Below are 57,671 nucleotides of genomic sequence, written 5' to 3' on the forward strand. Positions count from 1 at the left end.
AGATATAAAAAAGCCAATTAATTCGTGATAAGATGAATTAATTGGCTTATATTTTTAATGAAGTTTTTCTTCTGTTTTGTTTATTCTACTACCCTTGTGAATGTGTAGGTTATACCAAAGAAACTCGCATCGAAATAATGACCGTACTCTTCAAACGTTGAGCTGAAGAAATCAGTTGGTATAAAATCGTGAAAGTAAATGATGATATTATTATCATCTATCTTATCCAATCCTATAAATGCATTTCCAAGCTCTGTTTTTCTCTTTGAGAAACAACGATTCACTTGCGAGGTGATGAAATAAGGAGCGTCATATTCTTCGTCAGCTATCCAGTTATAGATGCCTTTCTCTATATGGTCGAAAACAACAGTGTGTCCTTGAGGATTGCAAAAGAAGTTCTTTAAATCTCCCGTCAGGTATGGGATTATTTTATCTGTACCATCTTCTTGATGTACAAATTCCAGGTAGTCATTAGCTCCATTGTTTTCCGGCAGACTATTTACCCAGTCTTCGTCAGGCATACCAATATATACATAGTTGTCTTTATCTTTAATCTCCACAGGTTTCCATTTGCCCAGCATGTCAGTAAACTTTAACTGATCCAGTTTTATATTATAGGATACAAATGAGCCCGGATAGTAGAGTTCGGAGTTGTCAACTGGTGTACCTAGTTTAAGGATAGCGTTTTTTCCTGTATAATCTTCTGCTCCTTCTTTTATTTTTATCTTAAAACGTGTGTAGTAAGATCCTTTTGGAATGGTGACGGAAGTTATTCCGTTTTCAAGTTCAAAATCTTCGTTCAATATAGCTGTACTGGACGGGTCTATTTCTATCGGCAACACGATGTCTGTTGTTGCCCTGAAACTGCTGCCGCTATTTTCTCCTTCCACTTCGATTCTAATGTCTATTTCACTTAACAGACGATAGATAACAGGCTTGAAAGTATACATAATGTGCTCTTTCACTTCAACGGGGATAATCGCTATTTTCTTGTCACCGAGCGTATATCCGGAAACCGGGTTGATGGAAAGGCGGATTTCACGGTTGGCAGTCAGGTTGTTTTTGGGAGTAATGGTTAAAGTGGCACTTGTTTCTCCGGCTTTTATCATGAACCCGTTAGCAGAAATTTCATAGTCTTCATCCAATATGGCAGTACCTTCAATGATGACAGGAATGCTTAAGTCTGTTTCAGGTGCTACAGAAGCTCTCAATTCCACTTCCAGGCTACCGTTAGAAGGTAATATGTATATGGAGCGACTAAAAGATAACTTTGCACCCGACGAGTCGTCATCACTGCAAGCTGCCGACACTATGATTAGTATAATCATTAGCAGGAAGGAGCCTGTTATTTTGATTTTTGTTTTCATTTTAATCCCTTTTTATTGGTTAATGGCATTGTTGTATTCATCCCATAATGCTTGTACTTCTTCACGGTCTTGTGCATTCAGGATATTTCCGGTGGGAAGTAAATAATCTTCTGATGTATTATCTACTTTTGGGGTCAGTTCTTCCGGTTTATCACATGAAACCAAGAAAGCGGAAGAACCTGTGAGAATGAAACATAGGATATATAGTATCTTTTTCATAACTGTTTCTGTTTTTTATGGATAAATTATTCTATGTAGCCTGGATTTTGAATGAGCAAATCAGGAAATAATCTGATGTCTGCTTTGGGAATAGGAAAAGTATACAGATACTTTTCTGTGATAAATTTCTTTCCTTTGGCAGCGACCCAAAATTCCGGACGTCCGTTGCGTTTTAATTCAAACCAGCGGTCGCCTTCAACAAACAATTCTTTACGGCGTTCACAGAGGATGGCTGACATCAATTTTGTCAAAGGGATCCCAGTGGCGTCGGTTTTTATATTTTGTTGGAAAACTTCTGGGAGATTGTCAATCGTGTAGGCTATATAATCCTGAGTGATTCGTTTGGAACGAAGCTGGTTAAGATAACCTAGTGCGTCTGTTTCCTGATTCAGATGTGCGTGGGCTTCGGCTATAATCAGGCAAAGTTCTTCACTACGAAACTTGGTGGTGATGATTTTATTGACAATCCGTTTGGAATCATAGTTGCATTTGCGACGTACGTCATTGTCGGTGGCCGCAAATAAATCAACCAAATTTCTGTCGACAGGTCTTGATTTTATATCGGCTTGTGCAGTTGCGTAACTCATGGTTCCTATATCATCATCCATGGTGAATGAACGGATAATGACATTGTGTGCTTTTGCTTGTTTCTGGTTAATGGCTTCTACATATTCGTCAGCTTCCAGCATCGGGTATTTTTCTAATACTTCTTTGGCATAGGTAATGGCACTACTCCAGTTCTGTGTCCAAAAGAAGAAACGTGCGAAGTAGGCTTTTGTCACGGATGAAGTAAAGATAAAGTCTTCATTAGACACATTATATGAGAGGGCTTTCCGGAATCCTTCTTCTATAAATTCAGCAGTTTCTTTCAGATTGGCGCGTGCAGGCTTTGCTTCCATATCAAAATCGTCGACAAGTGGAAGTCCGAGAGTCTCTTTTGCCGTCTCCGGCTGGTATGGCTCACAGTAGCGCTGCATAAGGTTATAATAGCAAATAGAACGAATGCTCCAGGCTGTTCCCAATAGGGTTCTAGCTAAATCGGATTCCGTATCATCCATGTTGCCGATAACCATATTACAGTCTTTGATAACAGAGTAGAGTGTTTTGTAAGTGGCCTGATTTTTGTTAATGGCACTTCCCACATAAATGCTCGTATAGCCGAAATTGCTGGCAAGCGTTGCATTCAAGTCATCGGCAAACATCTCTAAAGTTGTCATTACTTCTGGATTGGGAATGATAACGTCATCTCTTCCTTTTTCTATCTGATCCAACCAATAATGGATAATGGTCGAAAAATCTTCAGCTGTTTCAGGAATTATCTTTCCTTTGGGCTTTACGTCTAAGTAATTGTTGCAGGAAGCCAACAATATCATCAGACCACAATAGATAGATATGAATAGTTTATTTTTCATCGTTTATTGTTATTTAAAATCCAACATTTACGCTAAACATCACAGAACGGCTTATCGGATAAGTAGCACCGGGGGTTTCAGGATCCATGCCTGAATAGCTGGTGAATGTGAAGAAGTTGTTCAGTGACAAAGAGAAATCTACATTGGAGAGAGCCGAATTACTTATTAACTTCTTAGGTAGCGTATATCCTAAAATGATGCTCTTAATTCTGGCATAAGATAAGTTGGTAAGGAAAGCTCCATGCGTGATTTCTTTGTGCATAGGGTTATAATAGCCAAATCCGTAAACCTCACCGAACGGATTCCATACGCGCGGATAAGTGCCATTTGTATTATTGGGCGTCCAACGGTCGGCTGCTGCTTTCGGAACATTCAGATGGTGTGCGAACAAATCATTTTGGAAGACTTGTTCGCGTTCTGTGTAATTAAATACCCCATTACCGCTTACGGTGCTAGCTGAAGTTGGCGACTTGATGAATTCAAAATTTTTGGCTCCTGTGGCAAAAGTTCCGTTTACGCTAAGGCGAATACCTTTATATTCGGCGGTTACATTAAATCCTCCGGTTACGGGAGCTTCACTCGTGCCTAGATAATACCGGTAATTATCGGGCTTATTCAAGTCGGTAGCTGTGTGTATTTCAGCATCGGGACGCAACTGGTATGTATATAATCCTGTTTCGGGGTCAATACCTGTGTATCTCCCACTATAGATGGCGTCTACAGGATAGCCCTCCCATAAGTTATTATATCCCATGCTGCTATAGGAAGCTTTATATTTGGTCACTTTATTCTTGTTGTAAGCTATGTTGGCAGAAAGAGACAGACTGAAATCTTTTGTTTTAACAGGAGTTCCATTCAGGGTAGCTTCGATACCTTTGTTGTCAATATTGGCAGTATTGTATTTCTGTTGGGTGAATCCTGTGCTGCTTAGTACTTGCACACCTGTTACAATGTCTTTACTTTTCCGGTAGTATCCTTCCACTATACCTGTCAAGCGGTCGTTAAACATTCCGAAATCAAGAGCCACTTTCACGTCTTGCGTCTTTTCCCAACGTAGATTGGGATTCGGTGGACTAACTACTTTTCCTATATGATAAATATTGTTGGAAATATTCCGGTAGTCATCGTAGTAACTGATAATCATTTGTGGGCTGACACTACGGTTGATGTTACCAGTAAATCCGGTTGCTATACGGAGTGTTAATCTGTTCAGTACGGGTTTCAGCGAAGCCATGAAATCTTCTTCACTAACATTCCACGCTGCGCCGGCTGCCCAGTTAGGATTAAATTGTTTGTCACTACCAAAATTAGAACTACCGTCAGTACGGAAAGAGACATTCAGTACATATTTGTTTTTGTAGTAATAGTCGGCAGATGCATAGAAAGAGACAAAGCGTTGTTCGCTCCATGTTTCTCCGTTCGAGCCATCAATAGCAGCGAGATAGGCTTTCAGCTTCTCGTAGCCTACTCCTGTCGGGTCATCAGGAAGTGGGGTTATGGCATTTCCGGTGATTTCGTCGTAACCGTATCGTTTGCTGTACAAACCGTCTGATTTACTTCCGCGGAATTCGGCACCGGCTATAAGGGAGACAGAGTGGTCTCCAAAAGAATCATCATAAGCAAAATGCCCGCGGACCATATAGCTCTCATTATCTACATTGCGTTGCAAGATAGAAGCATATTCCTTATTAGTATTGTTATCGATAGAGAGACGGTTGTCTAAAGCTGCTTTTGTGTTTTTACCATATATTTCCTTTAGACGGTTGGTGGAATAAGTATATGAAGCCAGGCCCACAAAGCGCAAATGGTTGATAATGCTGTAATCAATTCCTGCACGAACCATTGTTTTTATATTCTTAGTGCGTGAAGAAGTTTCGTCCATTTCGCGAAGTACATTAAATCCACAATCAGGTATAATCTTGGAACTAGTCTTTTTATTGTTATATTCTCCTAGTGCATAATATGTTTCATCTGCCCGGTAACTGCCGTCTTCGTTATACGGACTTTCGTATGGATTGGCAAAATAAGCATATTGGAAAGGATCGAGACTATTCAGTGCCGGGGACTTTGAATATTGATAAGACATGGATGCCCCAAAGTCAATCTTGACTTTCTGGCTGGGGTGCATTGATAGATTAGCTGTCAGGTTATAACGGTCGTAATCATTATTTTTCAATAAACCGGCGTTGCGGGTATATGCTAGTGAAGTATAATAGGTGTATTTGTCTCCACCACCATTAATGGACAAGTTGTGGGTGGTAGAAACACTGTTGCGAAACAGTTCATCGTACCAATCGGTATTCGTTTTACCTAATTCTTCGATATACGTATCTTGTTGTTCTTTGCTCCATCCGGCAAACTTTCCCCTACCAGCACGAATGATGCCTACTACTCCTACCACCGGATAGTCATTTGTCCCGGCTTCAAATCCCGGAGCAGAGAATTCATCCCATAATCCCTGTTCATAGGCAAGCTTCTCTTGTGAATTCATCAAAGAGTAGTTCCGTTGGGGTGGTAAAGTGACTGATACATTGCCTGAATAGTTTATTTGGGCTTTTCCTGATTTGCCTTTTTTGGTGGTGACAACAATTACTCCACCGGCTGCTCGCGAACCATAAATAGCAGCGGCTGAAGCATCTTTCAAAATAGTAATACTTTCTATGTCGCTGGGATTGATGCCAGCGACACCATTCATGAACAAGTCGTCAAATTGACCGGATTTTATTTCAGCACTGGTAGGCATATCGGTACTTCCACTTTGCATGGGAACTCCGTCGATAACCCATAGTGGCTCACCATCTCCGGTGATTGTATTGGTACCTCTGATTCGTATTTTTTGTGTACTACCAGGTTGTCCGGATATGGCTGATACGGCCACTCCTGCTATTTTACCTTGCATGAGGGCGTCTACCGTTGGTTGGGCTTGGTCTTTTAACTGGTCGGCCGAGATAATTCCGACAGAACCAGTCATTTTCTTAAAAGTAGTTTGGGTATAACCTGTAACGACAACTTGATCCAGTTCACTTGTTGCAGATTCCATTTTAATTTTGATAAAAGGTGTTGCTCCTTTCAATAAGTGCTCTACATTTTTCATGCCAATGTAAGAAAAAACAAGTGTCTTGCCTTCTTTCATCTCTTTGATGGAAAACTTACCATCAATATCTGTGGTAACACCGACTTGGGGGAGCTCCTTATAGCGGACGGATACGCCTACTAATGGTACCCCACTTTCGTCAGTTACAATACCTTTCACTGTTACCTGTGCATTTGCAAATAAAGGTAAAATTAGAGCGAAAAGTAATGTTAATGAAAAAATGGTAATTTTATTCATAATTGTATTATATTGGTTTGAATATATGCAAATGTATTATTATTAGCTGATATAAACAAGAAAAATGATAATATTTGTATTTAAAATGTGTGCTTTTGTTTGAGTGAATATCATTCGATGTTTATTATATTTTTATAAAAGTATAGAAAATTGGTTCATGGTATGTTACGACTGGCTTTTTGCATTATACTGCATATTGGGGAGTTTGATATGTTGTAGAAGGCAAAAAAGAAGTGGCTTAATTTGACAATTTTGGGGCATAATTGCTATACCCAAAACGGTTCGTTTCATGTATGGTTATAAATTTATTCCATATCATTATATTTTGGACATGATAAGATTATCATTGAAATATATTTCAACATATGCATTCCTACGATAGAAGTGTCAAAAATAAAAGAGACTAACAATTTCCTTAATTATAAGTTTAGGACTTTATCAGTTAATTCGTTTCTCGGTGAGAAACACTTCGTTTCTCGGTGTCGAACAGGTTGTTTCTCGGTGAGAAACGGGTCGTTGGTTTTAAAGGAAACCCCCGAATAGTAACCGACTGGATAACAGTGTTTTACAAAACAGTGTTATCTATAAGAAATACATAGGAGTTTTATTGACATTTTTTTGGTAACACCATTTGTTTCTATTGCATCTATTACTGTAATAATATTTACATTAAAACTAAAATATGGCATTTATAAAAGAATTTGTTTCATTCCTTTCTGAAACAGGAATGAATCTATTTTTAAAGGTGGGGCTGCTCTGAACCGAATCTCTAGGATTTCAGATTGCGCCAAAATAATCTGATGATTGAAAAGAGAGAGTTCTGCTGGTTTATATCAAATAGGAACGAAGCGTATAGGCATAAAAAAAGGAGCAACGCCTTGCTCCAACCTTTGTTAACCTTAAATCTAATACTATGAAAAACACGTTGCAAAGATACGGACTCTTGGGAAAATAGCAAATTATCCAAGAAAAATAGCATGTTTTATAACATGTTTTAATAGTTTTCTCCTACTTATTAAGAAATAAACTCTCCTTTTTTCAAGGTATGTAACATTAATTTTGAAAATTGAATCGGAGCATACCGTTGATTCTCTGCCGAAAAACCGCTATCTTTGCAAGGATAATTCATTATATACTCAACAAAAAAGAAAAGGAGAGAACCGTGAACGAAGAAGAAATCGTCCTCACCCCGATGATGAAACAGTTTCTGGATTTGAAGGCAAAACATCCGGATGCAGTGATGCTGTTTCGTTGCGGTGACTTTTATGAAACATATTCTACGGATGCCATCGTTGCAGCCGAAATTTTAGGAATCACACTGACAAAACGTGCCAATGGGAAAGGAAAAACTATCGAGATGGCAGGTTTTCCTCATCATGCCCTTGATACATATCTTCCGAAACTGGTTCGCGCCGGAAAACGTGTCGCTATCTGTGACCAGCTGGAAGACCCGAAAATGACGAAGAAGTTGGTGAAGCGTGGCATTACCGAATTGGTTACTCCCGGTGTTTCTATCAATGATAATGTACTGAACTATAAAGAGAATAACTTTCTGGCTGCCGTTCATTTCGGAAAAGCTTCCTGTGGAGTTGCCTTTCTCGATATTTCTACCGGTGAATTCCTTACTGCAGAAGGACCTTTTGATTATATAGACAAGTTGTTGAATAACTTTGCCCCTAAAGAGATTCTTTTTGAACGTGGCAAACGCCTGATGTTTGAAGGTAATTTCGGTAATAAGTTCTTCACGTTCGAGCTGGACGACTGGGTATTTACAGAAACGACTGCCCGTGAGAAACTGCTGAAACACTTTGAAACGAAGAATCTGAAAGGTTTCGGAGTGGAGCATTTGAAGAATGGCATCATTGCTTCCGGTGCTATTTTGCAGTATTTGACAATGACGCAGCATACGCAAATTGGTCACATCACTTCATTGGCGCGTATTGAAGAAGATAAATACGTCCGTCTGGATAAGTTTACGGTGCGTAGCCTTGAGTTGATTGGTAATATGAATGATGGCGGAAGTAGCCTGCTCAATGTGATCGACAGAACGATCAGCCCAATGGGAGCTCGTCTGTTGAAACGCTGGATGGTTTTTCCCTTAAAGGATGAGAAACCGATCAATGAACGCTTGAATGTAGTGGAATATTTCTTCCGCCAACCTGATTTTAAGGAACTGATTGAAGAACAGTTGCATTTAATAGGAGATTTGGAACGTATTATTTCCAAAGTGGCTGTAGGACGTGTGTCGCCCCGTGAAGTCGTTCAGTTGAAGGTAGCTTTACAAGCTATTGAGCCGATAAAACAGGCATGTATGGAAGCTGATAATGCGAGTTTGAATCGTATTGGCGAACAGCTGAATCTTTGTATTTCTATTCGTGACCGGATTGCCAAAGAGATTAAAAATGATCCTCCTTTACTGATAAATAAAGGTGGAGTGATTCAAGATGGTGTGAACGCAGACTTGGATGAATTGCGGCAAATCTCCTATTCAGGAAAAGATTATCTGCTAAAGATACAGCAGCGGGAGAGCGAGGAGACGGGTATTCCGAGTTTGAAAGTGGCTTATAATAACGTATTCGGTTATTATATCGAAGTCCGTAATGTCCATAAAGATAAAGTTCCTAAAGAGTGGATTCGTAAACAGACGCTGGTTAATGCGGAACGTTATATCACGCAGGAACTAAAGGAATATGAAGAAAAGATTTTGGGAGCGGAAGATAAGATTCTGATTCTGGAAACGCAGCTATATACGGACTTAGTACAGGCATTGATGGAGTTTATTCCACAGATACAGATTAATGCGAATCAGATTGCACGTCTGGACTGTCTGTTGTCATTTGCCAATGTGGCTCGTGAGAATCGTTATATCCGTCCGATTATTGAGGATAATGACGTATTGGATATTCGTCAGGGACGTCACCCGGTAATAGAAAAACAACTTCCGATAGGTGAGAAGTATATTGCCAATGATGTAATGCTGGACAGCGATACACAGCAGATTATTATTATTACAGGTCCGAACATGGCCGGTAAGTCGGCACTCTTGCGTCAGACGGCGTTGATTACGCTATTGGCTCAAATCGGCTCGTTTGTTCCTGCGGAAAGTGCGCATATCGGTTTAGTTGATAAGATATTTACCCGTGTAGGAGCGAGCGATAATATATCAGTCGGCGAATCTACATTTATGGTAGAGATGAATGAAGCGGCTGATATCCTGAATAATGTTTCTTCCCGGAGTCTGGTATTATTTGACGAATTGGGTCGTGGTACTTCTACTTATGATGGTATTTCCATTGCCTGGGCAATTGTAGAGTATATCCATGAACATCCGAAAGCAAAAGCACGTACATTATTTGCTACGCATTATCATGAATTGAATGAGATGGAGAAATCTTTCAAGCGCATCAAGAATTATAATGTATCGGTGAAAGAAGTTGATAATAAAGTAATCTTCCTTCGTAAACTGGAACGTGGCGGTAGTGAACACTCTTTCGGTATTCATGTGGCAAAGATGGCCGGTATGCCGAAAAGCATTGTGAAACGTGCAAATGAGATATTGAAACAGCTTGAATCTGATAATCGCCAACAGGGCATAGCAGGTAAACCGTTGGCAGAAGTGAGCGAGAATCGTGGAGGTATGCAGTTAAGCTTCTTCCAGTTGGACGATCCGATTCTCTGTCAGATTCGCGATGAGATATTGAATCTTGATGTGAATAATCTTACTCCTATTGAAGCGCTGAATAAACTGAATGATATAAAGAAGATAGTCAGGGGGAAATAAGCTGAAAATGTATATAATGTCTTAGGATATGTTTTCGATTGTTGTCCTGACATTAGGGAAATGGCATTTGTTTTATTGATAAAAAAGAGGGATTAGTGATGTTTGAACCGCTAATCCCTCTTTTTTTGATTTAGGCTATTTTATTTTTCTTCTTGTCATAGAAGAACATGAAATAGACGCCTATTATGATAAACGGAACGCTTAACCATTGTCCCATATTGAACATCATGCTGTTTTCAAAATCTTCCTGATTTTCTTTTAGGAATTCGATGAAAAAGCGGAAGGTGAAGATGTAAGTCAGGCAGAGCCCGAAGAAGAAGCCACGGTGCAGTTTCTTGCTGTAATTCTTATACAGGTAAATCATGATGAAGAACAGGATAAGATAAGCAATGGCTTCGTAGAGCTGTCCCGGATGACGGGGGAGCATATCTACACGTTCGAAAACGAATGCCCAGGGCACATCAGACGGTTTGCCGATGATTTCGGAGTTCATCAGGTTGGCAAGGCGGATGAAGCAGGCGGTGATTGGAGTAGCTACGGCAATCATATCCAGCACGTCCATATAATGGAGCTTCGTCTTGCGGCAATACAGCCAAAGGGCGATTATCAGTCCTAATGTACCGCCGTGGCTGGCAAGTCCTTCATATCCGGTAAATTTCCAGTTTCCGTCCGGCATGAACTTGATAGGAAGAATCATTTCCCAAAAATGAGACAGGTAGTATCCCGGGTCATAGAACAGGCAGTGTCCTAGGCGGGCACCGATTAGAATACCAAAGAAACAGTAAAAGAAAAGAGGGTCAAACTTCTTTTCCTCTATCTTTTTATCCCGGTACTGGTAGTGAACAACCACATAAGCAAAGAATATTCCTACTGCCCACAGTAATCCGTAATAACGGATAGAAATGCCGAACAGGTTGAATAGTTCGGGATTCGGGTTCCAGTTGATGGATAATAGCATGGTATTCATTCTATATTGGATTAATGTTAATGATTAGATTCTTTGAATTTCTCCGCAACCATCCGGTAGGTCGGTATATCTATTCCCTGTTCTTCGGCTGCTGCAATCATGTCGAAGAGCAATCCTTGTATTTCCGAGTCGTGTCCGCGTGCCAGGTCTTTTTGCATAGAAGCGGTACTTTCGGGGTCGAGCTTGTCAATCACTTTTAGGTTGTAGCTGACTGGGTCTTCGGGAAATTCGACGCCCAGTTTCTTTCCTAAGGCAGCGCTTTCCGTAGAAAGTCCGATAAATGTATCCCGTATCTTTCCCGGTTTCTGCACTTCTCCCATCGGAACGTCGTAGTAAGCACCCGTCACAGCCATTGCGGAGATAAACGACCATTTGATAAACGTATCCCGGTTGATGTCCGGTGAGAGGTCTACCTTTATGCCTGCTTCCTGCAAGTCTTGTTGGATAGCTTCCAGTAATCCGGGTTTTACAACTGTGCCGCGATGAGCGCCGTATACCAACCGGAATATCTTTCCCATTTGGGTGATTTCTCCGGTGCCGGATACGAAGCCTACGATATAGATGCAGCCGTCGAGAACGGTGACTTCCGGAACTAGCTTCTGTATGCGCGGCCCTGTGCCATATACATTCAGAATAGGGATGACAACCGTGTCTTTGTGTGCTGCTCTTTTTATCAGTTCTACGATAGAATCGACCGAATAACCTTTTACGCATACAAATATCACATCTGCTTTTCCATTGAATTCTTCAGCGGTAGTAGCCGGAATCCGGAGCGTATGTTCGCCCTTCAAATCCGATTTCAGTTTCAAACCGTTCGTTTGAATCGACTGCAAGTGAGCTCCACGGGCAATACAAGTTACATCTTTGCCTGCCAGCGACAAGAATCCTGCGATACTGCCGCCTACACCTCCCGTTCCTGCAATGAGATATTTCATATTGTTAGCGAATTAGTAATTAATAAGTCGTCGGTGGTAACCGATAATCACACGTTGAAACGGAAATGCATGATGTCGCCATCCTGCACCACATATTCTTTTCCTTCCACACCCAGTTTTCCGGCTTCTTTCACAGCTGCTTCCGAGCCGTATTTGATATAATCATCGTATTTGATAACTTCGGCACGGATAAAGCCTTTTTCAAAATCGGTGTGGATCACTCCGGCACATTGAGGAGCTTTCCATCCTTTTTCGTATGTCCAGGCACGTACTTCTTGTACACCGGCAGTGAAATATGTTTCGAGATTCAGGAGTTTGTAAGCAGATTTGATAAGACGTGCTACGCCCGACTCTTCCAAGCCTACTTCGGCAAGGAACATCTGACGGTCTTCGTACGTTTCCAGTTCAGCGATGTCCGCTTCTGTTTTGGCTGCGACAATCAGGATTTGAGCATTCTCGTCTTTTACGGCTTCGCGTACCATATCTACGTATTTATTTCCGTTTACTGCGCTTGCTTCATCAACATTGCAAACATACATTACCGGTTTGCTGGTCAATAAGAACAGTTCGTGAGCAATCTTTTGTTCGTCTTTTGTTTCAAAAGTCACTGTACGTGCAGATTTTCCCTGTTCCAGTGCGTCTTTATATTGAACGAGTACATCGTAAGCTAACTTTGCAGCTTTGTCTCCGCCCGTCTGTGCTTGTTTCTGTACTTTCTGGATACGGCTTTCGATGGTTTCCAGATCTTTCAATTGAAGTTCGTAGTCAATGATTTCTTTGTCGCGGATAGGATTTACGCTTCCGTCTACGTGTGTCACATTGTCGTCATCGAAGCAACGGAGTACGTGGATAATTGCGTCTGTTTCACGGATATTGGCAAGGAACTTGTTTCCCAGTCCTTCACCTTTGCTTGCGCCTTTCACCAGTCCGGCGATATCTACGATTTCTACAGTTGTAGGAACAATTCGTTGGGGGTGCACCAATTCAGCGAGTGCGTTCAGACGTTCGTCAGGAACAGTGATTACACCTACATTGGGTTCAATTGTACAGAAAGGGAAATTTGCCGCCTGTGCTTTCGCATTCGACAAACAGTTGAAAAGTGTCGACTTACCCACGTTCGGTAGTCCTACAATACCACATTGCAATGCCATTTATCTATTTCGTTTTTATTTAGTTATCGATAATCTGACTGCAAAGATAGGCATTTTGGCAGAGTTTTAATATTTTGCCTGATATTTCTTATAGAAAATCAGGAATAAAGTAAATCCAATTAGGGCGAATGGTACACCCGCCAGGGACGGATAACGGTATCCACCACTAACAGCCAGTCCGCCTGCATAAGCACCGATGGCATTTCCGAGATTGAATGCAACCTGCACGCAGGCTGCTCCCAGCATTTCTCCTCCCTTTGATACGCGGATAATTAATATCTGCTCCGGACTGGATACTGCGAACAGTCCTGCCGTACAAAGACACATCAACAGGGCTGCTGCCCATTTATAGGGAGAAAGGAAGAAAATGAGCAATAACATAATACAGATAAGTGCTTGTGCGGCAGTCCCTACTTTTCCGGGGGTGTAGCGGTCGGAGAGACGTCCGCTAATCAGGTTTCCCATCACCATACCGAAGCCGGCAAGGATCATTAAAGGCGTAATGCTTTCAGCGGAGAAGCCGGACACATTGGTAAGCATCGGATTGATGTAGCTATACCAGCAGAATACACCGCCATTACCTAGTGCCGTAGCACCGAGAATCAGCCACGGAGCCGGAGTTCTAAGAAAGCGGAATTGTCCTTTAAAGCCGGTATCTTTTAAGCCTTCTACATGCGGAACCCATCGCCAGATGTAATATAGGATAACAATTCCCCAGATACCGACCAGCAGGAAAGTGGCACGCCAGGAAAGCATGGTACTTAGGGAAGTGCCCAAAGGTACACCAAACAGGTTGGCAATGGTCATTCCTGCAATCATGATGGAGACGGCTTCCGAACCTTTACCCTTGTCGGCTAGTTTCTCTGCAACAATAGAGCCTACTCCGAAGTATGCACCATGAGGCAAGCCGGAGATAAAACGGGCAGCGAGCAACACCCAGTAATTGGGAGCCATAGCCGCACAGATATTACCTATCATAATTAAGGTAACTAATACTAACAGAATATGTTTTAGCGGATATTTGCGAGCCAGTGTCAATACAGGTGCACCGACACAGACGCCTAATGCATAAGCAGAAATGAAATGCCCTGCGGTAGGAATACTAATACCTAAATCTTTTGCCACATCGGGCAAAATTCCCATCATTACAAATTCGGCAATACCTAATCCCAGTGTGCCGAACGCCAATGCAATAAGACTCTTCTTCATACAAAACTTAACCTTAATACCTGTTACCTTTTTACCTTACTATTATTTGCCGCTTATTTATTTCGGCTGCAAAGGTAAAACAAAATCTTTCAGGGTGAGTTCGATGAGATAGATTTTGATTTAAATCAAATTAGACAATGTTGGTGTAAGCTGATGACGGGAGATTTATGTAGTATATGTAAATTGTAGCCATTTACTTTCTTTCCAATTCTTGCAAATATTTGAAGAATTTGCAAGAATTAGCAAGAAAAGAATGTGATATTGAGAAATGTGTACTTGCTAAGTAATATCATTAATAGACTTATTGTTTCCTTATCCATTCAATGATATCTTTCAAGACTTCCGGATTGATTGTTTCTTCCAACTGCCCGTATTCAGCCAATGTTCCTTTTTCGCAAGTCTGAAACAGATGATTTAAGTTCGGATAGGCTTTGACTGTTACATTTTTGTTTCCATTTCCGGTGATTCTTTCCTGAATGGCAGCAAGATTCATGGCGGCATCCACTTGAATATCCTTTTCTCCGTTCAGAGCCAGAACCGGACATTTTAGTTTCTTCAAATCCTGGGCCGGGTCATATCTCATAAAATGAAGATACCACGGAGAAGTCATCGAACTGATTTGTGCGGATAGTTGCTGGATGGTATTCAGGTCTTTCAATTGTTCGGGAGACATTGTTTTTGTAACGTCTGCATACAGTTCTTTCTGCAACTCTTCGGGAGTTTTGTCTGTTTGTTGCAGTATGGCATATCTGTTCCGTATCGAAGGCTTCATCCCTTGCCAGACGGCATCCGGCATTCCCTGGGATTTAGAGATTAACTCTACCTGCTTCAGCATCAGACTGTCGCCTCTCACGCCGGCTCCTGCCAATGAAACGACAAATGCAATGGATGGGTCCTTTTTGGCAACGATGAATGCAATGATTCCGCCTGCGCTATGTCCGATAATTCCGATTTTCTTTGCATTTATTTCTTTTCTGCTGCGCAGATAATTCACCATTGCTTCCGTATCTGTGGCAAAATCCTCATTGGTAGCTGTTGCGTGAGTACCTTGTGAAGCGGCAGTACCCCTGTCATCACATCTAAGCACAGCAATTCCGTTTCGGGTCAGATAATCGGCGATGACAAAGAAAGGTTTGTGTCCCATGATTTCCTCATCCCGGTTCTGCGCACCGCTTCCTGTCACCATTACCACTGCCGGAAATTTAGTTCCTTTTTCGGGAAGAGTCAATGTTCCGGCAAGGTTAATACCATCGCGTTCATTCCTCACGGTGACTTCTTCACTTCTGTAAGGGAAAGGCGGTTGAGGCTCCTGCGGACGCTTGGGGCGGCTGGCTTCTCCCTTTTTCAAATTCAACGGAAGGGGCATCCCTTGCGTAAATGTTCCGTTGATTGTGTTATCACTGTTCAGTTTTCCTTTGTACGAAGCATGAATCACAGGTATCTGGATAATTAAAGTAGAATCATTGAAAGAAGTAGTCTGTGTCTTGATACCGTTGGCTCCCTGGTCGGGACTGTCCAGTGTGGTCACATAAGCGCCTTGTTCCGTTTGACTGATGTGGAATACAATAGTCAATGAACCGGTGGGAAGGGAAAGTTTTCCGTGCCAGGCTCCCGAAATATCTTGGGCGGAAACAGAGGATGAGAAGAACACTCCGGCTAATAGTCCGGTAATGAATATAACGATGTAGGTAGCCTTAACTATTTTCATAAGCGAAAAATTAGGTTTAATCTTAATTGTAAATATAAGATATATACAAAGGTAACAATTTTCATCATTATAAAAATAAGACATTACCTAATCTTGTCAGAATCCGGTAATATCTTATTGGGCTGTTCCTGTATACTATTACAGTTTTTATTGTTAAGCACAACCTCTATTCCAAACTATATAGCCTCCCTTAAAAAACGATGATTCTTAAAAAAGGAATATTTAATCATCGGAGAAGGACATAAATCGCAGTTTGGTAAAGAAAAGCCGGAAAATGCCATGCATTTGTAATTACGTGATTCTCTATTTTCGCTGTTTTGAGAATATACTAATCGAATTGTGATAGATTCTTGATTCTTTTTGTTATTTGGAGAGTAGATACCTGAATAACCAATCATTTTATTATTTTCTCCTTTCCAATATATTATGATAAACTAGGGAGAAAATATTTCTTAATAGTCCATTTTTATCTTCTTCACCGGAGAACGATAGCTTCCTCGGTGAGGAACAAGTCGATGCACACCGAGGAACACTTCGTTGGTTTTAAGGCAATGAACGGTTCCCGAATAGAGAAAGATGTATATCTTGTTTGGCTTTATGCAATATTAGACTGTTTTTTGTATGCTCATGCGTTTATTTATACAGTTTATTTTCTAGTTTGCTACTTTCTAACTGGCTATTTTCCTGTAGAATATTAAAAGTAGAACATTGACAGGCCTATGCTATCATTTCGAGTTAATTCATCACACGCATTTTCATACCTTATTTCTCTGGAATAGTTGCAGGATGGACATTTCTCCCCATTATTAAACATTTGTTCTACATAAATAAATAAGTGGTGGCTAAATTTGCATCGTTATTAACTACATAATATTATGAAAAAGATAATCTATCTAGTTCCTACGTTGTCTTTAGTAGGTTGTACCTCACAGCGCGTAGAAGAAAAGCCGAATGTGATTGTGATTCTTGCCGATGATCTGGGATTTGGTGATGTCAGCGCTTACGGCTCTACTACGATTCATACTCCGAATATCGACAGTCTGGCTCATGGCGGAGTTTGTTTCATGAACGGATATGCCACTTCGGCAACTTCCACTCCCAGTCGTTACGCCTTGATGACCGGAATGTATCCGTGGAAAAATAAGGATGCAAAAATCCTGCCGGGAGATGCTCCTCTTATTATTAATGAAAATCAGTTTACCTTACCGAAGATGATGCAGCAATGCGGTTATGTGACCGGAGCTATCGGAAAGTGGCATTTGGGGATGGGAGACGGCAATGTCAACTGGAACGAAACCGTCAAACCGGGTGCCAAAGAAATCGGTTTCGACTACTCTTGCCTGATTGCAGCAACCAACGACCGTGTCCCGACGGTTTACGTGGAAAACGGTGATGTAGTAGGACTCGATCCGGCCGACCCTATCGAAGTGAGTTACGAGCATAATTTTGAAGGCGAACCGACTGCCATCTCTCATCCGGAGATGTTGAAAATGCAGTGGGCACACGGACACAATAACTCTATAGTAAATGGAATTCCCCGTATCGGATATATGAAAGGCGGTCAGAAAGCCCGTTGGAAAGACGAGGATATGGCCGACTATTTTGTAGATAAGGTAAAGAACTTTGTGACTGAACACAAAAATGCTCCTTTCTTCCTGTATTATGGCTTGCATGAACCTCACGTACCTCGTGCTCCCCACCAGCGATTTGTGGGCAAAACAACGATGGGGCCTCGTGGCGATGCCATCGTTGAGGCAGACTGGTGTGTCGGCGAACTGCTTGCCCACTTGAAGAAAGAAGGATTGTTGGAAAAGACACTGATTATCTTCTCCAGTGATAACGGGCCGGTTCTGAATGACGGTTACAAAGACGGAGCTCCCGAATTGGCAGGCGATCACCTTCCTGCAGGAGGTCTGCGCGGAGGTAAATATAGTTTGTTCGACGGTGGTACGCATATTCCTTTGTTTGTTTATTGGAAAGGAAAGATTCAGCCGGTTGTGTCCGATGCACTGGTTTGCCAAGTAGATATTCTCGCTTCTCTGGGTTCGATGATACATGCCGATTTGCCGGAAGGTTTGGATAGTCGGAACTATCTGGATGCTTTCTTCGGAAAAGAGCAGACTGCCCGCAAGGATGTAGTGTTGGAAGCGCAGGGACGTATGGCTTATCGTTCAGGCGACTGGATTATGATGCCTCCTTATAAAGGTTCCGAACGAAATCTGACCGGAAATGAATTAGGTAATCTGGGTGAATACGGATTATTCAATGTAAAAGCCGACCGGACTCAACATCAGAATGTGGCGGCACAACAGCCCGAACTTCTGGACTCCCTGAAGCAGAATTTCTTTGCTGAAGTGGACGGTTATTATCGCAGTGAAGTAGAAGAAGAACCATTAAAATAAGGTCAAATGTTCATTCTGAACATAAATCCCGTTGATAAAACAATCGTTCTATTCTACCGGGATTTATTTCTCTACCTTTGTTCTGTTCGATGTCGGACAATTAACCTTGAAGTATGTATATGAAAATGAAAGCTTTTTTAATGTTTGTATTGCTGTTCTTATGTTCGATGGGAACAAAGGCGCAGGATTTGGGGGCGAACTATAATGAAAATATAGATTACCCGATTACGGAAATAGAGATGTTGAAACAGTCGAAAGTGAGTTGGGTGAGAGGATTTGTCAATATCCCCAATCTGTTTCTTCAGAATGAAAACGGGAAGATTGTTGGTGTGAAAGAAAATGCCATCAGGACACATATTCCTACATTGAAATTTATTCAGGCCAAGAAAGCGTTGGGCGACCGTGTGAAATTCATCTTGAGTCTGAAAATACCTTTTGAATTATATACCGATACGGTTCCCAAAGTAGGAACTAAGGAGATGGAGTACATATTTCAGGCAACGGAAATATTACTGAAAACCTATGATATGGCGAAGAATATTGGAATACTTGTCATGGGTAACGAGCCGGAATGGGAGAATGCGTTGGATACCGATCTCTGTCATGCGGATGGTGAAGATTATCGGGCATTTCTGAATGAGTTTGCCAATCGGCTGACTACCTGGAAACAGGCTAATGGATGGACATTTGATATTTATGCCGGAGCATTGAACCGTGTATCCGAATTGCCGAAGAGCGAAACGGTACCTGCGGTAGTCTCTGTGGTTAATAACAATCCTAATGTTGTAGGGCTCGACTTACACGTTCACGCATTGAAAATCAACCAGGCGGAAGACGATTTTCGGATTATCCGTGATAAGTACGGTGTAACAAAAAAACTGATTTGCACGGAATTCTCTATGGTGCGTGCTTTAAATCCTCATGTGGCGGATGCGCTGGGAGAATGGGGAACCAAGCATGGTTATACGGCCGGGATGAAAATTTACGAATATCTTAATCTGATAGCCGAAAAAGCTAACGCCGGTACACCGGTGAGTGCAACCGAGTTCAAGAGCCTTTTTGAGAGTTATTCCTGGTATCCGAAGAATTGGTATAAGACTTTTTATGAAGTATTCAAGAAATATGATACGTATGCCATTACCGGACGTTTTAGTGTGGTTCCCGGTGGAGCGAGAGCTGTTTACGATGCGAAGACTGAAATGTGGGAACTTGGAGGAATTTATTTTTCCCGTTATTTAGGACTGGATGCAGACGGATTCTACAATCCCAATCCATTGTTATATCCTGATTTTATTGCTGCCCGGGATGGATTGGCAGTTTCCAGCCTTGTCGGAGGACAACGGGAATTGTTCATAAGTTGGGGTAATGGAGCCGATAAAACAGGTATATTGTCAGTAACAGATGAAGAGGGAACAGAGGTGGTGCGTCGATCGCTTGATTCGGAGAATGACTATACATTGGTTGAAAATCTTGTTCCTGGAACTGTCTACCATGTAGCATTGCTGAAATCGGATGATGTCGTGTTGTGGAAGGATGATGTTAAGACCAAGTCTGTAACAGGAAAGTTTCCTTTGTTGAAATATCAACAAGTGGATGGATATATGTTGGTACAACTATTAAATTTGCCGGATGATGTCTCATCTTATAAAGTAAAGCTGGATGGACAGGAAATCAATATAGTGAATAAGAACCTGAACGGACAAATACTTACCGCCGAAGTGACTTATAAGGATGGATCGGTAGAAATGTTGTCGACAACTATTAGAAAGTAATTATCTTAAATTTATTCGCTTATGAAAGTAATATATGTAGTGTTGGCATGTTTGTTGGCTTTCACCTCTTGTGCGGAGACGGAATATGCCGAAAACGGGGTTGATAAGAAAAATATAACAGGATATACCGAAGTTGGGTTTTATAGTTTGGATGGAATTTGTACTTTTACAGAGCAGGAACAACTTCAGGCTGCAATTAATCCTAAACGGTTGACTTATCGCCTGCAAAATTCGGATCAAAGCAAATACATTCATGTGAAGTTTGACGGGAAGCCTACGGCTGTTGGTCAAAAGATAAAGACTGAATTCTCATTCCAAGGAGTTTCTTTCCTCAAAGAAGGGATGGAGATGGAGGTAGTTCGTATAGACGGAGATAAAGTTTGGTTGTCAGGAGATAACGTCGGTATGGTAATCCCTGTTTTTTAATAATTAAAAGAAAGATATTATGAAAAGATACATTCCTGTTGTAGCGTCATTAATGGCGTTTTCGTTGATATCATGTGGTGAAGTCATGGATCTGACACAGCCGGAAAAGGCTGAAGTTACCTATTCCAATATTACCTTGTCGCTTTATCAGACAGGCAAATATGATTTATATCTGGATGAGCCGGAATACCAATATAACATTATGGTGGAGAAAAGCCATTGCGAAAAAGAAGCAAAGGCGGAATTGGCTGTTGTCGATGCCAAAGAGTTTGGTGAAGAATATCACCTCTTACCTGTGGAATATTATGATCTGGATGGAAGTAATTTTAATTTTAAGGGGGACGATGTCCTGCGTATGGTAAATTTGCGCTTCCATGATTTAGGTACGCTTGACGGATCAAAGAAATACGTTCTCGGTTTGAAACTGGTTTCCGACGATCTTGCAGTCAATCAAGAGAAAAGTACAATGACTTTCTTCCTGCAACAGAAACAGGGAGAAATCGACAACCCTTATACCTTGACGACAACGAACGACCTGATAACTCTCGGAGAGAAACTCAAAGATGGTAAGACGATCTATGCCAAGATAGAGAATGATATTGATTTGCAAGGTGTAGACTGGCAACCGATAGAGACCTCGGTTTCCAAACAACTTGTATTGGATGGAGGCGGACATACGATTCGTAATCTGAAAGTAAATACTTCCTCTTCTGTTAATCAGGGATTCTTTGGATTGTTGGTTGGTAAGTGTTCTAATATAAACTTTGAAAATGCGCAGATTACAGCCAATACAAAGATGGCAGGCATCCTTGCCGGACAGGTGGGAGCTGCTACTTCTCCGGGTATCGTGGAGAATGTTCGGGTATCCGGTACGATTTCTTTAACTTCGGGAACGGGAGCGGCTGCCTGGGATAACGGTCAGGCTGGTGGTATCTGTGCAAGACTTCATGGTGCAGATAGTAAAATTCATCAGTGTACATCGGCAACGGATATTACTGCCGTATGGTGCGCCGGCGGTATTTGTGGGGAAACGAGAGGCGGAGCAACGATCTCTCAATGCTCTTCCACTGGGGATATTGTGACTGAATCATGTGTAGGAGGCATTGTTGGGCGTATGTTATATTCTATCGTTACGCAGTGTTATTCTTCAGGTCTTGCACAAGCTTTCCCGATGAAAGTGGCGAATCCTGCGGGTGGTATTGCCGGATTTGTAGATCCTAGTCCGACAGCTGTGATCTCTTATTGTTATTCCGATTGCGAGATTTCCGCTCAAAATCAGGTAGGCGGTATTATGGGATTTGCTAACAAGGCGACAGGAATCACCGTAACACATTGTGTGGCTTGGAACCGGAAATTATTCTCTAACGGTGCACCTAAGTCGGGAAGAATTTGCGGACGCTTTAACAAGAATGAGGCTAATAATTGCTATGCGAATCCAAATATGGAATGTCGTTTCTCTGCCAATACGCCCGCTATCGTAGACGAAGAAATACCCGATTACGGAGCACAAACATTTGGTGCCGACCGTTACAATGGTCTTTCTACGATGAGTACCCCGATAGATGCTGCCAAGGCTCTTTCTTGGGATGAAGCAATATGGAATCTCGCAGGGGAGAAACCCGGTTTGGTTTGGATGTTAGATTGAAATTTTGTAGATGATATAAAGATCAGATATAGAATAAAATAGGTATGAAAAAACATAAAATGACAAAAAGACTTATTCTCGCATTGGGAATCATTGGTTTGTCTGTCACTGGGGTACGAGCTGATTCGGTTAATGAGAAGGAGATTACTTATGCCGATCCTACAATTTATGTGGAGAACGGCAAGTATTACCTCACCGGCACACGCAATCAGGAACCGCAGGGCTTTGCTATCCTCGAATCGACCGATCTGGAGCATTGGACGGTGCCTGATGGCACTTCTCTACAACTGATTCTGCGGAAAGGAGATCAAACGTATGGTGAAAAAGGCTTCTGGGCACCTCAATACTTTAAGGATAAAAGAACTTATTATTTCACTTATACCGCTAATGAGCAAACAGTAATTGCTTCCTCAAAATCAGTGTTCGGTCCTTTCCGGCAGAAGGAAGTCAAGCCGATAGACGCTTCCGCTAAGAATATAGACTCTTTCCTATTTAAGGATGATGATGGGAAATACTACCTATATCATGTCCGCTTTAATAAAGGAAATTACCTTTGGGTAGCCGAGTTTGACATAAAGAAAGGAAGTATCAAACCGGAAACATTGAAACAATGTATGGACTGTACGGAGCCTTGGGAAAAGACTCCGAACTATAAGTCTGCACCGGTGATGGAAGGACCGACTGTTATGAAGTGGGACGGGGTATATTACCTCTTCTATTCTGCCAATCATTTTATGAATATCGACTATTCGGTAGGTTATGCCACTGCTTCTTCCCCTTTCGGTCCGTGGAAGAAGCACCCGAACAGTCCGATCATTCATCGCAGCCTCGTAGGAGAAAACGGATCAGGACATGGAGATGTATTTAAAGGTCTGGATGGAAAATATTATTATGTTTACCATGTTCATCGTTCGGATTCCACCGTGTCCCCTCGTAAAACACGTATTGTTCCGCTCATCCTGAAGAAAGGAAACGATGGCATATACAACATCACCGTAGACAAAGAGCACGTCATAAAGCCAATGTGGAAATGATTTGTTCAGAAATGTAGTAGAGAAATCTATTTTGCACATTTGTACGGGTTTTAAGGAGATTCTTCCCTTTCATTTGAAGATTTTCCCGCTTAATTTGTGTCTTGAGATAAAGAATTTGTTAACAGTTAAAAATAATGTTTATGAAAAGAGACAGACTTTATTTTTCTTTCTTATGTCTTTGTTGCTTTTTGTTTTGTGCGCTGGACGTGCAGGCACAACAAGACTATTGGAAGGGACAAGTGAAGGATGCAGTATCTGGTGAACCGATGATTGGCGTCAGTGTTTGCGTGAAAGGTACGGGAAGCGGTACAATTACTGATTTTGACGGTAATTTTACTGTGAAGGCATCAAAAGGAGACATACTTGTCATTTCTTATGTGGGTTATAAAACTCTGGAACTGGATTTAAAGAATAAAACGACTTTAGGAGTAATCTCTTTAGGAGAAGATACGGAGACCCTGGAAGAAGTGGTAGTGGTTGGATACGGTGTACAGAAAAAGGTGTCCAGTGTCGGTTCCATTGCCACTGCAAAAGGAGATGACTTATTAAAGATAGGTAGCGTGAACTCCGTTTCCGAAGCTTTACAAGGCCAGATGCCCGGTGTGGTTGCCATTAACTCCACCTCAAAGCCAGGAGCTGATAAGGCTTCTTTATTGATTCGTGGTAAGTCTACCTGGGGAGAAGCTGCTCCGTTAGTATTGGTGGACGGTATCGAACGTGACTTCAATGATGTCGATGTGAACGAAATTGAATCTATTTCCGTACTGAAAGACGCTTCGGCAACTGCGGTTTACGGTGTGAAAGGTGCGAACGGCGTTATCTTGCTGACAACCAAACGCGGACTCGAACAGAAACCGGAAATCTCATTCACTGCTAACTTCGGTTTTAAACAACCTTCTGCCGCTCCTGAATGGTCTGACTATGTGACCTCTATGAAACAGTATAACAGAGCACAGGCTAATGATGGTAACTGGGGAGCAATGGTTCCCGAGTCTACCATTGCCGCATGGGAAAATGCGTATGCTACCGGAAATTACGGTCCGTATAACGATGTCTTTCCCGAAGTGGACTGGTGGAAAGAACTGGTAAAGAATGTAGGTTATGAACAGGCTTATAATCTTAATGTACGCGGTGGTACGAAGAAAATGAGTTATTTCGTATCCTTGGGTTATTTGCATGACGGAGATATTTTTAATACTACCAAACAAGAGGATTTCGACCCTTCCTTCTCCTACCGTCGTTATAACTGGCGTAGTAATTTCGACTTCAATATCACAAATACTACTAAACTTTCGTTCAATGTGGCCGGTAAGATGGGTTATCAGAACCAACCGTCTTATTATGAGAATGTCGATTCTCCGGATGAACGCTTTTTTAAAACGTTTTTCACGGCTCCAAGTAATGAATTTCCGATTAAATATAGTAATGGAATATGGGGAGACGGGTTAAGCTCCGATCAAAATATAGCCTGTCTGATGAACGAAGGAGGTAGTCGTAATATTAAGCAACATCAAGGTTTCTACGATGTAATCTTGAATCAGAAGCTGGACTTTATTACAAAGGGACTGTCATTGAAAGCATCATTGTCTTACACTACTTCTTCTTCATGGACTACCCAGATCATGCCGGGTAAGATTTTAGGTAAAGACGATTTGGTTGCCCAACGTACACATATTCGTATTAATCGTGTGTATGATTACGCCAATCCTATTTATAATGCTGACGGAACAATTACTTATAATTATACCGAGAAACGCTATCCGGATGAAAATGCTCCCGGAGATTTGCCTGTTGGTGGTGTTTATGACGGTTTCAAGGCTTACGGACGTAAACTTTATTACGAATTAGCATTGAATTATAGTCGCCAGTTTGGCGATCACGATGTAAGTGCCTTATTTGTATTTAACCGTAAGATGAACGAATCAACCAATACTGCTAATTCGGGTGTGATGAACTTCCCGGCTTACGAAGAAGACTGGGTAGGCCGTGTCACTTACAACTTCAAAGAGCGTTATCTTGCTGAATTTAACGGTGCCTACACTGGTTCGGAAAAATTTGCTCCGGGACGCCGTTTCGGATTCTTCCCCTCTGCCTCTATTGGTTGGCGTATCAGTGAAGAACCATGGGTAAAGAAATTGACCAAAGGTGTACTGACCAACCTGAAAGTGCGCTATTCGTATGGAGTAGTTGGTAATGATAAAGGTGCTACCCGTTTCAACTATATTCAGAAGTTTGAGCAACTATCTGCCAATGCGCAGTTTGGTAAATATCAGACCAGTAACTGGGGACCTTTATACAAAGAAGGAAAATTGGCCGACCCCGATGCTACCTGGGAAGAATCTATTAAGCAGAATATCGGTATCGAAATAGGTTTGTGGGGTAAACTAAACTTTACTGTGGACTTGTTCGATGAAAAGCGTAATAACATTTTGATGACACGTAATACGATTCCGTCATGGGCCGATAGTGGTATTGCTTTTCCGCAGGTGAATCTGGGTAAGACTAAAAATCACGGTCTTGAACTGGATATTGCTTGGAACGACCGTATTGGAAAGTTTAATTATTACGCGAAGTTTAATTTTGCAACCAGTGAGAACCGTGTTGTCTTTATTGATGACCCGAAAAATCAGAGCGAATATCTGAAACAAGCCGGAAAATCAATCGGATACGTGAATAAATATCTGGCAACGGGAAACTTCCAGTCGTTGGATGATATTTATAACTCGGCACAGTCCACTATTGCCAATGGTGCACACAACACATTGATTCCGGGAGACTTGTACTACATCGATTATAATGGAGACGGTATGATTGATGCTAAGGATATGGTTCCGATGAAAAACCTGAACTATCCGACTACTACCCTCGGATTTACATTGGGAGGTTCTTACAAAGGAATCGGATTCAATATGTTGTGGTACAGTGCTATGGACGTTTATAAAGAAGCGATTCCTTCCTATTTATGGGATTTCCCGGAAGGTAATATCAAGGCTCAACCAAATACGTTGAATACATGGACAGCCGATGCTCCGATTCAAGGCGGTCCGATTCGCCCCAGTATTCATGTTCAGAGAAGTTATAATTCGGTGGCTAGTACATACACATATACCAACCATGCTTATCTTCGCTTGAAGAACCTGGAAGTGAATTATCAGATTCCGAAGCGTTGGTTGCAGCCTTTACGTCTGACAAAACTGCAAGTATATGTCAACGGTACCAATTTGTTGACGTTCTCGAAAGGTGATTCCCGCCGTGACCCCGAACATTCGGGACAGAATGTTTATCCGGTGGTGAGACGTTATAACATTGGTTTTAGATTAGGATTATGAGACACTTTAAATTTACTGATATGAGAAGACATAAGTTGAATTGGATATGGATCATTCTATTGGGGTTGTTTGTAGGAAGTTGTGAGGACTATCTGGACCGCTCTCCCGATGACGGACTTTCCGAAGATGATGTTTATAAAGATTATAGCAGTTTGTTAGGGTTCATGGATCGCATCTTTCAAAATGATGATATATTAATCTTTACACATGGTATCAACTCTTATTCGAATACATACGTAACGGTAGGTAATTTATCGGATGAATATGCATCCGTTCGCGATAATGATCCGTCGAAGTTTGTCAATGCAGGTAACTGGCTGGAGAATGCCGGTACACGTTTCGAAATAGGAAGTAAAAGTGATGGGAAGAATTTCAAAAGTGCTATTTCTCGTGCTTATACCGGACTTCGTATCGTGAACCGTGTAATTAGCGGAGTAGATCAAGTGAAATCCATCACAGACGACCAAAGGAGAAAACTGTTGGGACAGGCTCATTTTCTGCGTGCCTACTTCTATTTTGAGATTATCAAGCGATATGGCGGAATGCCCATCTTTGACCAGCTTTGGGGAGCATCGGACGACTTTGACTTTCCCCGTAAAACTTATCAGGAATCCAATGCTTGGATGCAGACAGACCTGGATAAAGCCATTGAATATTTACCTATAAGCTGGCCTGACGAGGAACATGGACGGCCTGACAGAGTAGGCGCCATGGCATTAAAAGCGATGACACAGCTTTATGCTGCCAGCCCTTTGATGCAGAACGACTTGAATTCTATTGAAAACAAAGGATATGGAAAAGACATGGCTGCCGAAGCTGCCCGTAGTGCGCAAAAGGCAATCAACGCTATTGAAAGCCACGAATATTATCGCTTGATGAATCACGACGAATATCGTAGTATTCAATTAATGCCTAATTCCAATCAATTCGCACAGCCGGAATACTTATGGTTCCTGCGTTGGCATCATGGCAACTGGTCTGCTTTCGTCAGAGCGCAATGGCTGACACAACCATACGATAATAAAACCGGTGCCGAAGGTACTCCTTATAATGCTCCGACACAAAATGCGGTAGATATGTACGAACGTAAGGGAGCTGACGGCAACTACTATCCGATCACTGATCCGCGTTCCGGTTATGATGCGGTAAAGACTACCAATCCTTACTCGGATAGAGACCCTCGCTTCACTAATAATATCCTCGTGCCCGGTGAGCAATGGGGAAAGAATTTACAGGGTGTTCCTTATTATCTGACTACTTATTCGGGCGGTTACTCCGAGAACTTCATTTCTACCAATCAGTTTACGAGAGGCTCTCAACAGACCGGATATATGTGTAAGAAGTTCATTTGGCCGGAAGCAAGTGTGCCTTTGTTTGGCGAAGCTGGTTTCCAATTATATCGTCTGGTGGCTGTGTACATTCGTGTTTCGCAAGTTTATCTGGATATGGCAGAGGCTTCATACGAGGCGACAGGTGATCCGGATGCAGTCGTTACGGGTTGTACGATGTCGGCCCGTCAGGCTTTGAATAAAATCCGTGTAAGAGCCGGAATTGGCGAACTACCGGATGGAGTTGACTTTAGAGAAGCTTATCGTCGGGAACGTGGTGTGGAATTGATGTTCGAAGGACACCGCTGGTATGATATCCGCCGTTGGATGATTGCTGAAGATCTGTTTAAGGGTGAATATCCGATCATGGGTGTCAAAGCAACCCCGATCAATCATTCTTATACGGCCGACCAGTTGAAAGTGGAAAAAGCCTGCACTTATAAGTTGACCGACTTTACTTACGAGTATGTTCCGGTGAGGACAGCCGTGCGGACGTTTAACAAGCGTAATTATTGGTATCCGCTACCGATGGATGAAGTGGCGGCTTTGGATAATCTTCAACAGAACCCCGGATGGTGATACCTAAAATAAAGAAAAGTATATGAGAAACAAGATTAGATATATAAGACTGATAGGGCTCATATTTGTCCTTATCGTTGGCTCTAGCCTGACTTTCGCACAGAATAAATCAAAGAGAAAGTCGGCGAAGAAGCCTTTGGTGGAAGTAGTTTCTATTGTTACCGACGAGAAAGGTAGCCCGTTGAAGAATGTTTCTATCATTTGTGGAGAAGGCGCAGTCGTTCTCTATACAGATGCAAAAGGACGTTTTCAGACGAAGGTCGAGAATGACGCAACCGTCATGGTGGAGGCTTTGGGATATGAAGATAAAGTGTATAAGCTGACAGGCAGCAATATCGTTCCTGAAAAGATTGTCCTGAAGAAAGAGCCTCTGTTCCTGACCGAAGAATCGCTAGTGAATAGAGCCGATGGTGGCAAGACATATAAAGGGAATGAAGTAGGCGCAACGAGCGTACTGGAGAACGGACAGTTTGGAACCTTCCCTGATTTGACGCTGACTAATATGCTGCAAGGTAAAATGTTAGGTCTGCAAGTTCGCTCCACAGTCAGCGGATTGGGAAACAATACTCCTGATTTATTTATCCGTGGCCAGCATGGCATGTCGGAGAATACAGCTATTGTTATCATCGATGGTGTGGAACGTCCGGCAGCGGATTTGATTCCTGAAGAAATCGAACGTATCGAGTTACTGAAAGATGCCACTGCCAAGATTCTTTATGGGGCACGTGCTGCGAATGGCGTACTTTGGGTGACTACCCGCAGAGGAAAGGCCAACCGCCGCATTTATAACGCAACCGCCGAAGCAGGTGTGGTACAGATGACGCGTACTCCTGATTTTCTGAATTCTTATCAGTATGCTAATCTGTATAATGAAGCGCGTGCAAACGACGGACTGACTCCTTACTATAATCAGAAACAACTGGAAGGATATAAAAACTCCAAAGGAGTTAATGACCTATTGTATCCGAACGTCGATCTGTACGATCAGTTGTTGAACAAAAATGCCAACTATCGGAAAGTATCGTTCGATATGACGGGAGGTACCGACAGAGTGCGTTATGCCCTGATTGCCGGATATGTAGGAGGTAGCGGATTTGAAGACGTCACCTATACTCCGCAATTGCACCGCCTGACTCTTCGCGGAAACCTCGACTTCAATGTAACGGATTTCCTGACTATATCCGCAGACGTTGCCGGACGTATGGAAATGCGTAAATGGGGGCAATTGGACTGTGGTCAGGTATTCACGGCCCTGTCTACTCATCGTCCGAATGAATACCCGCTGACTATGTCATCGGAAGAAACCGGATTGGCCAGCTCGGACGGGATTCCCTTGTTTGGCGCAAGTCTGTTGCGTCCGATGAATGCATACGCGGAAACGATGTATGGAGGATATACGGATGAGCGTTATACACGCAGCCAGACCAATATCGGTTTGAAATTCGATCTTGATATGCTGACAAAAGGGTTGAAAGCCGGTGCTTTCCTTTCTTTCGACAACTATGATTACCTGCAACTCTCTTTGAGCAAAGTCTATCCGACGTATGCCATCAAAACATATCGTGACTTTGCCGGTGAGGAACAGATCATGTACACCCAGATGAAGAAAACAGATGTAGCCACTTCACAAAGCCGGAAGTCGACTACCTTGCAGCAGACATTGGGTTGGAATGCCTTTGCCGCATACGAGAATACATTCAACCAAAAGCATGATGTATCGGCACGGCTGACTTACATGTACTCGAAAACAACGAATCAGGGAGTGACCCAAGACATCATCAATGCAAACTACGCATTGCGTCTGAACTATATGTATGACCACCGCTATGCTGTGGAAGCCGACATGGCATTGATGGGAAGCAACCGTTTCAAATCGGGAGATAAATACTTCTTCTCGGCAGCAGGCGGCCTAGCCTGGATTCTAAGCAATGAAGATTTCCTGAAAGACAATGAATACGTGAACTTCCTGAAACTGAAAACCAGCGCCGGTATATTGGGCTATGACAGAAGCACGGAACATTTATTGTATGAACGTGCCTGGTCGCAAGACGGCAGCTTCCGGTTCGGAACAACGAACAACGGTGCTACGGCTTACTATTCCACTTTTATCCGTGCAGGCAATCCGAACCTGAAATGGGAAAAGGCAGCAGAATGGAACATCGGTGTGGAAGGCCTGTTCCTGAACAACCGCTTATATACCGAAATAAACTATTTTCGTGAGAAACATACGGACATCATCGGTTCTGTTGATGCCTCTTACGGGGATTATACTGGCAACTTTACCTACCAGGATAACATGGGCTCCGTCTTGAATCATGGTATAGAAGGAATGTTCACCTGGAGCGACCGCATCAACGACTGGGCTTATTCGGTAGGAGCCAATTTTGTATGGTCAAAGAATAAAGTATTGAAATGGAACCAGGTGAAACATGGTGAAGAATACCGCTACACAGTGGGGCGTTCTACCGATGCTATGATGGGACTGGTTGCCGAAGGATTATTTGGCAAAGATGTAGTCATCAACGGACATGCAACCCAGACGTTTGCCGATTATCAGGAAGGCGACATCGCCTACAAAGACCTGAACGGTGATAAGATCATTGACGGTCGTGACGTAAAGGAACTCGGAAACTCATTCCCACGTACTACGTTGGGCATCGATTTCAATGTAAGCTACAAAGGCTGGGGATTGTATCTTCAGGGATATTCCGAACTGGGCGTTCACACTTGGGCAACAAATGCTTATTACTGGAACAATGGAGAAGGTAAATACTCCAAACTGGCATTAGACCGTTATCATCCGGCAAACAATCCGACCGGAAGTTATCCGCGCCTGACAACCACTGCCGGTGAGAACAACTTCCGCAATTCTTCTTTCTGGTTGAAGAATACAAGCTTCTTCCGTATGAAGAATGTTGAATTGAGCTACACGTTCAATCAGTTCTCCCCAAGGTCGGTAGTGAAGAAGATGAAGGTTTTCGCTCGTGGTGCAAACTTGTTTGTGCTTTCTTCCGTGAAAGATTTGGATCCTGAATTGCTGAATGCCGGTGTGACAAACTATCCGGTGACACGTACTTTTACAGGCGGAGTCTCTTTTGTATTTTAATTTTGAACAATTAATAGATGGCAATATGAAACATATATTAGGAAGTTGCGTTTTAGCAGGTCTGTTTCTCTTTTGTGCTTGTGACGACACATTGGATACAAAGGTGACGTGGCAGATCGGAGACTCTGATACCTGGAGAGTGCCGGAACTTGCTCAAGGCGTACTATATAAAGCTTATAATGGCATAGCCAACCGCCCGGATTGTTTTGAAGATAACTTTCTGGATTGTGCTACCGATAATGCAGTGACTAATCTGCGCAGCTCTTCTGTCTATAAATTAAATATGGGTGGGATGACAGCGTTTAACAACCCGATCGGAAACTGGAGCAATGCGTATAACATGCTGAACTATGTAAACTCTTTCCTCGAAAACGGCTTAACCGACCAAGTGCAGTACAACCGCACCGACCCGGAAGTGGACAAGCAAATCAAGCTGCGTCTGGAAGGTGAATCGTATTTCCTGCGTGCATGGTGGCATTTTGAGCTATTGAAGATGTACGGCGGAAAGGCGAAGAATGGAAAAGCGTTGGGTATTCCGTTGGCAGATCATTTTATTTCGCAGGATGAGGCCGCGCAGAACGGTGAATTTCTTCGTCCTACTTATCAGGCAACAGTCGATTTTATTGTCAACGATTTGAATAATGCCATCGAGTTATTGCCGAACGTGTATCAGGGAGATGACTTGGAGTTTGGTAATACACAAATCGGTCGTGCCACGAAAGCGGCGGCAGCTGTTCTGAAAAGTCGTGCGCTTTTATATAGCGCAAGCCCTGCCATGCAGGATGATGATGTGACGAAGATCACTGGCATGGGACAATTCGAAATACTGAACCCTACGGTTTACCAGGCAAAATGGGAAGCGGTAGCCAAAGAGATCAATAAGATTCTGGGCATGGAAGGTTTCGGAACTTATGTTCCTGTTACGGCTTCCTCCATTGCCGATGTTCAGACGGAAAGTTCCGATTATGCTTTCCGCAGATATTTTAATAATAACCTGTTGGAAGGTTTCCATTTCCCGCCGTTCTACTACGGAAGTGCCCGTGCCACTCCTTCTCATAATCTGGTAAAGGCTTTTTATGCGAAGAATGGTTATCCGGCAACCGATGTCCGTTCCGGTGTCGATCTGTCTGATCCTGATTTCGATCTGACGCAGCTTTATGCCGTACTGGATAATCGCTTTGCGCTGAATGTCTACTATCATAGTGCTACATTTGGCGATTCCGGCCAGCCGTTGGATATGTCCGAGGGTGGAAAAGATTCTCCTTCGTTTAGTGAGAATGCTACACGTACGGGTTATTATTTGGCTAAATTCGTTTCCAAGAAATCGGCTATGCTGAATCCGATTCAGACCTTAAACTCGGTTCATTACAATCCTTTGTTACGGAAATCGGAAGTTCTTCTTAACTTTGCCGAAGCTGCCAATGAGGCTTGGGGCAACCCGACGGTGAAAGCCGAAGGATGCCTGTATTCTGCATACGAAATATTGAAAACAATCCGTTCGCAAGCCGGAGGTATCAACTTTGATCTTTATCTGGATGAAATGGCTCAAAGTAAGGACTCGTTCAGAAAGCTGATTCAGAACGAACGTCGCTTGGAATTTACTTTCGAGAATCATCGTTATTTTGATATGCGTCGTTGGGTATTGCCGTTGAACGAAGAGGTGGAGGGTGTTGCCGTTACCCGCAATGAAGATGGTACATTCAGCTTCAAAGTACAGAAAGTGGAACAACGGAAATATGAAGTGAAAAACTATTTCATGCCATTACCGTATGCAGAGCTGGAGAAGAATAAGAATCTAATGAATAATCAGGGTTGGGAATAACGTGCTGTTGATATAAATACTTATTTACAATGAAAAGACTAAATATATTATGGATAGGGCTGATAAGCGTTCTGATGACTGCTTGTTATGACGATTATGAAAAGGACTACGATAAGAGTTCTGTGTACTTTGCTTCGCAAAAACCTCTGCGGACACTGGTAGCCGATACAGATATGTCGATAAAGGTGGGAGTGGCTATTGGCGGTAAAAGAGAGGTGCATACCGATGATTGGGCTACATTCGAGATCGATCCGTCTTTATTGGATGGTACGGGCTTGACACTAATGCCGGAAAACTATTATCAGTTGGCTAATCCGAACAAGATGACGATCAGCAACCCGAACCTGGCAATCGCAGATGTGAAAGTGACTTTCTCCGATGCTTTCTATGAAGACAATGCTGCTTTGGACAAGCACTATGCAATCCCTTTCCGGTTGGTCGATCATAATCAGGATGAAATTAGTACTGATGTGAATGGTAATTTGAAGGATTACAGTATTGTAGTTGTCAAATTTGTCAGCCAGTATCATGGTACCTACTTTGTGAAAGGAAAAGTTACCAATTTGTCTACCCAGCAGGTTACTGAATACAGTAACAAGGATTTGAGTCAGAATATGACCCGCGACTTTGTTTCGTTAGGTAGAAACAAAGTACGCAGACCGGGTTTCGGAAACACATTGGAAAACAATGAGTCGGTGAATCTGACAGTCAATCCGGATGGAAGCGTCAATATTGAAGCCGGAGGAAGCGTCGCTATCACAGATGCATCCGCCACATTAGATCCTGCAGCCGAATCATTGGAATTTGTAGGGAAACAGCCTAAGTTTACCCTTTCTTATAAGTACACGAAAGGTGGCATCACTTATCAGGTTGACGAGGAACTGATCCGACGTCAGAATCCGGAAGCTGATTTACGCTTCCAGGAATGGTAGAATAGGTATTAGTTGATTATAGATTTCTATTGCTCACCGGTAATTAGCTGCATCAGTGAATGTTGCAGATTAATTACCGGTGATATCTTTTTCTGTTGGGCGTAGTTGATTTACAAGATATACCTACTTGACCTGTTGACTATTAATAGATAACTTCCTTTTGCTATAGACCAAACTATCTTTCTCCGGTTAGATAACTTTCTTTTCCTTCGTTCCAAACTATAATTGCAAGCTTTGTTTTTATAAATGCAACTTGCAATTATAAAAACAAAGCTTGCAATTATATAAACGGAACTTGCGTTTATAGTTTGAAATAGGGCAAAGACAACTTTACTATGAAGGGAAGAGATCTTTGCAAAGGGAGCAAAAGAACTTTTCTATTAATAGTTGACACGTTGTCTAAGGGTAGGTTGAATTTCTGAAGCAGTTGCTTTTGCTTTCTATTTCAACTGCTTGAGAAACTCTGTCGGAGTGATATTAAATTCTTTCTTGAAACACTTTGTAAAGTAGTTCGGATCTGATATGCCGACAGCAAATGATGCTTCGGAGACATTCATACCATTCAGTAAATGAGTTTTAGCCTCTTTCATTTTGATGGTCCGTATGAATTGGGTGATGGAACATCCGGTGAGTGATTTCAGCTTCATGTGCAACAGGCTGCGGCTGATGCGGAGATGGGTTGTGATTTCAGTTACTCCGAAGTCTTCCTTGGTGAGGTTCGCCATAATCAGTTCCACTAGTTCCTTCATGAACACTTCATCCCGTGGGTTATTGGTTATTTGCTTGATGTTCAGTTCTTCCGCCTGTTTGAAGTGTTCAATACTCTGTTTCCGGCTCTTTTGGATATTCTGTACCAGTAGTTCCAGATTCTTGGCGTTAAAAGGTTTAGTGATATACGCATCGGCTCCCCGTAGATAACCTTCCGTATGGTCGTTTTCATCAGTCTTTGCAGTCAGGAGGATAACGGGGATATGGCTGGTCGTTACGTCCTGTTTGACACGTTCCGTGAATTCCAATCCGTCCATCACTGGCATCATTAAATCCGATATAATGAGGTTAGGCAACTGTTTGGCTATCTTCTTGCAGGCTTCTGCACCGTTATACGCCCGTATAATATCATATTTCTCACTGAATATGCTGGCAAGATAATCATTCATTTCTTTATTGTCCTCCACAATCATAATAGATTCCCGGGCAGGATCTTTTTCTTTGTTGGTCAGCTTTTCAGGAATGAGTTCGATGGTTTCCTTGATTCGCTGGTTGTATTTCTGTATTTCTTCGGTCGTGATGTTCTCGGACGAGCGTTCATCGGGGTTGTAAGCATCCTCGGATACATTCAGGGTAACGATAAAGTCCGAACCTTTGTTGATTTCGCTTTCTACCCGGATTTCCCCTTTGTGCATGTGTATGAGCGAACGCGTAAGCGATAATCCCAGTCCGAATCCCTCACGATGGTCGCGCTTCTCAACCTGGTAATAACTTTCAAATATTTGTTCTTGAGCTTCTTTAGGAATCCCCCTGCCATTGTCTTTGACAGAGATTTGCACAAATGTCCCCTTCTCTTCTTTTATTAGTTTGGCACTCAACTTGACGTATCCGCCGGGCTGGGTATATTTAAATGCGTTTGAGAGCAAGTTATAAAGAATCCGTTCCAGCTTGGAAGGCGAGAACCAGACTTCCTCTTCGGTGTCTTCCAGATTGACGATGAAGTCAATTTCCCGTTCTCCGGCTACAATGTCGAAGATGTGCGACAGTTCTTCCAGAAAGTGCATGATGTCTCCCTTCCGGACGCTGATACGCATCTGTTTCATCTCGATTTTACTGAACGTCAATAGTTCATTAATCAGATAATTCATCCGGTTGGCGTTTCGGTAGATGACTTCCAGTTTCTCTTTATCGTTGTTGCTGATTTGTGGCTGCTGGATCAATCGTTGCAGAGGCGATAGAATCAGAGTCAGCGGTGTTTTCAGGTCATGGGAGATGTAAGTGAAGAAATTGATCTTCTGTTGATTCATATTCTCTATGTTGACGCGCTGTTCATGCTCCGTTTTCAGTCGCATGAGCAGGATGATACGCGTTTTGGTATATCTGTATGCGGCGTAAATGATTAATAGGAAGAGTAATGCATAAACTAAATATGCTCCCGGCGAGAGCCACCAGGGAGGAAGGACTCTGATGGCAAGGTCCTTTTGCCCCGTTTCGTCCCAGCGGATACCGTCTTTGCTGGCTTTGATCTTTAAGATATATCTTCCTGAAGGCAGATTGGAGAAGCGTACCTGATGCTGGTTGCCTACGAACTGCCAATCCTTGTCGATACCTTCCATTTTCATCGCATATTGAGTGTTGTCGGTATATTGATAATTCAGTCCGGAGTATTCGAGACGCAGGGATTGTGCTTGTTCGTGCGTCAGGGTGATCTCCGTCAGTTCGGAGATAGAGGAAGGGATGAATGCTTTCTCATTGTTGGGCGACATATATTCGCTGTTGCTCCAAATGGCAGTCAGTGCAATGTTGAAACGGGGATTGACGGAGCGTACCTGTTCCGGGTAGAAAGAAATCATACCGTTGATAGTTCCGAAATACAATTCTCCGTCAGGCTTCTTGCAGGCGGAGGAGTAGTTGAACTGGTTGATGGGTAATCCGTCGGCCGTGGTATATCGGTCAATGCTTCCTGTTTGGGAATTGATACAACAAAGTCCGTTTCCGGTACCTACCCAAACATTACTCATCTCATCTTCAATGATACCTTTGATGGCGTTGGATCCCAACTGTTCTTTACTGTAAAAGGCGATAATGTTACCGTTGCGGTCTGATACATAAAGCCCGTTGTTGTCTGTACCTATCCATATCCGTTGATGTGAATCGGGGTAGATATAGGTGATGTAGAGATTGGTGTGCGGCAGGATAGGGAGCGAGGTTACTTTCAGTGTATGGGTATTGATCTGAAATATACTGCCTTTTCGGGTTCCTGCCCAAAGTATACTGTCATTAAACTGTACCAGGTTAAAGACACGGAGAGATGAAATTTTTTCCGGGCGGGAGTTTGCTTTCTTCCTGTTGATCAGGAATAAGCCGGAAGGGCCTCCGTACCAGATATGATCGTTCTTGTCTTCGATGATGCAGAAGCCGGAAGAAACCTCATCCGACAATAGATTATAGTCCACCGTGCGGTTTAGATGCGGTATATAGTGAAGAGCTCCTTTCAGGAACAGTCCGAGCCACAAGCTGTTATCTTTGTCGAGCCATAAAGAATGTATGTTCTTGGCGTAGATTTGCATTTGCTTGTGCAGCCGTTCGGCACGGGTGATTTCCTTCTTATTGTCCAGGTAGTTCAATCCGCCATCTTCGGTGGCGATGTACAGACCGTTGTCCGGAGCATTGATAATCTGGCGGACAGCCTTTCCGCTCAAATGATTGAAACTGGCTCCGTATGGATATATCTGGAACTGGTCGGAACCGAATATATAATAGTTGACTCCTCCGAAATAGGTTCCTACCCACATATTATGAGCCTTGTCCTGATAAAGGCTGTAAATGGGAGAATCGTTCAGCGCACTTAAATCCCGTTCCGATTGCTCGTAATGTGCAATCAGTTGATAGAGTTTGTTGAAGACAAAGATGCCATACTCCGTGCCTACCCATATATTCCCCGTATGGTCGGTTGCCGCACACCGGAAGTCTTTCACTTCAAGGTCTTTCGAAAGATTACACAGGGTATTGCTTTGTATATGATAGACGAAAAAATCGTTGTTAGTATTAAATAAAAGCTGGTTGGACGAGATCAGGACAGCATTGTTGCATTGCTGTGTAAAAGGCTGGATGAGAGTCGGGAGGGAAACGAACTGTTTCTTCTCCAGACTGTATCGCATCAGTCCTTTGTTGGTGTCTATCCATAAGGTTTTGTCTCCGTCCTCCGCAAGGTATCTCACATGAGGTTTTTCTTCATCGAGAAGAAAAGGAACGAACAAGCTGTCTTGTTCATTGTAGCGATAGAGTCCGTTGCTACAAGCTGCCAGAAGCATACCATCGCTGGTGTTCAGGAAACAAACATCATCCTTAGTGTTCCCTTTAATCTGGTAACGGCTGAAATCTTCTGTCTCGTAGTTATAGCTGCAGATGCCCTGATCGGTAGAGATCCATAGAATGTTACGGAGCGAATCGTTATATAAGCGTGTGATGAAATTGTGGCGGAGTGAGGTGCTGTCGGCCTCATTATGTGCGAACAGGTTGATATTATAACCGTCATATCGGCACAATCCGTTGCGTGTACCAAACCAGATGAACCCGTGGTTGTCCTGGGTGATTGCATTGATCGTATTATGCGGGAGTCCTTCAGCTATACTTAGCTGTTTGAAGCGTATATTATTATATTGAATCTGTCCCGTCGACAAGCTTGTATTTAAGAGCACGAGACTAAATAAGAGCACGAATTTAAGTAAGGTGGTTCTCATGGCTTTTCTGATTGATTTTCACGACCTAAAGATACGTCTTTTTTTGTTTTGAACAGTCGTAGAATTGTTCAAACGGGCAGCACTCATGTTCAGTTTGCCGCTTCGCTACAGATTTTTATACATGATTGCAGGTATTAAGCATTATTTTTCTGTTTTTCTTGGATAGAAAAGACCACATTTGCAATGTGAAACTCTAAAAACAAATGCTATGAATCATTCGACAGTCAAATCCTTTACGTTTGGTATCGGTCTGTTTTTCACATTACCTCTGGTATATGGGAATAGTTCCTCTCCGTCTTCTTCCGATGGAACGTTGTATATCAATAAATCGAAAACCCACAAAGTGGCTCCCGTAAAGTACGGTTTCCATTATGAAGAAATAGGAATGATGGGCGAGGGTGCCCTGCACGCCGAACTGATACGTAACCGTTCGTTTGAAGAAGCTACACCGCCTGCCGGATTATCTGTGAAGAACGGTCTTTATGAAAATGTTCCGGCTCCCCGCGTTAAAGAGAAAAAAGTGTTTCAGGCCGATCCGCTGATTGGATGGACGACTTATCCGTTATCATATACTCCTGTATTTATCAGTCGCACGGATGAAAATCCGATGAGCGGGGAAAATAAGTATTCGATGCTGGTTAATGTCACGGAAGATATTGCGAACCATCCGGATGCCCTGATTCTCAACCGTGGATATTATGGAATGAACCTGAAGACAGATACGTCTTACCGTCTTTCCTTGTTTCTGAAGAACAGGAATTATTCCGCTCCGTTACGTGTATTTCTAGTTGACGAATGGGGACAACGGGTGAGCAATGTGATCGAAGTGAATGTAGGGAATCGGGACTGGACAAAATATACCGGTGAACTGAAACCGGAAAAGAACGTCCGGCGTGGAATGTTTGCCATACAACCGATGTCGAAAGGGCAATTTCAGATAGATGTCGTTTCCCTGTTCCCGTCCGATACCTGGAACGATGGAAAATCCGTATTCCGTAAAGACATTGTTCAGAACCTGAAAGAGTTTTCTCCCAGCTTTATCCGTTTCCCGGGCGGATGCATCGTGCACGGAGTCAATGAAGAAACGATGTATCACTGGAAAAAGACGCTCGGACCGATTGAAAATCGTCCGGGACAGTGGAGCAAATGGGCGCCTTATTACCGTACCGACGGAATCGGCTATCATGAGTTTTATGAATTGTGCGAATATGTGGGAGCTGATGCGATGTATGTGATGCCTACGGGTATGATTTGCAGTGGTTGGGTGAAGCAAAGTCCACAGTGGAATTTCAGACACATTGATGTCGATCTGGACGCTTATATCCAGGATGCGTTGGATGCCATCGAGTATGCCATTGGTGATACAACTACGAAATGGGGAGCTGAACGGGCAAAGAACGGTCATCCCGCTCCTTTCCCGCTAAAATATATCGAGATTGGAAATGAAGATTTCGGACCTGTGTATTGGGAGCGTTATGAGAAAATCTATCAGGCGTTGTCCGCCAAATATCCTGACTTGATTTATATAGCCAATAGTGTCATCCGTGTAGTCGGAAGAGAGAATGATGACAAACGGAAGGATATTCCCAATTTTGTCAACCCGAAGAATGTGAAAGTGTTCGACGAACATTATTATAACTCAATCGAATGGGCTTGCGAACAGCATTATCGTTTTGATAACTACAAACGGGGTGTTGCCGATCTATTTATCGGCGAATTGGGAATCAACGGAAAATATCCTTATAACCTGCTGGCTACCGGAGCCATCCGTATGTCAATAGAACGCAACGGCGATTTGAATCCCTTGTTTGCTGAACGTCCGGTGATGAGGCATTGGGACTTTCTGGAACACCGTATCTTCCTGCCGATGTTGATTAATGGAGTAGACAGTAGTGTAAAGACTTCCTTCTTCTACCTGGCAAAGATGTTCAGGGATAACACGTTTGACGTGTGTCTGGATGCAGCGATCAAGGATATAGAAGGTTTGCAGAACATCTTTGTTACGATGGGATATGATACGGCCAGCAAACAATATATCCTGAAACTGATAAACCTGCAGGATAAAAAAGTCACTCTACAACCGGAAGTTTCCGGCTTCAAACGTCCCGTCAAGGCACATAAAACAAGTCTGGTACTGGTTCCGGGAAAAGAAAACACACCGTTTGCTCCGAATGAAGTCCAACCGGTAGAGACGGAAGTCGGGCTGGACCTGAATCAACCGTTCGAACTGGAGGCAGCTTCCATGGTTGTATATCGTTTTTAGTTCACCACAGAGGACACAGAGAGCACAGAGGACACAGCATTTTTTCTCTCTTTCTGCAAGGAACAGAGTGATAGATGCAGTTAGCTGTAAAAAAAGCGTGAGACTCTGTGTTACTCTGTAATGAATAAAATGATTAAGCCTCCGTGTCCTCTGTGTCCTCCGTGGTGAACTCTAAATTGTCAAATAGCAAATAAAAATAAAATGAAAACAATCTTTTGTATCACAGGACTTGCCATACAAGGTTTGGCTATGTCAGTTCAGGCGCAAACCGGCAAACCGAATATTGTGGTTATTATGACCGATCAGCAGCGTGCCGATTTGTGCGGCAGGGAAGGTTTTCCGCTGGAAGTGACTCCCTTTGTCGACCGTTTGGCGCAGGAGAATGTATGGTTCAATAAGGCATACACTGTGATGCCGGCCAGCTCTCCGGCACGTTGTTCCATGTTCACCGGGCGTTTTCCTTCCGCCACTCACGTACGCACGAATCACAATATCCCCGACATCTCCTATCAACAGGACTTAGTGGGCGTATTGAAAGAAAACGGATATAAAACAGCATTGGTTGGCAAGAATCACGCTTACCTGAAACCTGCCGACTTGGATTTCTGGTCTGAATACGGACACTGGGGAAAGCACAAAAAGACGACTCCCGCAGAGAAAGAGACTGCCCGTTTCCTGAATCAGCAAGCCAGGGGGCAATGGCTGGAGCCATCTCCCATCTCGCTGGAAGAACAGCATCCCACCAAAATCGTGAACGAAGCGCTGGCATGGATTAAACAGCAGAAAGAAAATCCTTTCTTCGTATGGGTCTCTTTTCCGGAACCTCACAACCCTTATCAGGTATGTGAACCCTATTACTCCATGTTCTCCCCCGATAAGCTCCCTGTCTTAAAGACCTCCCGCAAAGATTTGGCAAAGAAAGGAGAGAAATACCGTATTTTGGCGCAACTGGAAGACGCGTCCTGCCCGAACCTGGAACAAGACTTGCCTCGAATCCGTGCCAACTATATCGGAATGATCCGGTTGATAGACGATCAGATCAAGAGACTGATCGAATCATTGAAAGCCAGCGGACAATATGAAAACACCCTCTTTGTCGTACTTTCCGACCACGGTGACTACTGGGGGGAATACGGATTGATCCGTAAAGGAGCCGGACTTTCCGAAAGCCTCGCACGTATCCCGATGGTATGGGCAGGATATCACATTAAAAACCAGCCTGCCCCTATGGATAGCCACGTATCGATAGCCGACCTTTTCCCCACCTTCTGCTCTGCCATCGGTGCCGAAATACCGGCAGGAGTTCAGGGTCGTAGCTTGTGGCCGATGCTGACCGGAAAAGCTTACCCTAAAGAAGAATTCTCCAGCATGGTCGTACAACAAGGCTTCGGAGGAGCCGATGTCGGACTGGATGCCTCCCTGACTTTTGAACAGGAAGGAGCATTGACTCCCGGCAAAATAGCCCACTTCGACGAACTGAACACCTGGACGCAAAGCGGTACCTCACGCATGATAAGAAAGGATGACTGGAAACTGGTCATGAATCATTATGGCAACGGAGAACTCTATAATTTAAAGAAAGATCCTTCGGAAGTTCATAATCTGTTTGGCGAGAAGAAATACAGCGAAATTCAAACAGAACTTCTGACCCGTTTACTGGCATGGGAGTTGCGTTTGCAGGACCCGCTGCCTCTCCCGCAAAGACGTTACCATTTTAAACAGAATCCATTTAATTATCTCCATCCGGAATACTAAAAAATAAGAAGATTGTACATACCTACGGATATTAAAAACATGATTCCATGAAGTCTGCCCCGCAACGGCCTATTTTTGTATCCGTAAACATAAAACAGAAATATATGAAATTGATTTTGCGATTAGGATTGATCTTGTTTACAGGATTTATTTCCATCTCTACAGCATCAGCACAGTTATATGGAACGGCAGATACAAACGCTCCGGAACTACGTGTTCCGACATCTGTAAAGCCGGCATTTGATTATTGGATGAGGGACACTTGGGCTACACTGGGTCCCGACGGTTATTATTATATCACAGGAACCACCTCTACTCCCGATCGTTACTTTCCGGGACAGAGGCATTGCTGGGACTGGAACGACGGTTTGTACCTGTGGCGTTCCAAAGATATGAAGTCCTGGGAAGCCAGAGGACAAATATGGTCGATGGAAAAAGACGGAACCTGGCAAAAGAAACCGAAAGTATATAAAGCAGGAGAGAAATATCAGAAGAAATCCATCAACGGTGATCCGATGGACAACCGCTTTCATGCAGTGTGGGCTCCGGAAATGCATTATATCAAAAGCGCGAAGAACTGGTTTATCGTTGCCTGCATGAATGAGTCGGCAGGCGGGAGAGGTTCTTTTATTTTGCGGAGCAAGACCGGAAAACCGGAAGGTCCGTACGAGAATATCGAAGGTAATAAAGACAAAGCTATCTTCCCGAACATCGACGGAAGTTTGTTCGAAGATACGGACGGCACTGTCTACTTTGTCGGGCACAACCATTATATCGCCCGTATGAAACCGGATATGAGCGGATTTGCCGAGGAACTGAAAACATTGAAAGAGAAAAAATATAATCCGGAACCGTATATTGAAGGAGCGTTTATCTTCAAATATGATAACAAATATCACCTCGTACAGGCTATATGGTCGCACCGTACGTCGGAGGGAGATACCTATATCGAGAAAAAGGGAGTAACCTCGCCGAAGACACGTTATAGTTACGACTGCATCATCTCGACAGCCGATAATGTGTATGGTCCCTATAGCGAACGCTACAATGCCATCACGGGAGGAGGACACAACAATCTTTTCCAGGATAAGGATGGAAACTGGTGGGCTACCATGTTCTTCAATCCGCGTGGGGCACAGGCGGCAGAGTATAAAGTGACGTGCCGTCCCGGATTAATTCCGATGATCTATGAGAATGGTAAATTCAAACCCAACTTTAATTATAATACCAAATGAAAACTTCTTTATTGATAGCAGGCAGCCTGGCTCTGGTCCCGATGACGTATGCGCAGGACAAGCCGAATATTATTATCATACTGGCAGACGATTTGGGCTTCTCCGATCTCGGCTGTTTCGGTGGTGAGATTCATACACCGGTACTGGATAAACTGGCAAAGAATGGCGTCCGTATGACGCAGATGTACAACAGTGCCCGTAGTTGCCCGTCGCGTGCCAACCTGTTGACGGGACTTTATCCGCATCAGACGGGATTGGGACACATGGACGGCAGTCATCCTGCCTGGCCGAAAGGATATTCCGGTTTCCGTTCCAATTCGGACAACGTCACGATTGCAGAAGTCCTGAAAGATGCCGGATATTTTACGGCTATGTCAGGAAAGTGGCATCTAGGGAATAAGTCGAATCCCATTCTTCGTGGTTTCCAGGAGTATTACGGTTTGTTGGGCGGATTTAATTCTTTCTGGAATCCGGCAGTATATACCCGTTTGCCGAAAGACCGTACCCCCAGACATTATGAGGAAGGAACTTTCTACGCTACCAATGTGATAACGGATTATGCGATTGACTTTATCGACCAGGCACATCAGGAGAAGAAACCGTTGTTCCTGTATCTGGCCTATAACGCTCCCCATTTCCCTTTGCACGCACCGAAAGAAGTGACCGATAAATATATGTCTCTCTATATGCAGGGATGGGACAAGATTCGTGACGCCCGCTGGAAACGGATTGTGGACCTGAAACTTATGCAGGGAAAGCCGGCACTTAGTCCGCGTGGTGTAGTTCCCGAAAGTCTGTTTGAAGATGAAACGCATCCGCTACCGGCATGGGATTCATTGACGAAAGATCAGCAGACCGACCTCGCACGCCGTATGTCCATTTTTGCCGCTATGGTAGATGTGATGGACGCGAACATCGGCCGGGTAGTGGATGAATTGAAGAAAAACGGTGAGTTGGACAATACGTTTATCATGTTTATGTCCGATAACGGAGCTTGTGCCGAATGGCACGAATTTGGCTTCGACAAACAGACCGGAGTCGAATACCATACCCATACCGGAGAAGAACTCGACCAGATGGGTTTGCCCGGAACCTATCATCATTACGGTACAGGCTGGGCAAATGTCTGCTGCACGCCGTTCACGCTCTATAAACATTATGCACACGAAGGAGGTATTTCCACTCCGTGTATCATTTCCTGGGGTAATCATGTGAAGAACAAAGGCGGACTGAATCATCAGCCTGCACAATTCTCCGATATCATGTCTACCTGTGTGGAACTGGCAGGAGCCACTTATCCGAAAGAATATCAGGGAAGAGCGATTCTGCCTACGGCAGGTCAGTCTATCCTTCCGATTGTGAAAGGAAAGAAGATGCCCGAAAGATATATTTATGCCGAGCATGAAGGCAACCGCATGGTGCGTAAAGGTGACTGGAAGCTGGTTTCCGCCAACTTCAAGGGAGATGAATGGGAATTGTACAACATCAAGGAAGACCGTACCGAACAGCACAACCTGATCGGTAAATATCCTGAAATGGCAAAAGAATTGGAAACAGCCTATTTCGAATGGGCGGACAAGAGTGATGTTTTGTATTTCCAGAAAATGTGGAATACCTACAATAAGAATCGACGGAAAGATTTTAAAGAATATAAAACCCGCTAATGCTTATGGATAAGAGAATCTTACTAACTCTGGCTTTAGGAGCCATGTCGCAGGTGTTTACCCATGCATGGGAGCCTAAAGGAGATAAAATTAAAACAGTATGGGCTGAACAGGTGACGCCGGAAAATGTGTGGCAAAGTTATCCTAGACCACAGTTGCAACGGGCAGAATGGATCAATCTGAACGGATTGTGGAAGTATGCCGTAACGGATCAGAACACGCCTCGGAAGAATGTTTCCTTTGAAGGGGAAATCTTGGTCCCGTTTGCGATTGAATCATCTCTGTCCGGAGTGCAGAAAACATTTCTTCCTACGGATAAATTATGGTATCAACGTGAGTTCACCTTAGATCCTTCCTGGAAGAACAAATCTACTATCCTGCATTTCGGAGCAGTGGATTATGAATGTCAAGTATGGGTGAATAACCGGTTGGTCGGTACGCATAAAGGAGGAAATAACCCGTTCTCGTTTGATATTACTAAATACCTGAAGAAGAGTGGTCCTCAAAGCATTGAAGTAGCCGTCACCGACCCGACGGACACGGAGTCTATCTCCCGAGGAAAACAGCAACTTAACCAGGAAGGTATCTGGTACACGCCTGTATCGGGCATTTGGCAAACTGTGTGGCTGGAAGCGGTGAATAAAACCTATATTCGTCAGGTACTTCCTTCCACTGATATTGAGAGAAAATCCGTGAAGCTGGCTTTCGATATAATCGGAGCCAAAGGCAATGAAGAAGTGAAAATAGAAGTGTTGGATGATGGCAAAGTAATCAAGACGGTGGAACAGAAGTTGACTAATGCGATAGAAATAGACGTTCCGAACGCTGTCTTATGGTCTCCCGAATCTCCGAAACTGTATCATTTGAATATTGTCTTATCCAATGGAGGACGTGTTTTAGACCGGGTAAAGAGTTACTTTGCCTTGAGAAAAGTAGATGTCCGTAAAGATGAGTGCGGATATAACCGTATTTGCCTGAATAACCAACCCATCTTCCAATACGGTCCGCTCGATCAAGGCTGGTGGCCCGATGGATTGTTGACTCCTCCTTCCGAGGAAGCGATGTTGTGGGACATGGTGCAGTTGAAGAAGATGGGATTCAATATGATCCGTAAACATATCAAAGTAGAACCGGAGCAATATTATTATTACGCTGATTCTCTGGGATTGATGATGTGGCAAGACATGGTTTCCGGTTTTGCTACGTCAAGGAAGAAGGAGGAACACGTCAATCCGTTGGCTACTACTGATTGGAACGCTCCCGAAGAACACACCCGGCAATGGCAAAAAGAAATGTTCGAAATGATCGACCGTCTCCGTTTCTATCCCTGTATCACTACCTGGGTGGTTTTCAATGAAGGATGGGGACAGCATAACACGGTGGAAATCGTAAATAAAGTGATAAAATACGACGATACACGCCTGATAAACGGAGTGACCGGCTGGACGGACAGAGGCGTAGGCGATATGTACGACGTACATAATTATCCTGTCACTTCCATGATTCTGCCGGAGAACAACGGTAACCGCATTTCCGTACTGGGAGAATTCGGCGGCTATGGCTGGGCGATCAAGGAACATATCTGGAATCCGAATATGAGGAACTGGGGGTATAAGAATATAGACGGAGCAATGGCTCTGATTGATAGTTACGGCCGTCTGGTATATGATTTGGAAACGCTGATTGCCCAAGGGTTGAGTGCGGCTGTTTATACACAAACCACTGATGTGGAAGGAGAAGTGAACGGCCTGATTACTTACGACCGGAAAGTAACTAAAATACCGGAAGGCTTGTTACACCTGATGCACAACCGTTTGTATGAAATCACTCCCGTGAAAGCGGTTACTTTGATTGCAGACAGTCAGAACGGAAGCAAGAATACCCGCCTTGTCGGTATGAACGGTCAGGAGCTGAAAATGACTTCTTTGCCTTTCGACTGTCCCCCTCGTTCTACGGTAGTATCAGAAGCTACTTTTAAGGTGGATAAGGATTTCAATCATCTGTCTTTATGGCTGAATGTTGCCGGAGAAGCCAAAGTTTGGCTGAATGGTGTAGAAGTCTTTGCGCAGGAGGCAAAGCAGACCAGGCAATATAATCAATATAATATCAGCGATTACAGCCGTTACTTGCGGAAAGGAAGTAATCTGTTGAAAATCGAAGTGAAAGATAGCAAGAAGATGAGATTCGATTATGGGTTGAGGGCTTATTAATCAGATTCATATTCTACTTTGTGAGTTTCTTGCTATAAAGTTGAAAGGCAAGTGAATATCTGCAATATCAAGTTAATGTATGAGCCCCATAGCGATGTCACTATAGGGCTCATTAACTATCATTTTTCCGGCTCACTCGTATGGGCACATTTCTTTATAACAAACTTTCTTATTGAAATTTCTTATCTTCTTCGAGGAGCTCCTGGCTACATTGCTCCGGTGCTAGAGGGGTAAAGAGTTCTATCAAGTTTTCTTCGGGATCGCGCAGGTATAGGGTACGCATCCCCCAATCGGGCATATCCGTAGGTTCGGTGATAAACGTCACGCCTTTTGCTTTTAGATCGGCAAAAGTTTCGTCGAGGTTATCTACACTGAATGAAACCATTAATTTCTCACGCATCGCAACGGGCTGTTGCTTATCTGCATTGCCTACCGCAGGTGCCATCCAGTCGGATACAAAAAGGGTGAAGCCTTTTATCCCGTCAGCTACTTTAAAATTGGCATATCCGCTATTTTCATCTCCCCAGGATGGCTCTAATCCGAGTTGTTCGGTGTAGAACTTGAAGCATTTGGCGAAGTCTTTCACTAATAATCTTACGTTGCTGAATCTCATGGTTTACTGATTAATAGTTTGTAATTTGTTTCTTATATCAAAATGCAAATATAATCATTCTATTGGATAGTGTTTCAAAAAACTGTATTTACCTCATTAGAGTGCAGAAATGAACTATTTCACCACAGAGGACAGTTAGAAGATCCATACTGAACAGATGAGATTATCTGAAATCCAGAATAAAGAATTACAGGATAAAATTGCTGTGATAAATAAGAATTCTGAAGAATAGATCAAAGCAATGCAGAAACAATATGAGACTACTAACAGGTAGCTGAAGATTTTCATATCGGCTCAAAAGAGTCCTATACACTGTAATTATTGGCTCATTTTGAGCCGATATATTAATAATATTATGTATTTTTGAGCCGATATAATCAATTAAATAGCAATGGAAGAAGAAATTCAACAATATCTTCGTTTTCATCCTCTATCTTCTAGGTCAGAATTAATGGAGGGAGTGAATACTAAAGTAAGTGTCGCCACATTCAAGCGTTTATTAGCTGCCATGATTTCCGCTGGAAGTATTGAAGTCATAGGGCAAGGACCTGCCACCTGTTATAAACTAACACCACAAACGTTTGTTACAAGTTATTTCGACTTAGAATCATACTTTCGGAAAGAAGTTGATGAGCGTGAAATTCAACAAGCTTTCAATTTCAGCCTTATTCCTGATATATTGCCTAATGTTGACCCTTTCACGATGGATGAACGGAAACATTTAACGGCTCTTCAAGAAACGTTTAGAAGAAATGTATTAGAAATGACAGACGGAGAGTACCGGAAAGAAATGGAAAGGTTAGGTGTGGATCTTAGTTGGAAGTCTTCTCAAATTGAAGGGAACACATATAATCTTCTTGAAACGGAAAGACTTTTGCTGGAAAAAGAAGAAGCAAAAGGTAAAACTAAAGAAGAAGCCATTATGCTACTAAATCACAAGGAAGCTCTTGATTTTATTTTAGATAATCCTGATTATCTTCAGTATTTATCAATAAGAAAGATTGAAGACATTCATAGTATCCTTATTAAAGAACTGGGAGTTGAGCGTCATATTCGTTCTCGGCGTGTTGGTATTACGGGTACGAATTATCGTCCACTTGATAATGAATATCAAATAAGAGAAGCTATGGAAGACACTTGTCAATTAATCAATAATAAGGAGAGTATCTTTGATAAAGCTTTCCTAGCTTTAGTTCTGTTATCTTACATTCAGCCATTTGCTGATGGTAATAAACGTACTGCCCGTATAACAAGTAATGCAATACTTATAGCCAACGGTTATTGTCCTTTATCATTTCGTTCAGTTGATTCTATCGACTATAAGAAAGCTATGTTAGTTTTCTATGAACAAAATAATATATATCCATTTAAGAAAATATTTATAGAACAGTTTGAATTTGCTGTGAATACATACTTTTGAATTTATCTGTATATTGATGGTTGTTCCAACGATGACATTATTATAAATATAATAATTATGTTCATAATAAATTTGTAATGCTTCCTGTTTTAATAAACATTGGTTTTCCGTCTGCAATAATTTTCTCCTGAAAGCCGGAAGTTTCTGAAAGACTTTTATCTTTGCAATCATAATACATACGGCACTATGAAAAAAGTGATTCTGATTTTTGTGACAATCGTCCTTTCCGGTCTGCTTTATGCAAAAGATAATAAGAGTACCGATGCGTTACTTCGTGAGATTGATGGTATCATTAAAAACCGTCAGACCTATGGAGCGGAAAAGGAGGCGCGTATCGCTGACCTGAAGAAATTGCTGGAGGAGGCTACTTCCGATGAACAACGATATGGTTTTTGCGGACGTCTTTTCGATGAATACCGGGCTTATAATCTGGATTCGTCTTTTGTCTATGCTCAACGGAAAGAGGAACTGGCGCATCGCATGGATAAACTGGATTACCTGGATGATGCTGCCATGAATATGGCGGAAGTGATGGGAACTACCGGAATGTATAAAGAAGCGTTGGAACTATTGGGGCAGATTGATAAGAAAACGCTGCCCGATTATCTCTATGGTTATTATTATCATTTGTATCGCACTATTTACGGATTGATGGGAGATTATGCCGTTACGGAGAAAGTCAAGAAAGAGTATTATCGAATGACGGATCTGTATCGTGACTCTCTTCTGCAGGTCAACGCTTCCGACTCTTTGGGACACGTATTGGTGATGGCGGATAAGTGTATCGTACATGCTCAATACGAAGAAGCCATCCGTATGCTGATGGAATATTACAACAAACCTTCTTTGGATGACCATTCAAAAGCAATGCTTACTTATACTCTCTCCGAGGGTTACCGGTTGAAAGGCGACAAGCAGGGGCAAAAACATTACCTGGCTCTTTCGGCCATTGCCGACCTGAAATCGGCAGTAAAGGAATATGTATCTTTGCGCAAACTCGCTTCTCTTGTCTACGATGAAGGGGATATTGACCGTGCCTACAATTACCTGAAATGCTCCTTAGAGGATGCCACTCTTTGTAATGCCCGCCTTCGTACGTTAGAAATCTCGCAAGTCTTTCCTATCATTGACCAGGCTTACCAATTGAAAACCAAACGGCAGCAGCAGGAGATGAAAGTATCATTGATTTGTATCAGTTTGCTTTCCGTATTTTTGTTGGTTGCCATTTTCTTCGTTTACAAACAGATGAAAAAGGTTGCTGCCGCACGTCGCGAAGTGGTCGATACCAATACGTTGCTGCAAGAACTGAACGAAGAACTTCACGACTCTAATTCGCAACTGAAAGAGATGAACCATACGCTTTCGGAAGCCAACTATATCAAGGAGGAATATATCGGCCGATATATGGACCAATGCTCCACTTATCTCGACAAGATGGATTTATACCGTCGTTCCCTAAATAAAATTGCCGCTGCCGGAAGAGTGGAAGAACTATATAAAGCCATTAAATCTTCCCAATTCCTTGACGAAGAACTGAAAGAGTTTTATGCAAACTTCGACATGACTTTCCTGCAACTCTTCCCCAATTTTGTGGAGGAATTTAATGCGCTGCTCACAGAACCCATGCAACCCAAACCGGGAGAACTGTTGAACACCGAACTCCGTATCTTTGCCCTTATCCGGCTGGGGATTACGGACAGTACCAAGATAGCGCAATTCCTCCGTTATTCCGTGACTACCATTTATAATTACCGGACCCGTGTCCGTAACAAAGCTTTGGGAGAAAGAGATGAATTTGAGACTAAAGTAATGCAAATAGGGAAGGTGGAAGAATAAGAAAATTACTACTTTTTTAGTCTGACTTCTATTTTATAACGTTCTTATATTTAGTGGTTTATGCTGTGAGACACTGTATAAATCACTATATTTTTGCTATCTGCTTTAAGAAGCAGTATGAAATGTGGATACTTTTGTTTCACGGTCATTTCAGCAATGACACAGAGAACGAAAACAAAAGTAACCCTAATATTAACTTTAAATTAATGTACATGAAACAGAGTATGAAGTCGAAAGGCTTTGAACGCCGCCTCTTATTAATAATGTGGGGCTTGTTCCTATCTCTTAGTGCATTCGCACAACAGATTTCAATAAAAGGACATGTAGTAGATGCCACAGGTGAACCGGTGATCGGTGCCAGTGTGGTGGAAGGACGTACAACGAATGGTACGATAACCGATGTAGACGGTAATTTCTCATTAAGCGTTCCGGCTAACAGCACGCTGACTATCTCTTTTGTCGGCTATAAAACGCAGACTGTTCCGGTGAACGGGAAAAACTCGTTGAAAGTAACCTTGCAGGAAGATACGGAAGTATTGGACGAAGTTGTTGTAGTAGGTTACGGAACGATGAAAAAGAGCGATTTGACTGGTGCCGTATCTTCTGTCGGAGTGAAGGACATCAAAGACTCTCCGGTAGCTAATATCGGTCAGGCAATGCAGGGAAAAGTATCCGGCGTGCAGATTATCGATGCCGGTAAGCCGGGTGATAATGTCACCATTAAAATCCGCGGTTTGGGTACGATCAATAACAGTAACCCGCTGATTGTCATTGACGGAATTCCTACCGACTTGGGATTGTCTTCCTTAAATATGGCTGATGTGGAACGGGTAGACGTATTGAAAGATGCTTCGGCAACAGCTATCTATGGTTCGCGTGGTGCCAACGGTGTGGTGATGATTACCAGCAAACGTGGTGCCGAAGGTGCCGGAAAAGTAACGGTAAACGCAAACTGGGCTATTCAGAACGCTACTAAAGTGCCCGATATGCTGAATGCTGCGCAATATGCCGCCTTGAGCAATGATATGCTGTCTAATAATGATGATAATACAAACCCTTATTGGGCAGATCCTTCTTTATTGGGAACAGGAACGAACTGGCTGGATGAGATGCTACGTACGGGAGTGAAACAAAGCTATTCGGTTAGCTATTCCGGTGGTACGGAAAAGGCACATTACTATGTATCCGGCGGTTTCCTCGACCAGTCCGGTATCGTGGAAAGCGTTAATTACCGTCGTTTCAACTTTCAGGCAAATAGTGATGCCCAGGTTAATAAATGGTTGAAGTTCACTACCAATCTGACATTCAGTACGGACGTGAAAGAAGGAGGAAGCTATAGCATCGGAGATGCGATGAAAGCACTTCCCACCCAGCCGGTGAAGAATGAAGACGGTAGCTGGAGCGGTCCCGGACAGGAAGCGCAATGGTATGGAAGTGTCCGCAATCCGATCGGTACGTTGTACATGATGACGAACGAGACGAAAGGATATAACTTTCTGGCAAATATCACCGGAGAGATTGCCTTTACCAAATGGTTGAAGTTGAAAAGCACCTTCGGTTATGACGCCAAATTCTGGTTTGTCGATAACTTTACTCCGGCTTACGACTGGAAACCGAATCCGGTAGAAGAATCTTCCCGCTATAAGAGTGACAACAAATCATTTACCTACCTATGGGATAATTATTTTGTATTCGACCATACTTTCGCCCAAAAACATCGTGTAGGTGTGATGGCAGGTTCTTCCGCCCAATGGAACAACTATGATTACCTGAATGCTCAAAAGAATATCTTCATGTTTGATAATATCCATGAAATGGACAACGGCGAGAAGATGTACAGTATTGGTGGCAGCCAGAGCGACTGGGCACTGCTTTCTCTGATGGCACGTCTCAACTATTCTTACGAAGATAAATACCTGCTTACAGCCACTGTGCGCCGTGACGGTTCTTCCCGCTTTGGTAAGAACAACCGTTGGGGAACATTCCCTTCCGTTTCTCTGGCATGGCGTATTTCGCAGGAAGAATGGTTCCCGAAAGACAACTCTCCGGTGAATGACCTCAAACTGCGTATCGGATACGGTGTGACCGGTAATCAGGAAATCGGTAACTACGGCTTTGTTGCTTCCTATAATACAGGAGTCTATCCTTTCGGCAACAACAACTCCACCGCTTTGGTATCTACCACCCTTTCCAATCCGAATATTCATTGGGAAGAGGTACGCCAAACCAACTTCGGTGTGGATATGAGCCTGTTCAATTCACGTGTCAACCTTTCGCTGGATGCCTACATCAAGAAGACGGCAGACATGTTGGTGAAAGCTTCCATCCCTATCACCTCCGGTTTTGAAGATACTACTGAAACCTTTACCAATGCCGGCAAGATGCGCAACAAAGGGGTGGAAATGACCCTGCGCACCATCAACCTGAAAGGTCTTTTCTCTTGGGAATCTGCTTTAACGGTCACCTATAACAAAAATGAAATTCTGGACCTGAATAGCGAAACTCCGATGTTTATCAATCAGATGGGTAACTCATACGTGACTATGCTTAGAGCCGGTTATCCGATCAATGTATTCTACGGATACGTGACCGACGGACTTTTCCAAAACTGGGAGGAAGTAAACCGCCATGCCACCCAACCGGGAGCCGCTCCGGGGGATATCCGTTTTCGGGATTTGAATAACGATGGAGTCATCAACGATGAAGACCGTACCGTTATCGGTAACCCGAATCCGAACTGGTTCTTCTCTTTAAGCAATAATTTCTCTTATAAGGGATGGGAACTCTCCGTTTTCCTGCAAGGCGTATCGGGAAACAAGATTTATAACGCCAACAATGTTGACAACGAAGGAATGGCAGCCGCTTACAACCAAACCACAGCCGTATTGAACCGCTGGACGGGTGAAGGAACCAGCAACTCTATGCCCCGCGCCATTTGGGGAGACCCGAACCAGAACTGCCGTGTATCCGACAGGTTTGTGGAAAACGGTTCCTATCTCCGTCTGAAGAATATCACACTTTCGTATACACTGCCCAAAAAGTGGATGCAAAAGATTCAACTGGAAAATGCCCGCATCTCTTTCTCTTGCGAGAATGTGGCAACTATCACCGGATATTCCGGCTTCGATCCGGAAGTTGATATTAATGGCATCGACAGTAGCCGTTACCCGATTTCACGTACCTTCAGTATGGGCTTGAACTTTAACTTTTAAATCAGGAGAAAGAATATGAAAAAGATAATAACTTTGGTATTTATGTCTGCCGTGCTGGCATTGACATCGTGCAATGATTTCTTGGATAAATATCCCAAATATGGCGTCGATCCCGAGTCGGAAGTGACGAACGAGATTGCTGTGGCACTGACTACTGCCTGCTATAAGACCTTGCAATCGTCGAATATGTACAACCAACGTATTTGGAGCCTCGACATCATCGCAGGCAACAGTGAAGTAGGAGCCGGAGGAGGTACTGACGGTTTGGAGACTGTTCAGGCTTCCAATTTCATTGCCCAGAGTGATAACGGCTTTGCCTTGTATGTATGGCGTTCTCCGTGGGTAGGGATCGGACGTTGTAACATCGTGCTTTCCAATTTGCCTTCAGCATCTATCTCCGATGAGATAAAGACCCGTTGTATGGGTGAGGCTTATTTCCTGCGTGCACATTATTATTATATTCTGGTTCGTTTGTACGGAGGGGTGCCTTTGCGCTTGGAGCCGTTTGAACCGGGAGAATCTGCGGATATTGCCCGTAATACGGTAGATGAGGTATATGCTCAAATTTTTTCCGACTGCAAAAATGCAGTGAATATGCTTCCTCCGAAAAGCAGTTATGGAGATGCTGACAGGGGACGTGCCTGCAAAGAGGCTGCAATGGCGATGTTGGCGGATATTTACCTGACACTGGCTCCCAACCATCGCGACTATTATAATGAAGTAGTGACCTTGTGCAATAACATTGCTGCAATGGGATATGATCTGACTCAATGCAATTATGCCGATAACTTTAATGCGACGATCAATAATGGTGCGGAATCTCTCTTCGAAGTGCAATACTCCGGTAGTACGGAATATGACTTCTGGGGCGGCGATAATCAAGCATCCTGGCTGTCTACCTTCATGGGGCCTCGTAATTCGGGTATGGTAGCCGGTGCTTATGGATGGAATCTGCCTACGGAAGAGTTTGTCAAGCAATACGAGGACGGTGATTTGCGGAAAGACATCACTGTATTATATCAGGGTTGTCCTGCTTTTGACGGTATGGAATACAGACGTTCCTGGTCGAATACGGGTTATAACGTACGTAAGTTCCTTGTGTCGAAAACCGTCTCTCCGGAGTATAATACCAACCCCAACAACTTTGTAGTATACCGTTATGCGGATGTCTTACTGAAGAAAGCGGAAGCTTTGAATGAGCAGGGACATCCGGATCAGGCTGCCGAACCATTGAATATCGTTCGTAAGCGTGCCGGACTGACAGAGCTGCCGACCACTCTGACGCAGACCGAAATGAGAGAAAAGATTATTCACGAACGTCGGATGGAACTTGCTTTTGAGGGACACCGCTGGTTCGATATGATCCGGGTTGATAATGGAAATTATGCATTGACATTCCTGAAATCTATCGGTAAGAATAATGTGACCAAAGAACGTCTCCTGTTGCCTATTCCGCAGACGGAGATGGACTCCAATCACCTGATGACTCAAAATCCCGGTTATTAATCCGTTTTATAATCATTCATTTAGACAAATAATATGATGAAGAAATATATATATCAGTTGTTATGCTCTCTTTTCATCGGCGCAACGATGGTTGCCTGTACCGAGGATTATATGGAGACAGATAAAGGACATGATACCCTCACCCTTTCGGTGAATCAGCAGGAGTTGGTGTTGAACGAAAAGAACCATAGTCAGGAGGCGCTGGCGCTTTCATGGACTACCGGAACGAATTATGGAAGCGGTAACCGTATCTCTTATACGCTGGAACTGGCGAAAGCTGGAACGGACTTTGCGAATCCTTATTCGGTAGATTTGGGTACGGGAACGTATCAATGGACTAAGAAAGTGGAAGAACTTAACCAATTTCTGCATACGCAGTTCGGTATCGGTTATGTCGTGAAAGCGGAGTTGGAAGCACGTATCACAGCCGTCGTTGCCGGAATGGAAGATCAGAAACAAAGTGCGACGACTGCCTTTACAGTGACTACCTACCAGCCGGTTACTACCACGCTTTACCTGATTGGTGATGCTGCTCCGAACGAATGGAGCGCCGATAACGCAACGGCAATGGAACGTACGGATAACGGACAATTTACATGGACAGGAAAGCTGAATACCGGATCGTTTAAGTTTATAACGACCTTAGGAGAATTCCTGCCGTCGTACAACCGCGATGCTACTGCCGGAGAAGGACTCAAACTAATTTATCGTACATCGGGTGACCAACCGGACGAACAGTTCACAATCAGTAAAGAAGCAACTTATATCGTAAAAGCAAACCTGCTCGACTTGACGTTGACACTTACCGAAACAGAAGATATTGGCTGGAGATATGAAGAATTTTTCATTGTCGGTTCGTTTACGGGTAACAATGGTTGGGGATTTGAAGCACTGTCTAAAGATGCTGTTCAGATGGATCTGTTCCATTATGGAGCTGTGATTCCCTGGAAGGCAGACGGAGAATTTAAATTCGCTTCTGTGACAGATTTCGGTCAGGCGGATGCTTTCTTCCATCCTACCGTGGCTAATGCTCCGTACACTTCGACATCCG

32 protein-coding genes (1 of these 32 only partly in view) are annotated in these 57,671 nt (G+C 43.2%); 21 read left to right on the forward strand and 11 right to left on the reverse strand.

Annotated elements, in window-relative coordinates; genetic code table 11:
• Nucleotides 1-80: 80 nt before the first annotated feature.
• Genes DXA54_RS13700 through DXA54_RS13715 form a run of 4 tightly spaced genes read right to left on the reverse strand, consistent with a single transcriptional unit; the run spans nucleotide 81 to nucleotide 6,329 of the window.
• Entirely contained in the window at nucleotides 81-1,367 is a 1,287-nt protein-coding gene (locus DXA54_RS13700) for a hypothetical protein (protein ID WP_008646873.1), read from the reverse strand.
• 12 nt (nucleotides 1,368-1,379) lie between these two features.
• Nucleotides 1,380-1,586 carry a hypothetical protein gene (locus DXA54_RS13705; protein ID WP_008646870.1) on the reverse strand — a complete coding sequence of 69 codons (207 nt, stop codon included), beginning with the start codon at nucleotides 1,584-1,586 and terminating at the stop codon, nucleotides 1,380-1,382.
• A gap of 26 nt (nucleotides 1,587-1,612) precedes the next feature.
• Nucleotides 1,613-2,998 carry a RagB/SusD family nutrient uptake outer membrane protein gene (locus tag DXA54_RS13710; protein WP_008646868.1) on the reverse strand — a complete coding sequence of 462 codons (1,386 nt, stop codon included), beginning with the start codon at nucleotides 2,996-2,998 and terminating at the stop codon, nucleotides 1,613-1,615.
• A 13-nt stretch (nucleotides 2,999-3,011) separates the two neighbouring features.
• The gene (locus DXA54_RS13715) at nucleotides 3,012-6,329 is read right to left on the reverse strand and encodes a SusC/RagA family TonB-linked outer membrane protein (RefSeq protein ID WP_008646866.1); all 3,318 of its coding nucleotides are present in this window, start codon (nucleotides 6,327-6,329) and stop codon (nucleotides 3,012-3,014) included.
• Between the two features lie 1,192 nt (nucleotides 6,330-7,521).
• Here DXA54_RS13715 and mutS point away from each other — a divergent pair.
• Nucleotides 7,522-10,110 carry a DNA mismatch repair protein MutS gene (mutS, locus tag DXA54_RS13725; protein ID WP_032846723.1) on the forward strand — a complete coding sequence of 863 codons (2,589 nt, stop codon included), beginning with the start codon at nucleotides 7,522-7,524 and terminating at the stop codon, nucleotides 10,108-10,110.
• A gap of 130 nt (nucleotides 10,111-10,240) precedes the next feature.
• Here the strand turns inward: mutS and lgt are convergent, their stop codons facing one another.
• The 5 genes from lgt to DXA54_RS13750 all read right to left on the reverse strand — a co-directional run bounded on the left by lgt (nucleotide 10,241) and on the right by DXA54_RS13750 (nucleotide 16,080).
• Nucleotides 10,241-11,077: a prolipoprotein diacylglyceryl transferase gene (gene lgt, locus DXA54_RS13730; RefSeq protein WP_004317337.1), complete on the reverse strand. Its 837-nt coding sequence runs from the start codon at nucleotides 11,075-11,077 to the stop codon at nucleotides 10,241-10,243.
• Nucleotides 11,078-11,094: 17 nt separating this feature from the next.
• Nucleotides 11,095-12,012 (reverse strand): ketopantoate reductase family protein, encoded by a 918-nt coding sequence (locus DXA54_RS13735; protein ID WP_004317339.1) that lies wholly within the window; start codon nucleotides 12,010-12,012, stop codon nucleotides 11,095-11,097.
• A gap of 47 nt (nucleotides 12,013-12,059) precedes the next feature.
• Entirely contained in the window at nucleotides 12,060-13,163 is a 1,104-nt protein-coding gene (gene ychF / locus DXA54_RS13740; protein WP_004317341.1) for a redox-regulated ATPase YchF, read from the reverse strand.
• 66 nt (nucleotides 13,164-13,229) lie between these two features.
• Nucleotides 13,230-14,372, reverse strand: a complete 1,143-nt coding sequence (araJ, locus tag DXA54_RS13745) for an MFS transporter AraJ (RefSeq protein ID WP_120079751.1) — start codon at nucleotides 14,370-14,372, stop codon at nucleotides 13,230-13,232.
• A 301-nt stretch (nucleotides 14,373-14,673) separates the two neighbouring features.
• Nucleotides 14,674-16,080 (reverse strand): alpha/beta hydrolase family protein, encoded by a 1,407-nt coding sequence (locus tag DXA54_RS13750; protein WP_004324096.1) that lies wholly within the window; start codon nucleotides 16,078-16,080, stop codon nucleotides 14,674-14,676.
• 875 nt (nucleotides 16,081-16,955) lie between these two features.
• Here DXA54_RS13750 and DXA54_RS13760 point away from each other — a divergent pair.
• From DXA54_RS13760 to DXA54_RS13805, 10 genes are all read left to right on the forward strand, one after another.
• On the forward strand, nucleotides 16,956-18,482 hold the full coding sequence (locus tag DXA54_RS13760) for a sulfatase-like hydrolase/transferase (protein ID WP_120079752.1): 1,527 nt from the start codon (nucleotides 16,956-16,958) through the stop codon (nucleotides 18,480-18,482).
• 113 nt (nucleotides 18,483-18,595) lie between these two features.
• Nucleotides 18,596-20,254 carry a hypothetical protein gene (locus DXA54_RS13765; RefSeq protein WP_120079753.1) on the forward strand — a complete coding sequence of 553 codons (1,659 nt, stop codon included), beginning with the start codon at nucleotides 18,596-18,598 and terminating at the stop codon, nucleotides 20,252-20,254.
• 21 nt (nucleotides 20,255-20,275) lie between these two features.
• The gene (locus DXA54_RS13770; RefSeq protein ID WP_032846964.1) at nucleotides 20,276-20,680 is read left to right on the forward strand and encodes a hypothetical protein; all 405 of its coding nucleotides are present in this window, start codon (nucleotides 20,276-20,278) and stop codon (nucleotides 20,678-20,680) included.
• 19 nt (nucleotides 20,681-20,699) lie between these two features.
• A complete protein-coding gene (locus DXA54_RS13775) occupies nucleotides 20,700-22,325 on the forward strand; it encodes a DUF1735 domain-containing protein (protein ID WP_120079754.1) in 1,626 nt (541 codons plus the stop codon).
• Nucleotides 22,326-22,369: 44 nt separating this feature from the next.
• Nucleotides 22,370-23,359 carry a glycoside hydrolase family 43 protein gene (locus tag DXA54_RS13780; RefSeq protein WP_120079755.1) on the forward strand — a complete coding sequence of 330 codons (990 nt, stop codon included), beginning with the start codon at nucleotides 22,370-22,372 and terminating at the stop codon, nucleotides 23,357-23,359.
• Nucleotides 23,360-23,499: 140 nt separating this feature from the next.
• On the forward strand, nucleotides 23,500-26,688 hold the full coding sequence (locus DXA54_RS13785; protein WP_120079769.1) for a SusC/RagA family TonB-linked outer membrane protein: 3,189 nt from the start codon (nucleotides 23,500-23,502) through the stop codon (nucleotides 26,686-26,688).
• A 20-nt stretch (nucleotides 26,689-26,708) separates the two neighbouring features.
• Nucleotides 26,709-28,595 (forward strand): RagB/SusD family nutrient uptake outer membrane protein, encoded by a 1,887-nt coding sequence (locus DXA54_RS13790; protein ID WP_120079771.1) that lies wholly within the window; start codon nucleotides 26,709-26,711, stop codon nucleotides 28,593-28,595.
• A gap of 22 nt (nucleotides 28,596-28,617) precedes the next feature.
• Nucleotides 28,618-31,701 (forward strand): SusC/RagA family TonB-linked outer membrane protein, encoded by a 3,084-nt coding sequence (locus DXA54_RS13795; RefSeq protein ID WP_120079756.1) that lies wholly within the window; start codon nucleotides 28,618-28,620, stop codon nucleotides 31,699-31,701.
• Between the two features lie 25 nt (nucleotides 31,702-31,726).
• Nucleotides 31,727-33,523, forward strand: coding sequence for a RagB/SusD family nutrient uptake outer membrane protein (locus DXA54_RS13800; protein ID WP_120079757.1), 1,797 nt, complete (start codon nucleotides 31,727-31,729; stop codon nucleotides 33,521-33,523).
• A 29-nt stretch (nucleotides 33,524-33,552) separates the two neighbouring features.
• Complete coding sequence (locus DXA54_RS13805) at nucleotides 33,553-34,455, forward strand: BT_3987 domain-containing protein (RefSeq protein ID WP_120079758.1); 903 nt, start codon at nucleotides 33,553-33,555, stop codon at nucleotides 34,453-34,455.
• 440 nt (nucleotides 34,456-34,895) lie between these two features.
• On the opposite strand, the gene DXA54_RS13810 is transcribed toward DXA54_RS13805, so the two are convergent.
• Entirely contained in the window at nucleotides 34,896-38,906 is a 4,011-nt protein-coding gene (locus tag DXA54_RS13810) for a two-component regulator propeller domain-containing protein (protein WP_120079759.1), read from the reverse strand.
• Nucleotides 38,907-39,114: 208 nt separating this feature from the next.
• Between DXA54_RS13810 and DXA54_RS13815 the strand changes: the two genes are divergently transcribed.
• From DXA54_RS13815 to DXA54_RS13835, 5 genes are all read left to right on the forward strand, one after another.
• On the forward strand, nucleotides 39,115-41,169 hold the full coding sequence (locus DXA54_RS13815; RefSeq protein WP_015531880.1) for an alpha-L-arabinofuranosidase C-terminal domain-containing protein: 2,055 nt from the start codon (nucleotides 39,115-39,117) through the stop codon (nucleotides 41,167-41,169).
• Nucleotides 41,170-41,370: 201 nt separating this feature from the next.
• Entirely contained in the window at nucleotides 41,371-42,924 is a 1,554-nt protein-coding gene (locus DXA54_RS13820; protein WP_004298626.1) for a sulfatase, read from the forward strand.
• Between the two features lie 47 nt (nucleotides 42,925-42,971).
• Complete coding sequence (locus tag DXA54_RS13825; protein ID WP_004307753.1) at nucleotides 42,972-44,159, forward strand: family 43 glycosylhydrolase; 1,188 nt, start codon at nucleotides 42,972-42,974, stop codon at nucleotides 44,157-44,159.
• Nucleotides 44,156-45,823, forward strand: a complete 1,668-nt coding sequence (locus tag DXA54_RS13830) for an arylsulfatase (RefSeq protein WP_004298622.1) — start codon at nucleotides 44,156-44,158, stop codon at nucleotides 45,821-45,823. The genes DXA54_RS13825 and DXA54_RS13830 overlap by 4 nt, the downstream gene beginning before the upstream one ends.
• Nucleotides 45,824-45,828: 5 nt before the next feature.
• Complete coding sequence (locus DXA54_RS13835) at nucleotides 45,829-48,033, forward strand: glycoside hydrolase family 2 protein (RefSeq protein ID WP_085931445.1); 2,205 nt, start codon at nucleotides 45,829-45,831, stop codon at nucleotides 48,031-48,033.
• A gap of 169 nt (nucleotides 48,034-48,202) precedes the next feature.
• On the opposite strand, the gene DXA54_RS13840 is transcribed toward DXA54_RS13835, so the two are convergent.
• Nucleotides 48,203-48,646 (reverse strand): VOC family protein, encoded by a 444-nt coding sequence (locus DXA54_RS13840; protein ID WP_008775310.1) that lies wholly within the window; start codon nucleotides 48,644-48,646, stop codon nucleotides 48,203-48,205.
• Nucleotides 48,647-49,037: 391 nt separating this feature from the next.
• Here DXA54_RS13840 and DXA54_RS13845 point away from each other — a divergent pair, with 391 nt between their 5' ends.
• From DXA54_RS13845 to DXA54_RS13870, 5 genes are all read left to right on the forward strand, one after another.
• Entirely contained in the window at nucleotides 49,038-50,066 is a 1,029-nt protein-coding gene (locus tag DXA54_RS13845) for a Fic family protein (RefSeq protein ID WP_004317407.1), read from the forward strand.
• Between the two features lie 186 nt (nucleotides 50,067-50,252).
• The gene (locus tag DXA54_RS13855) at nucleotides 50,253-51,902 is read left to right on the forward strand and encodes a DUF6377 domain-containing protein (RefSeq protein WP_120079761.1); all 1,650 of its coding nucleotides are present in this window, start codon (nucleotides 50,253-50,255) and stop codon (nucleotides 51,900-51,902) included.
• A gap of 212 nt (nucleotides 51,903-52,114) precedes the next feature.
• Nucleotides 52,115-55,114, forward strand: a complete 3,000-nt coding sequence (locus tag DXA54_RS13860; RefSeq protein WP_074908741.1) for a SusC/RagA family TonB-linked outer membrane protein — start codon at nucleotides 52,115-52,117, stop codon at nucleotides 55,112-55,114.
• A 42-nt stretch (nucleotides 55,115-55,156) separates the two neighbouring features.
• Nucleotides 55,157-56,620, forward strand: coding sequence for a RagB/SusD family nutrient uptake outer membrane protein (locus tag DXA54_RS13865; protein ID WP_371682950.1), 1,464 nt, complete (start codon nucleotides 55,157-55,159; stop codon nucleotides 56,618-56,620).
• A gap of 36 nt (nucleotides 56,621-56,656) precedes the next feature.
• Nucleotides 56,657-57,671: the 5' portion of a SusF/SusE family outer membrane protein gene (locus DXA54_RS13870; protein ID WP_074908738.1), read on the forward strand. Its footprint extends 500 nt past the window's final position; the window shows 1,015 of its 1,515 coding nt (coding positions 1-1,015); the start codon lies at nucleotides 56,657-56,659; its stop codon lies beyond the right edge, outside the window.

The organism is Bacteroides sp. OF03-11BH (assembly GCF_003604005.1).
Lineage (GTDB): Bacteria > Bacteroidota > Bacteroidia > Bacteroidales > Bacteroidaceae > Bacteroides > Bacteroides ovatus.

Bases quoted from the DNA above. Each gene is read 5' to 3' on its own strand.
- DXA54_RS13700 (WP_008646873.1), bottom strand. From the start codon at position 1,367: ATGAAAACAAAAATCAAAATAACAGGCTCCTTCCTGCTAATGATTATA.
- DXA54_RS13705 (WP_008646870.1), bottom strand. From the start codon at position 1,586: ATGAAAAAGATACTATATATCCTATGTTTCATTCTCACAGGTTCTTCC.
- DXA54_RS13710 (WP_008646868.1), bottom strand. From the start codon at position 2,998: ATGAAAAATAAACTATTCATATCTATCTATTGTGGTCTGATGATATTG.
- DXA54_RS13715 (WP_008646866.1), bottom strand. From the start codon at position 6,329: ATGAATAAAATTACCATTTTTTCATTAACATTACTTTTCGCTCTAATT.
- mutS (WP_032846723.1), top strand. From the start codon at position 7,522: ATGATGAAACAGTTTCTGGATTTGAAGGCAAAACATCCGGATGCAGTG.
- lgt (WP_004317337.1), bottom strand. From the start codon at position 11,077: ATGAATACCATGCTATTATCCATCAACTGGAACCCGAATCCCGAACTA.
- DXA54_RS13735 (WP_004317339.1), bottom strand. From the start codon at position 12,012: ATGAAATATCTCATTGCAGGAACGGGAGGTGTAGGCGGCAGTATCGCA.
- ychF (WP_004317341.1), bottom strand. From the start codon at position 13,163: ATGGCATTGCAATGTGGTATTGTAGGACTACCGAACGTGGGTAAGTCG.
- araJ (WP_120079751.1), bottom strand. From the start codon at position 14,372: ATGAAGAAGAGTCTTATTGCATTGGCGTTCGGCACACTGGGATTAGGT.
- DXA54_RS13750 (WP_004324096.1), bottom strand. From the start codon at position 16,080: ATGAAAATAGTTAAGGCTACCTACATCGTTATATTCATTACCGGACTA.
- DXA54_RS13760 (WP_120079752.1), top strand. From the start codon at position 16,956: ATGAAAAAGATAATCTATCTAGTTCCTACGTTGTCTTTAGTAGGTTGT.
- DXA54_RS13765 (WP_120079753.1), top strand. From the start codon at position 18,596: ATGTATATGAAAATGAAAGCTTTTTTAATGTTTGTATTGCTGTTCTTA.
- DXA54_RS13770 (WP_032846964.1), top strand. From the start codon at position 20,276: ATGAAAGTAATATATGTAGTGTTGGCATGTTTGTTGGCTTTCACCTCT.
- DXA54_RS13775 (WP_120079754.1), top strand. From the start codon at position 20,700: ATGAAAAGATACATTCCTGTTGTAGCGTCATTAATGGCGTTTTCGTTG.
- DXA54_RS13780 (WP_120079755.1), top strand. From the start codon at position 22,370: ATGAAAAAACATAAAATGACAAAAAGACTTATTCTCGCATTGGGAATC.
- DXA54_RS13785 (WP_120079769.1), top strand. From the start codon at position 23,500: ATGAAAAGAGACAGACTTTATTTTTCTTTCTTATGTCTTTGTTGCTTT.
- DXA54_RS13790 (WP_120079771.1), top strand. From the start codon at position 26,709: ATGAGAAGACATAAGTTGAATTGGATATGGATCATTCTATTGGGGTTG.
- DXA54_RS13795 (WP_120079756.1), top strand. From the start codon at position 28,618: ATGAGAAACAAGATTAGATATATAAGACTGATAGGGCTCATATTTGTC.
- DXA54_RS13800 (WP_120079757.1), top strand. From the start codon at position 31,727: ATGAAACATATATTAGGAAGTTGCGTTTTAGCAGGTCTGTTTCTCTTT.
- DXA54_RS13805 (WP_120079758.1), top strand. From the start codon at position 33,553: ATGAAAAGACTAAATATATTATGGATAGGGCTGATAAGCGTTCTGATG.
- DXA54_RS13810 (WP_120079759.1), bottom strand. From the start codon at position 38,906: ATGAGAACCACCTTACTTAAATTCGTGCTCTTATTTAGTCTCGTGCTC.
- DXA54_RS13815 (WP_015531880.1), top strand. From the start codon at position 39,115: ATGAATCATTCGACAGTCAAATCCTTTACGTTTGGTATCGGTCTGTTT.
- DXA54_RS13820 (WP_004298626.1), top strand. From the start codon at position 41,371: ATGAAAACAATCTTTTGTATCACAGGACTTGCCATACAAGGTTTGGCT.
- DXA54_RS13825 (WP_004307753.1), top strand. From the start codon at position 42,972: ATGAAGTCTGCCCCGCAACGGCCTATTTTTGTATCCGTAAACATAAAA.
- DXA54_RS13830 (WP_004298622.1), top strand. From the start codon at position 44,156: ATGAAAACTTCTTTATTGATAGCAGGCAGCCTGGCTCTGGTCCCGATG.
- DXA54_RS13835 (WP_085931445.1), top strand. From the start codon at position 45,829: ATGGATAAGAGAATCTTACTAACTCTGGCTTTAGGAGCCATGTCGCAG.
- DXA54_RS13840 (WP_008775310.1), bottom strand. From the start codon at position 48,646: ATGAGATTCAGCAACGTAAGATTATTAGTGAAAGACTTCGCCAAATGC.
- DXA54_RS13845 (WP_004317407.1), top strand. From the start codon at position 49,038: ATGGAAGAAGAAATTCAACAATATCTTCGTTTTCATCCTCTATCTTCT.
- DXA54_RS13855 (WP_120079761.1), top strand. From the start codon at position 50,253: ATGAAAAAAGTGATTCTGATTTTTGTGACAATCGTCCTTTCCGGTCTG.
- DXA54_RS13860 (WP_074908741.1), top strand. From the start codon at position 52,115: ATGAAACAGAGTATGAAGTCGAAAGGCTTTGAACGCCGCCTCTTATTA.
- DXA54_RS13865 (WP_371682950.1), top strand. From the start codon at position 55,157: ATGTCTGCCGTGCTGGCATTGACATCGTGCAATGATTTCTTGGATAAA.